The following is a 44185-nucleotide window of genomic DNA, read 5'->3' as shown; positions in this document are numbered from 1 at the left end:
GGTCCCGCCGGCCGGCGCGCCATGCCCGGGGGCACCCGCCCCCGGCCCCGCGAGGCCACCCGGGGCAGGGCCCCGAGGCCGGACTCGCTCCTGGTTCCACCGAGTCGGGTGGGTGGGCGGGCGAAGGAAACCCCGTCGAGCCACCGCCCAGGTTCGCGGTACGGTTCTTGATGTCCCTGCCCACCTGGAAGGCAGGACCACCGACCCCGTACCGGCGGGCAACCCGGACACACACATGTACGTGGGGACTCTGTCCTTCGACCTCCTCCTCGGCGACGTCCACTCGCTGAAGGAGAAGCGTTCCGTCGTCCGCCCGATCATCGCCGAACTCCAGCGCAAATACACGGTGAGCGTGGCGGAGGTGGACCACACGAACCTCTACCGGCGAACCGTCATCGGCCTCGCCGCGGTCTCCGGCGACGCGACGCACCTGACCGACCTGCTGGACCGGTGCGAACGACTGGTCGCAGCCCGCCCCGAGGTGGAGCTGCTGTCCGTCAGACGCCGTTTCCACGGCGAGGACGACTAGCGAGGGCGCCCAGCCCGGCGAGGACGACCGGACAGACGCAGACGGACAGCATTCGGACAGACAGCACACACCACGCAACGCAGAAGAAGAAAGAACGGGAGACGGACCAGTGGCCGACAACGCGCGGGCGAAAAGGCTGGCGGACCTCATCCGAGAGGTGGTGGCCCAGAAGCTGCAGCGCGGGATCAAGGACCCGCGGCTCGGTTCGCACGTCACCATCACGGACACCCGGGTCACGGGTGACCTGCGGGAGGCGACCGTCTTCTACACGGTCTACGGGGACGACGAGGACCGCAAGGCCGCGGCCGCCGGCCTGGAGAGCGCCAAGGGCATCCTGCGCTCCGAGGTCGGCCGCGCGGCCGGCGTCAAGTTCACCCCCACCCTCACCTTCGTCGCGGACGCCCTCCCGGACACCGCCCGGACCATCGAGGACCTCCTCGACAAGGCCCGCGCCTCCGACGCGAAGGTGCGCGAGGCCTCCGCCGGCGCCTCCTACGCCGGTGGAGCGGACCCGTACCGGAAGCCGGGGTCCGACGACGAGACGGACGACACCACCGAATGAGCAGCAAGCCCACCCCGCCCGACGGCCTCGTCATCGTCGACAAGCCGTCGGGCTTCACTTCGCACGACGTCGTGGCCAAGATGCGCGGGATCGCGAAGACCCGCCGCATCGGCCACGCCGGCACCCTCGACCCCATGGCGACCGGCGTCCTCGTACTCGGCGTGGAGAAGGCCACCAAGCTCCTCGGCCACCTCGCGCTGACCGAGAAGGAGTACCTGGGCACCGTACGCCTCGGCCAGGACACGATCACCGACGACGCCGAGGGCGAGATCACCTCCTCCACGGACGCCTCCGGGGTCACCCGGGACGCCGTCGACACGGCCGTCGCCAAGCTGACCGGCGACATCATGCAGGTGCCGTCCAAGGTCAGTGCCATCAAGATCAACGGCGTACGGTCGTACAAGCGCGCCCGGGAGGGGGAGGAGTTCGACATCCCGGCCCGGCCGGTGACCGTCTCCTCCTTCAGGGTGTACGACATCAGGGAAGCCGCCGCCGACGACGGCACCCCCGTGCTCGACCTGGTGGTGTCGGTGGTCTGCTCCTCCGGCACCTACATCCGCGCCCTCGCCCGCGACCTGGGCGCGGACCTCGGCGTCGGCGGCCACCTCACCGCGCTGCGCCGCACCCGCGTCGGCCCGTACAAGCTGGACTCCGCCAGGACGCTGGACCAGCTCCAGCAGGAGCTGACCGTGATGCCGATCGCCGAGGCGGCCGCGGCCGCGTTCCCCCGCTGGGACGTCGACGCCCGGCGCGCCCGGCTGCTCACCAACGGCGTCCGGCTGGACATCCCCGACGAGTACGCGGGCACCGGCCCCGTGGCCGCCTTCGGCCCCGAGGGCAGCCTCCTCGCGCTCGTGGAGGAGCAGCGGGGCAAGGCCAGGAGCCTGACGGTCTTCGGCTGACGTCCGCCGTCCGCCCGTGGAGCGGCGAGCACGGGGTGTTCCACTGCCGCCGCTCCACGGTCCCCCCTCGGTTCCCCCACTCCTAAGCTGTATCCAGCCGCCCCCGCCCAATCACCCGACCGCGCGGGCGTACGGAGTGAACAGAGGGAGTGCGAGGGGGCGCGTTCACCACGCGATCTTTCCCGCCGATCATTCGCCGCCTACCGTCGAGAGCAGGGCTGGCGTACGCGTCCCCGCCCGACACCCGCTCGCCCACTGCCTGATGCCCGCTCGATCCCGGCCGGCAGTCGTCCGGCGACGTGCGCCCCGTCACAGCGTCCATGCCAATGCGGGCGGGGAACGCGGGGCATGGCACTCTTAGACCTGCGGACAAGGCAGCAGGACAAGCAAGACAACGCAAGACAACAAGGCAGCAGGGACACAGGTGCGACGAGGAGCAGTCACAGTGCAGCGCTGGCGTGGCTTGGAGGACATCCCCCACGACTGGGGGCGCAGCGTCGTCACCATCGGCTCCTACGACGGAGTCCACCGCGGACACCAGCTGATCATCGAGCACGCCGTGAACCGTGCCCGCGAGCTCGGCGTCCCCGCCGTCGTCGTCACCTTCGACCCGCACCCCAGCGAGGTCGTACGCCCCGGCAGCCACCCGCCGCTGCTGGCCCCCCACCACCGCCGTGCCGAACTGATGGCCGAGCTGGGGGTGGACGCGGTGCTCGTCCTGCCCTTCACCGCGGAGTTCTCGAAGCTGTCCCCGGCCGAGTTCGTCGTCAAGGTGCTGGTCGACAAGTTGCACGCCAAAGCGGTCGTCGAGGGCCCGAACTTCCGCTTCGGCCACAAGGCCGCCGGCAACGTGGAGTTCCTCGCCGAGCAGGGCAAGGTCTACGACTTCGAGGTCGAGGTCGTCGACCTGTACGTCACCGGAGAAGCGGGCGGCGGCGAGCCCTTCTCCTCGACCCTGACCCGCCGCCTGGTCGCCGAGGGCGATGTCGAGGGCGCCCGCGAGATCCTGGGCCGCCCGCACCGGGTGGAGGGCGTCGTGGTCCGCGGCGCCCAGCGGGGCCGCGAGCTGGGCTTCCCCACGGCCAACGTCGAAACGCTTCCGCACACCGCGATCCCCGCCGACGGCGTCTACGCCGGCTTTCTGCACGCCCAGGGCGAGGTGATGCCGGCCGCGATCTCCGTCGGCACGAACCCGCAGTTCGACGGCACCGAGCGCACGGTGGAGGCGTACGCCATCGACCGCGTCGGCCTCGACCTGTACGGGCTGCACGTCGCCGTCGAGTTCCTGGCCTTCGTCCGCGGCCAGGCGAAGTTCGAGTCCCTCCAGGCGCTGACGGAGACGATGGCGGAGGACGTCAAGAAGTGCCGGGAGATCATCGCGGCGGACACGAGGACGGAGTAGCCCGCGCCACGACGCTGCGCTACGCCCCTGCCGGAGCCGCGTCCTCCCGTGCGCGCGCCCAGTGGCACGCGACGTGGGACTCGCCGCTCCCGCCGAGGATCTCGAGATCCTGACCGCGGCACGCCCGGGCCACACCCGCCCGTTCGGCCTCGCCGCTCGCCAGGACGTGGCAGCGGACGTGGAAGCGGCAGCCGGAGGGGATGCGGGAGGGGTCCGGGGGCTCGCCGCCGAGGACGACCGGATCTCCGGGGGCCTCGGGCAGGACGGACAGCAGGGCCTGGGTGTACGGGTGCCGGGGTGCCGTCAGGACCTGCTCCACCTCACCGGTCTCCACGATCCGCCCCAGGTACATCACCGCGACCCGGTCGGCGATGTTCCAGGCCAGCCCCAGGTCGTGGGTCACCACCAGCGCGGACAGGCCGAGTTCGGTGCGCAGCCGCAGCAGCAGGGCGAGGATCTCACCGCGCACCGAGGCGTCCAGGGAGGCCACCGGCTCGTCGGCGACGAGGAGTTCGGGCTCGAGGACCAGCGCGCCCGCGATGACCACGCGCTGGCGCTGACCGCCGGACAGCTCGTGCGGGTAGCGCAGGAAGAAACGCTCGGGCGGACGCAGCCCGGCCCGGGACAGGGCCTCGGCGACCGCCGCCCGCTCGTCCCCGTCGTACCCGTGGATCCGCAGCCCCTCGGCCACGGCGTCGTACACCGTGTGGCGCGGGTTGAGCGAGCCGCTCGGGTCCTGGAGCACCAGCTGGGCCCGCTTGCGGTACGCCTTCAACGCGCGCGAGGAGTAGTCGAGCGGGGCACCGTCGAAGGTGACGCGTCCCGCGGTCGGCTCCACCAGACCGAGCAGCGAGCGGGCCAGCGTCGTCTTCCCGCACCCCGACTCGCCGACCAGCGCGACGATCTCGCCGGGCCGGATGTCGAGGTCCACCCCGTCCACGGCCCGGGCGGCCGGCGCGCCGTTCCGGCCGGGGAAGGTGATGCGCAGGCCCTCGGCCCTCAGCAGCGGTGGTGTGGTCGTCATGCGGTGCTGGTCCTCACTTCCGCCTCGTCCCCGGTGGCCGCGGCTCCTTCCGGCACATGCACACAAGCCGCCCGCCGCCCCGCTCCCGCCGCGCGCAGCACCTGGTCCTGGGTGGCGCAGACGTCCAGCGCGACCGGGCAGCGCGGGTGGAACGCGCACCCGGACGGCACCGCCGCCGGGTCCGGCGGGTCGCCCGGCAGCCCGCGCGGCGCGAAGCGGGACGCCGGATCGCCGATGCGGGGGAACGCCTCCGACAGGGCCCTGCCGTAGGGGTGCCGGGCGTCCTCGTAGACCTGCCGGGCCGGGCCCTCCTCGACCACCCGGCCCGCGTACATCACCGCCAGCCGGTCGCAGGTGTCGGCCAGGACGGCGAGATCATGGCTGATCATGACCAGCCCGAGGTCCTGCTCGCTCACCAGCCGCTGGATCAGCCGCAGGATCTGGGCCTGGACCATCACGTCCAGCGCCGTGGTGGGTTCGTCGGCGACGACCAGACGCGGATCGCAGGCCAGCGCCATCGCGATCATCACGCGCTGGCGCTGCCCGCCGGACAGCTCGTGCGGGTACGCGCTCGCCCGCGCCGCAGGCAGCCCCACCTGCTCCAGCAGTTCCCCGGCCCTCCTCCGCGCGCCCGCCGCGGTCGCCCCGCGGTGCAGCAGGATCGGCTCGGCGATCTGGTCACCGACCCGGTGCACGGCGTTCAGCGAGTGCATCGCGCCCTGGAAGACGATCGACGCCCCCGCCCAGCGCACCGCCCGCACCCGGCCCCACTTCATCGCCAACACGTCCTCGCCGTCCAGCAGGATCTCGCCGCCGATCCGGGTCCCGGCCGGCAGCAGCCGCAGCAGCGCCAGCGCCAGAGTGGACTTGCCGCAGCCGGACTCGCCCGCGATGCCGAGCTTCTCGCCCGGGGCGAGGGTCAGACCGACCCCGCGCACGGCGGCCGCACCACCCGGATACGTCACTTCCAGGTTCCGTACGTCGAGCAGGCTCAACGGGACACCCCCAGCCTGGGGTTGAGGACGGACTCGACCGCCCGCCCGCACAGCGTGAACGCCAGTGCGACGACCGCGATGGCGATACCCGGCGGCACCAGGTACCACCAGTCGCCGGAACTGACCGCCCCCGCCTCCCGCGCGTCCTGCAGCAGCCCGCCCCAGGACACGCCGGTCGGGTCGCCGAGCCCGAGGAAGGCCAGCGTCGCTTCCGCCAGGATCGCGGTGGAGATGATCAGGGTGGTCTGGGCGAGCACCAGCGGCATGACGTTCGGCAGCACATGCCGGGACATCACATGCCAGTGACCGCCGCCGAGCGCCTTCGCCCGTTCGATGTACGGCCGTGACTCCACCGCCAGCGTCTGCGCCCGCACCAGACGCGCGGTGGTCGGCCAGGTGGTCACGCCGATCGCCACGACGATGGTGCCCAGCGAGCGGGACATCACGGTGGCGAGCGCGATGGCGAGTACCAGCGTCGGCATCACCAGGAACCAGTCCGTGATCCGCATCATCACCGTGGCGTACCAGCCGCGGAAGTGCCCCGCGGTGATGCCGATGAACGCCCCGATCGCCACCGACAGCACGGCCGCGAGCAGCCCGACCAGCAGCGAGACCCGCGCACCCCAGACCATCAGGCCCAGCAGACTGCGCCCGAACTGGTCGGTGCCCAGCGGGAACCGCGCGCTCGGACTCTCCAGCGGCCCGCCGGGCGCGTCGGTCACGCTCCGCGCGTCCACCCCGACGGTCAGCGGCGCGGTCAGCGCGACCAGCGCGCACAGCACGAGCGCGGCGAGTCCGAAGACGCCCGCGCGGTGCGTCCGGTACTGCTTCCAGAAACGGGCGGCGGAGGCCCGGCGGCGCTGCCAGGTGAGCGTGCGCGGACCGGGCGTGCCACGGCCCGGCGTGCCCGGTCCGGGCGCGTGCGGTCCGGGCGTCGTAGTGGTCTCCGTCTCGGCGGTCATCGGCCCACCCTCGGATCGAACAATGGATACAGCAGATCGGCGAGGGTGTTCATCACGATCACCGCAGACGCGAAGACGAAGAAAAGCCCCTGCACCAGCGGCAGATCGGGCACGCTCAGCCCCTGGTAGAACAGCCCGCCGAGCCCCGGCCAGGAGAACACCGTCTCGACGAGGATCACACCCGCCACGGTCCGGCCGAGATTGACGAAGATCAGCGTCACGGTCGGCAGCAGCGCGTTCGGCACGGCGTGCCGGCGCCGTACCAGATCGTCCCGAAGCCCCTTGGCCCGCGCGGTCGTCAGATAGTCGCCGCCCATCTCGTCCAGCAGCGCCGACCGTGTGACCAGCAGGGTCTGCCCGTACTCCACCGCGACCAGCGTCACCACCGGCAGCACGAGGTGGTGGGCGACGTCGACGGCGTACGCGAAGCCCTCCTTGCCGCCCGACTCCATGCCCCCGGTCGGGAACAGACCCGGAATCGGGCCCACACCCACCGACAGCACGATGATGAGCAGCAGCCCCAGCCAGAAGGACGGAACGGAGTAGAGCGTCAGCGCCAGACCCGTGTTGAGGCGGTCGCCGAGCCGGCCGTGCCGCCAGGCGGAGCGGGTGCCGAGGACGATGCCGAGCGCGGTGTAGAGCACGAAGGCCGTACCGGTCAGCAGCAGGGTGTTCGGCAGAGCCTCGATGATCTTGTCGATGACCGGTGCGCGGAACTGGTACGAGGTCCCCAGATCCCCGGTCAGCGCCTTGCCGCAGTAGTGCGTGAACTGCTGCCACATGGGCAGGTCGAGCCCGAACTCCCGCCGGTAGGCGGCGAGCTGCTGAGCGGAGACCGGGCGTCCGCCGGTCATGAACTTCACCGGGTCGCCCGGGATCAGCCGGAAGAGGAAGAAGCTGGTGACGAGGACGGCGAGCAGCGAGACGGCCGCGCCAGCCAACTTGCCCGCCACGTACCGCAGATACGCGGCACCGCTCCTGGCCCGTGGCCCCCGGCCCGCCGCCGGCCCGGACGTCCCCGGGTCGGCGGCGGCCCCCTCGGCCGGCGCGGGTGTCGCTTCAGCGGTCATGCGCGCTCACCGTCTGCTTCGCTCACTGCCTGTCCCGCCCACTGTCTACTCACGGTCCTCCGCCGTGGCCCGGCGGCGCACCGTGAAGAGAACCGCGAGGCCGGCGAGGACGACGACACCCGCCACGATCCCGATGACGACGCCCGTGGACGTGGAGCTGTCCGAGGAGTCGCCGGAGTTCGCCGGAACGGCCGACCACCAGCTCCAGTAGCCGTCCTGCCCGTAGATGTTCCCCGCCTCGGCCGGCATGGTCGTGATCGACTCGATCTGGTCCGTGCGGTAGGCCTCGACCGCGTTCGGATAGGCCATGACGTTCATGTACCCGAGGTCGTACAGCCGTGACTCCATCTGCTGGACGAGGTCCGCCCGTTGGACCGGGTCGTACTCGGCGAGCTGCTTGGCGTACAGCTCGTCGTACGTCTTGTCGCAGATGAAGTTGTCCGTGGCGCCGGTGTCCTTGGGAGTCGCCGGGAGCGCGGCGCAGGTGTGGATGGAGAGCACGTAGTCGGGGTCCGGGTTGACCGACCAGCCGTCGAAGGCCAGGTCGTACTTGCCCGCGAGCCACGGGTCGGTCACGTTGTCCAGGCAGTCGAGGGTGACCCCGATGCCGAGCTTGCCCCACCACTCCTTCAGGTACTTGCCGACCGCCTTGTCGTTGGGGTCGGTGGCGTGGCACAGCACCCGGTAGTTCAGCGGCTTGCCGTCCTTGCCGACGCGCCTGCCGTCGGCGTTCGCCCGGTAGCCCGCCTGGTCGAGGAGCTCGGCGGCCTTCTCCGGGTCGTACGCCAGCTCCTGGCTCGCCGACGGCTTCCAGAAGTACGTCGGGTAGCGCGGCGGGATGTAGCCCTGGCCCTCCACCGCGTGGCCCTGGAAGACCTTGTCGATGATGGTCTTCCGGTCCACCGCCATGAACAGCGCGTTCCGCACCCGCTGGTCCAGCAGGGACGGGTGGCCGTCACCGAACTTCTCGCCGTTCCTGGCCTGCGCGCCCGGGTTGGTGGCCAGGGCGTAGAAGCGGCGGCCGGGGCCTTCGTTGACACGGATGTCCTTCTCGCCCTTGAGCGAGGCTGCCTGCGCGGGCGTCAGGGCCGGCGAGCCGGCCACGAAGGAGACCTCGCCCTTGCGCAGGGCGGCGACGGCGGCGTCCTGGTCCTTGTAGTACCGGAAGACCAGCTCGTCGAACTTCGGCGCGCCCCGCCAGAAGCTCTTGTTGGACTTCAGACGCACATAGCTGTCGGGCTTGTAGTCGGTGAGGACGAACGGCCCGTTCCCGACGATCGGGAAGCTCTTGTCGTTGTTGAACTTGGAGAAGTCGTCGACCTTCTCCCAGATGTGCTTGGGCACGATCGGCACGTCGAGCGCGGTCATCGTGGCCTGCGGCTTCTTCAGCCGGATCACCAGCTGGGTGGGGCTCGGTGCGGTGACCTCGGCGAAGTTGGTGACGAAGTTGCCGTTGGCGGTGGCGGCGCCCTCGTCGGTCATCATCTTGTTGAGCGTCCACGCCGCGTCCTCGGCGGTGGTCTGCTGTCCGTCCGACCACTTCGAGTCGGATCGGATCGTGAAGGTCCAGGTCAGCTTGTCCGGCGACGGCTCCCACTCGGTGGCCAGGGCCGGGACGACATGGGCGTCCTTCGGGTCGTAGTTGGTCAGGTACTCGTACATCAGCCGGTGGACGCTCGTGCTGAGCAGCCGGCCGGCCAGGAACGGGCTGAGTGAGTCGACGCTCTGCGCGACGGCGACGGTGAGGACCTTCTTGCCCTGAGCGCCTTCGGCGGCCCGGGCCTGTGGCGCGGCCGGGGCGAGCGGGGTCGCGAGACCGGCCGTGAGGACGAGGGCGGCGGCGCCCGCGGTGGCGAGAAGCCGGGTTCGCCTCAGACGTGGGCCGGTACGTCCTCTGCCGTGCTGATCGTGTGTGCTCATGGCTCGGTGACCTCGCGTCATCGCACGCAGGAAACGGTTTGCGCCTCCTGCCGGGGCGGGCTTGAACAGGCTTGAACGGGCTTGATCGGGTGACGCCGGCGGGAATGGAGTGAGTGTCTATCAGCGGCAGTCTGCGCGCGTCAACGGTGCGTCAAACCCTATGTGGCCTGCGGAAACAACGACTGCGTCGCTCCGCCGCTCTTATTGGTGGAGACCACTGAAGCCTCGCAGGTGAGAGCGTGGCGGCGGAAACACGACCGATTCTGACTGCGAACGCGCGAAGGCCCGCGCCGTCGGGGGACGGCGCGGGCCGGGAGGGTACGGGGTGGGCCGGGAGGGTACGGGGTGGGGTTGCCGGGGTTACTGCTGAGGCGGAGGCGGGGTCTGGCCCTGCGGGGGAGGGGGCTGTTGGGGGTGCTGCGGGTAGGGCTGGCCGGGGTAGGGCTGCGGGCCCGCGACGGGGGGTGGGCCCGGGTACGGCTGGCCGGGGCCGGGCTGGCCGGGCTGTTGCTGGGGAGCGAACTGTCCCGGAGCCGGCTGTCCCGGCTGTCCCGGATAAGGGTGCTGTCCCGGATAAGGGTGCTGCTCCGGATAGGGGTGCTGCCCCGGCACGGGCTGTCCCGGAGCCGGCTGTCCCGGCTGGCCCGGAATCGGCTGACCCGGCAGCGGCGGGGCCGCGACCGGCGGCGGGTTGCCGTCGGACGTCCACAGCCCGTGCGACTGCTGGTGCCGTACGAAGTCCTCGGCGACCATCGCCGCGAGGTTGAAGTACGCCTCCCGCACCTTCGGCCGCATCATGTCCAGGTCGACCTCGGCACCGGCGGCCAGATGCTCGTCGAAGGGCACCACGACGACCCCGCGGCAACGGGTCTCGAAGTGGGAGACTATGTCCTCCACCTTGATCATCTTGCCGGTCTCGCGCACACCGGAGATCACGGTGAGGGAGCGCGCGACCAGGTCGGCGTACCCGTGCGCGGACAGCCAGTCCAGTGTCGTACTGGCGCTGCTCGCACCGTCCACGGACGGAGTGGAGATGATGATGAGCTGATCGGCGAGGTCGAGCACACCGCGCATGGCGCTGTAGAGCAGACCCGTGCCGGAGTCGGTGAGGATGATCGGGTACTGCTTGCCCAGCACGTCGATCGCGCGGCGGTAGTCCTCGTCGTTGAACGTCGTGGACACGGCCGGGTCGACGTCGTTGGCGATGATCTCAAGGCCGGAGGACGCCTGGGACGTGAACCGCCGGATGTCCATGTAGGAGTTGAGGTACGGGATCGCCTGGACGAGGTCACGGATGGTGGCCCCGGTCTCCCGGCGCACCCGGCGGCCGAGCGTACCGGCGTCCGGGTTGGCGTCGATGGCGAGGATCTTGTCCTGCCGCTCGGTGGCGAGCGTGGAGCCGAGCGCGGTGGTGGTGGTCGTCTTGCCGACACCGCCCTTGAGGCTGATCACGGCGATCCGGTAGCAGGACAGCACCGGCGTACGGATCAACTCCAGCTTCCGCTGCCGCTCGGCCTCCTCCTTCTTCCCACCGATCCTGAACCGGGGCCCGGCACCGGCCGGCCGGCTGCTACGGGCCTTCTGCTTCTTGTTGTTGAGCAGCCGGTCGGAGGACAGCTCCACGGCCGCCGTGTAACCGAGCGGTGCGGCCCCGAGATTGGTCGGCTGCCGCTGATCGTGCTGCACCGGCTGCGGCCAGCCGGTCCCGAGCCGAGGATCGACGGGCTGCTGAGCCTGAGCCTGAGCCGGGTCAGGCTGCTGGGGCGGCTGCGGGAAACCGTAACCACTGGGCGGGACGGGCGGGTTGGGGGCGGCACCCTGGGGTTGGGGGAAGCCGTATCCGGCTTGGGGGTTGGCCGGTGTCGTAGGGGTGCCCATGGGCTGCTGGGCGGGCGGCTGTGGTGCGCCTGGTGTTCCGGGTTGGGGGAAGCCGTATCCGGCTTGGGGGTTGGCCGGTGTCGTAGGGGTGCCCATGGGCTGCTGGGTGGGCGGCTGTGGTGCGCCTGGTGTTCCGGGCTGGGGGAAGCCGTACCCCGGCTGGGGGGCCGCCGGGTTCCAGGCAGCGGGGGCCGACTGTGGCGCCTGCGGCTGGAAGGGCGGCTGCTGGGGCGGCTCGGAAGGCGGCCCCTGCGGAGCCGTCGGCTGTGACTGCGACTGTGACTGCGACTGCGCCGGCGCGGCCGGGTGGGACTGCGGCCGACTGGGCCACTGGGCCGCCGGAGCGGGCGCGGCGGGCTGGTACGACGGCGGCAGCGGCGGCACCGGCCCCTGCGGGACCGGTGGGGGAGCCCAGGAGGCAGGAGCGCCCTGCGGGACGGCGTCCTGGGGTGCGGTGGCGTCCTGGGGCTCGGCCGAGGCAGGCCGAGCGGCCGCGACAGCGGATTCCCCGGCCTCGCCGCCCGCGGACTCGGCGTCGGCCGAAGCGGCGTCCGCGCCACCGGTTTCCGCCGCCTCGGCATCCGTGGGTTGCGAGGTATCCGCTGCATCCGTGTCCGCCGCCGGGGAGCTCCCGGCCTCGCCCGGCTCGCCCTCGGCGGACTCAAAGTCACCGGACGCCTCGGCGACGGACTCCGCCGCCTCGGCCTCGCCGGAGGGGTCGGCGGACTCGACCGCACCCTCCGTACCACGCTCGTCCGACGCCGTGTCCTCCGCGGCCTGGCCCTCTCCCTCCGTCGGCGCGACGGACTCGTCCCCCTGGACCTCGGTCTCGGGCGCCTCGCCCTGCGCGCCGTCCCGCTCCGAGATCTCCCGCTTCAGGGCACCGGCGGAGATCCGCATGGTGGCACCGCTCTCGAGGTCACCGGCCCCGGAACCCGCACCCTGCTCCTGCGGCTCGAACCCACTGCCCGCCGGAAGGTTCGGCACGGCCACCGGGTTCTCCTCCGGCGGCGCGGGCGGCGTGGGCGGCGTGTAGGCCCCGTCCGGCTGGAACGCCGGAGGCGGAGTCACCCCGGGCACCGGCCCACTCGGAACAGCGGACCCCGCAGGAGCGGCGGGAGCGGCAGGAGCCCCCGGCGAAGCCGGCGAACCGGAGGACACCGGTGAACCGGAGGACTCTGCCACCTCCCCGGCCCCGGACCCCGAACCGCTCGGCGCGTTCTGCGTGTACCAGGCGGGCGGTGCGTAGTCGATGGTGAACTCGCCGGTCGTCTCGATGGCCGACTCCGCGTCGGGCTGGTCATCGTCGGGTGTGGCCCAGCCCCCGCGGATCCCGTCCCGATCGCTGTTCACAGTTCCTCCTGGTGTGGTCGAGCACCCTCATGCTGCCGGGGCGACCATGTCGTGTCGGTCCGAGTCGTCCGTAGTAGTTCGAGGCAGTCCGATCCACCGGCTCTCCCCTGGGCCGTCGACGCCTGGTCCACGGGTACTGACGTCGCGCCCGCTCCCAGCCTAATCACCACGGGCCACACCGCGGCAGGCCCGTCCACCTCCCAACGCACACCCATCAGGTAACGCATGCCCGGGAGTTGACAAGGCCGACCGCCACCGCGCCACATCGGACCCGAACAAAACAGCCGAGAAGGGCCGGAAGGAACGGTTCAGTCCATCCGTCGCGGATTGCCCAGCAATCCGGTCTCGGCATCGGTGGGTCGGGTCATCACGTACTGCCGGTCCCGGTCGGCGCACCACAGCGTGACACCATCGGGGAGCGTCGGCAGGGACTCCACGTCCGCCCGCGGCAACGCCATGGTGCGACTCAGGTCGGCGGCCTCGTCCGGCGAGATCCGCTGGACGCCGACGAGCCGTGCCTGCCGTATCAGCCGAGGGGCCACCGGACTCAGATACGGCAGCAGGGTCAGCACCGACTGCCAAGGACCCGACACGACCCGGCCGCGCGGCGGCCGCATGCCGCAGTCCCGCACGACCAGCACGGGCGTGCCGGCCGACGCGCCCTGCGGGGGCACTCGGCCCACCTCGTACACGGCCAGGCCGTTCTGACCGCCGCCCATGGCGTGCACCATCTGCACCCAGGACTGGGGCCGGCCCGTCTCCACGGCGACACGTGCCCCGGTGGCCGCCGCGCGCAGGGCAAGGACCTGCGCCGTCCACAGGCCGCCGATGAGCACGACGTCGTACGGCGTGGGCCGGTTGAGCCCCAGGACGGCGGGCTGCCCCTCGGCGTCCACGCCGATGACGACACCGTCGTCCCCGATGGGCAGCGCGAGCGCGTCCACCTGCTCCGCGGAGAGCGTGTGGCGTCCGTGCCGCGGACCGATCAGCCCGAGGCCGCTGCGCAGCCGCCCCCGCAACCGCTCGGCGGCAGAAGGCGGAACATCACCCGAAGGGTCAGCCGTCTGCGTGGTCATGGCGGTCACCGGGCACCTCCGAGGGGCAGTGTGGCGAGCATGCCGGGCACCTGCTCCCGGTCCAGACGAGCGAGTCCCGTGCCCGCCTGCCGCGCGACGTCCTCCAACGCGCGCCGCGCGGCCACCAGTTCGTCGTCACTGCGCCCGGTGACCCGTACGTGTCCGCACAGCGCCGTCTCCTGCCGCTCCGCGCGCGAGAGCGTGAGGCTGAACGTCGTGGCGAGCGCCGGCACGCTGGTGAGCAGCGCCACGAACTGCGGCAGGGACGGGCCGTGGCCGCCCAGTCGGGGCCAGCGCCGAACCCAGTAGGTGGTGTGGCGGCGGTTGTCGCAGCGCCAGCTGCGGCCGGATTCCTCCGTCCGCCGCTCCCGCGTCTCGCTCCGTCCGGCCTCCGCGGTCACCAGCGGGTTGGCACACGCGGACGTGGCGATGGCGGCGGTCAGCTCCTCCTCGTTGAGCAGGGTCGTACGGAACCCGGCCCCCGTCAGCCGACTGGCAAGGTGATCGGCAACCCGCGCAAGGCACTTCTGCGCCCCCACGAGCCCTCCGCCCCGCGCCTCCACCGCCTCCCGGCACAGCTCCGGGTCGAGCTTCAGCGCGATCCACGTGATGCGCACCGCCGGCGCACCGGTCTGCTCCTGCAGCGGCGCGTAGTTCGTCACGGCCACCGAGTGCTGCGGCAGGTGCAGCGCCGGCGCGGGCTGCGTGTGCAGCACGATCTGCGCCGACTCCAGCCGTATCCCGTCCACCTCCAGCGCGTCCCGCACCAGCCCGACCGGCAACGGCTGCCGCCCCCGCTCGGCCCGCAACGCCGTGACATCGGCCTCCACCTGCACGACGGCACTGAGAAAGGTCCCGTCCCCGACCATTCCGACGGGGCGCCGCTCCCTGCCGCCGTGGGAGTAGGTACGCAGGCTGGGGTCACACTCGACGGCGGGGGCGAAACCGGACTCGACGCGCGGCGGCACCGGAGTGCTCGCGGCCCGCCGCTTGCGGGCCCGCAACGCGAGCAGGGTGCCCAGCCACTCCGGCAGGGTGCGTCCACGGCGGCGGACGAAGGCCAGTGCCAGGAGGGCGGTGGCGACGACGCTCGCCGGTACGAGTGCGAACGGTCCCACCAGCCATCCGCAGAACAGCAGCGCGACGGCCAACTCCAGCAGTACGAGCCGCTGCAGCGCGAACGAGCCCCCGCGTCCCGAACGAGACCTAAGGTGCGGGGTGAAGGAGCCACGGGCCGGTGCATCGGGCGGGTCGGCGGAGCGGGAATCGCGGGCACTCGGCTGCCCGGCGTCACCGGATCGCGCCCGCGATTGCGATCGCGATCGGGTCCGTGCTGTGGAAGCCACTACTCCAACCCCCGAACTCTCCTGAAAGCACTCGTGCGCAGCCGCCTCACGGCCTCAGCACCCTACCCATGCCGCGGACAGTGCCACGCAACAGGCATAGTAGGGGCCGTTGCTGACAGTTGAGGCACCAGAGGGCAGTCGAGGAACCGGGGTCGGTGCGCGCACCGGGCCCCCACGAGTCCTTCACGACTCCGCACGGGGAGAGAGCGGAAACAGATGGCATCACGGCGGGACGAACTCAACGCCTACACCTTCGCGAAGCGCCGTATGCTCGCATCCTTCCTCCGGCCCTCGCCGTCGGGTTCGGAGGAGGGCGCCCCCAAGCCGCTGGGCGCGGTAGTGCCCGGTGTCGTCGTCGGCGTGGTGGTCCTCGCGGTGTTCGGAGGCATCGGCCTGTTCAGCCCGACGGCACCCAAGGGCTGGGACAAGCCCGAGGAACACGTCATCGTCGCCAGCGAGTCGACCACGCGCTACGTGGTGCTGAAGACGGGCAAACGGACCCAGTTGCACCCGGTCCTGAACATGGCCTCCGCGAAACTCCTGCTGGATCCGGGCAAGAACAGCGTCATCACCGTCGACGAGAAGGTCCTCGACAGCGGCAAGCCCCCGCACGGCGCCACGATCGGCATCCCTTACGCGCCTGACCGGCTGCCCACACCCGGCGAGGCCGAGGCACCCAAGCGCTGGATGGTCTGCGAGCGTCCCGGCGACGGCGGCCGGGCCGTCCAGAAGGCGGCGTTCGTTTTCGCCGAGAAGGAGTGGTCCAGGACGGAGGGGAGCCAGAAACTCTCGGGCGGCGACCTGATGTACGTCGTCGGCCCCGACGGGAAGACCCAATATGTCGTCGATGCGGGCGGTACTGCGTACCAGTTGGCCTACCCGGCCGACAAGGAACTGCTCAAGGCCCTCGACACCCAGGGCCGCGCCCCGCAGCGCGTCTCCCAGGAATGGCTCGCGACCCTTCACAAGGGCGACCCGATCGAGATCCCGGAGATCGACGACACGCCGGGTGCGACAGCGGGCGCGTTCAGCGGGGTGCAGCAGTACGACCAGTACGACAAGGTCGGCATGGTCATCAAGGCGTACGACGGCCGGCGGATGCAGTACTACGTGGTGCTGCCCGGCCGCGTGGCCCGCGTCTCCGAGTTCACCGCCACGCTGCTGCTCAACAGCCGTGACCTGGTCGCCGTCGGCCAGGCGGGCGAGGCCCAGCAGGTCAGCCCCGGCGCGGTCACCGACAGCACGACGTTCGCCGGGGACAGGAACTGGCCGACGTACAAACCGAGAACAGTGAACGACGGGGGCCGCACGACGTCCGGCCGCAACACCGTCTGCACGGTCCTGCGCTCCGTCGACGGCCAGGGCCGGACGACTCTGTCCACGTGGGTGAGCACCGACTTCCCCGCACAACTGCCCACCGGCTCCTCCAGCGCGTACGTCACCCCCGGCTCGGGCCTGCTCTTCCGGCAGTTCCAGGGCACCGAGACACAGGCGGGCGGCGTCTTCCTGGTGACCGACACGGGCCTGCGCTACGCCCTGCAGTCCAACAGCGACAGCGCCACCGACGACAAGGGCATCGGCACCTCCGCCCAGCAGCGCGAGGCGGCGCTCAAGGAGGCGAGGATCGCCCAGACCCGGCTCGGCTACGAACGGGTCAAACCGACCCCCGTTCCCGCGGAGTGGTCGACGTTCCTGCCGACCGGCCCGCGCCTGTCGGAGGCCGCGGCACGGCAGCCGCAGGGCTCGTAGCCGCGGAGGAGACGACATGCTGAAGGCAATCACCTCCGGCCGCCGCATCCGCGCGGGCACCACGACCCGAACGGCGGCCCTGACCGCGGCCATCGCACTCACGGTGACGACCCACGTACTCGCCGCGCCGGCCACCGCCGCCTGGGCGGACGACGGCCAGTGCACGTTCCCGTCGAAGCCGTACCAGGGCCGCCCCTGGGCGCTGCAGCGGGTCAACCTGGACGAGCTGTGGGCGCAGTCCACGGGCAAGGGCGTCCAAGTCGCCGTGATCGACACGGGGGTCGACGTCAAGAACCCCCAACTGAGGTCGGCCGTCGACGCGTCCAAGGGCAGGAACTACCTGCCCGCCAAGAACGCCAGGGGCGAGAAGATCGACCGTGGCGACAACCGGGGAACCACCGACACCGTCGGCCACGGCACCCGCGTGGCCGGCATCATCGCGGCTCGCCCCGCCAAGAACACGGGCTTCGTGGGTCTGGCGCCGGACGCAGTGATCATCCCGATGAAACAGAACAACGCGGAGGGCGACGGAACGGCCGCCACGCTCGCCCAGGCGATCCGCGACGCGGTGGGCGCGGGCGCCGACGTCATCAACATCTCCCAGGACACGGCCAACGCCGTCGAGCCCGACCCCAGCCTGGAGCAGGCGGTCGACCACGCCCTCGGCCAGGGTGTCGTGGTGGTGGCCTCGGCCGGCAACGACGGACTGGGCGGCAATGCCAAGGCCACCTACCCGGCGTCGTACGAGGGCGTCCTCGCGGTGGCGTCCTCCGACCGCAACAACGAACGCGCTCCCTTCTCCCAGTCGGGGGAGTTCGTCGGGGTCGCGGCACCCGGCGTCGACATGATCTCCACGGTCCCCGGCGGCGGCCACTGTTCCGACAACGGCACCAGTTTCTCCGCCCCGTACGTCGCCGGAGTGGCGGCCCTGCTGAAAGCCAAGTACCCCCAGTGGACGGCCCGGCAGGTCGTCGCCCAGATCGAACAGACCGCGGAACGCTCGGTCGCCGGCCACGACCGCCTGGTCGGCTGGGGCGTGGTCGACCCGGTCAGGGCCCTGACGGACGTGGACCCCGCCCACCCCGTGGAATCCCCCGAGGCCCGGGAAGGCGTCACCCGCGCCGAGGCCCCCTCGGTAACCCCCCTGCACTTCGGCGAAACCCCCGACGAACGCAACCAGCGCCTGGGCACCTACGTGACAGTCGGCGGCCTGGTCCTGGCGGCGGTCCTGAGCGGAGCGGCAGTGGCGGTACGGGACGCGCGGCGGCGGCGCGGGCGCGTGGGCGGTGAAGCATGACGACGATGGCAGTGATCACCTTCGCGCTGTCCGCCGCACTGGTGGCGATGGCCTGCGTGAAGGCCTCCCGCGTACGAGCCTGGCGCCACACGGTCAACCCGCCGGCCCCCGAAGTCCCGGACTCCGTTTTCACCGTCGCCAGCATCATGCTCTTCGCCGTGGCCGCCGTCGGCATCCACACAGGCGCCCACGCCCTGTCGGCGGCCGACAACGGAGCATGGAGCGACGTCGAACTGACGAGCGCGGTAGACGGAGCCACACAGGACCTGAACGGCAGCTTCGAATACGGCGACATATGCGACGACGGTACGAAATCAGCCGACTTCGACGGTGAATACCCCACGAAGATCGAAGACAAGGTCATCCAATACGGCGGCGACGCATCCCAATTCGGAGTGGACGCTTCCCTCACCGGCCCGGCAACGTCCACCAAGGCCTCATACCGCATCACAGCCACAGGAGCGGCCAAAACCTTCTGCATGCACGTCACCCGCAAACACACGGACGACGCCGAAACGGTGGCACTGGGCCTTCCGGGCGACGAGGCGAAGGTGACGATGCCGGTCTGTACGTATGCGGTGTCCAGCCGAGAGGGGGGAGTGCTGGGTATCGCCGTACTCCCGCCGTCCGACGAGCGTCATCTGCAGGTTTCCCCGGTCTCCACGACCTCGGTGTAATCAGTAATCAGCTTTTTCATGGCGGCTGCGTCGTTCACGTCCTTCGCATAGACCTCGATCACCGCGTAGAGCGTGTGCTCGGTGTGGTCCGGGCTGGCGCAGTTCTTCACTCGTCCCACTGCACCGGTGCCCGAAGAAAGGTAGACGTAACTGTCCGTCGGCTGTGCTGAATCCAGTTTCGGGTGGGCGTTGGCCACGTCGATGAGGCTATCGGTCTTTCCCCACCACTCCTGGCTCGCCATCAATGCGATCTTCCCGTCGACATCCACCTGACAGCGCTTCCTGCTGGGTACCGGGTTCTTCTCTTGAACATCGACCTCTTGGCCCGAGGGCAGCAGTCGCGCGAGCAGCTCCGGGGCGACGGAGACGCCGCACAAACTCTTGGGCACGTCGTACTCCTTCACTTCGGACGCCCTGGAGCAACCGACGACGAGTGCGCCGAGCGCCGTGAGTATCAGGGGTACGTCAACGAGTCGTCGGTTGATCAACTGGAGGCCTTTCATTCACTTCTAGTGGCTGGTCAGACAGGAAGAAAGCGACGTGTCGCCGACGCATCCCGCAAGTGCCAGGCTGTGTCAGATGTCCGTTACCAGTTCCGGCGCGACCCGGTCCATGTAGCTGCCAGCGGCCAAAAACCCCTTGGATGACTCGTCCTCGGCCCAGGTGGCCACATCTCTGCCGTGAGGAAGGTGGTAGGTTCGGGCTGCCGCAGATGCTGCACTTCGGGTGTATTTTATGTTGTTGTCCTGGCCATTTTCCCAGTTTTCGCCCATCTTGGCGCCGACGTCGTCCTTAGCGCTGCCCTCGGCATCCTTGAACAGCGCCTCCAAGACCGTGCTGGTTACGGTTCCGGCAGCACCACCGACTCCGGCCCCGACTACGGGAGAGGCGATGAACGACGTGCCGACACCTACTCCGGTCCCGACAGTTCCGGACAGGACATTCTTCCACTGGGACACCGAGTGGTCGAAGTCCTTATCCTTCACGTCGGCTGGGCCGGCAACTGCTTCGTTACGGCCCATGGCCAGCGTTCCCGAGATCTCACCAGAGTGGCGCGCGATGGCACGAACGGTGAGTTCGAGATCGTGGTCCGGGCGCTGACTTTCGGGCAGGTCCGGATTGATGTGGTGCGCCATCAGCTCGGCCATGTACTGCTTCTGCCGCACTTCGACGGCTGCATATCCTTCGGGGTTTTGACCCACACTGAATAGGAAGCGTGCAGCGTCACGGTGGTTCAGTTCGGCAGCGGACCCCTCGATCGGGTAAAGCTTCTGAATACGCTTCCATGCCTCTTGGCCGTCCACATCGTCCCTGTCGGGGTGGGGGTCCACGTCGGATGCCGCCCGATCGATGTCGGGTAGATACTCGGCAGCGATCTGCCCCATGCTATCGGACATGTAGCTGCTCTTCGTCAGGCGCTCGTTGTCGTCGGAGATGGAGGCTACGATGCTCTCGAACAACTTGGTCTGGCCTTCGTTATGAGCGGGGGTGTCTCTTGTAGGCATTTCACCCGCCGGGTGCCCCGTAGTGGCTGCTTCCAGCGCGAGCGCAAGATTGTTCTTGCCGGTGTGCAGGTCGTCTCCCCGGGAGTTCACTTCCTTCGGCCAGTCCCGCTCCTCGAACAGGTACTGGAAGTTGGACAGTGAGACCTTGCCCTTCTTGCCGTTGCCGTCGGTGTCCCGCTCGAACGGGTTGTCCTCGCCGTTCTTGGAGACGTACTGCTGATTGAAGAAGTCGGTGGCTGCGTCCGGGCTGTTGGAGAGGCCCTTGAGATATCCGGTGAGCGGGTCGGAGCCGCTGTCCTCACCGATCCGGTTCAGATCCGGAGACATACCGAGGCGCTGCCAGGCGAGGTTGCCGTGGCGTCCGTTGCCGGTGAGTTTGCGCTCGGTCTCCATGAGCTTGGTGCCGTAGTCCTTCAGGAACTGGTCGTCGTAATCCCCGGTCCGCATCAGGTTGCTCATGACCTGGAAGCCCATGGGGCCACCGTGATTGCCGTAAAGCGGCTTGTCGCCGATGTCGATCATTGTGCGCTTCCACTTGGTCATACCCGCCGAGTCGCTCTGCGTGGCATGGGCGAGTGTCAGCCCGAGGTTGCGCTGCAGGTCGTCGAACTGGTCGAGCCGCTTGTGCCCCAACTCGTAGTTGCCCCTGACCGGATCGTTGAGCCCAGCCCAGAACTCCAACGTCTTCTTCGGCCCCAGATCCGTGGCGAAGCGCTCCGCGAACAATGAGTCGTTGGCGTACTTCTTCAGCCCGGCGTTCAGCCGGTCGAACTCCTTGACCGTGAGGTCCTCGGGCTTCTTGGCCGCCAGCTTGGCCAGCGCATCGGCTTCCTTGACGGCCGCTGCCGCCGAGTCCCGGTCCTTGTAACTGGCGTCCGAGAAACCCAGCTTGCTCTGGCCGACAATGGCTTGGAGGACAGTGCTGGCCGAGTTGTCGCTCTCGGTGGCGTTCTCGAGGATGCCTTGGACCTCGTCACGAAGCGCTTCGATGTCCGCCTGGCTCGCCTTGCTGTCTTCGCTGCCCGAGGGATCGCTCGCCGAGACGGTGAAGCCACCCTTGCTGCTGACGACCCTGATGCCCTTTTTCTCCCCACGGCCGATGGCCTCGGTGAGCTGTCGGTGGTACTCCTTCAGCTCGCCGCGGGTGTCACGGAGGATGTTTCGGATCGTCGTGGCCTGAGTGTGGGCGTCGGTGAACTCCCCGGCGGTCTTGCCGATGAACTTCTTGGACACCTGGGCGTTCACTCCAGCCCACTCCGCTTTGTTGGCGGCCTGGTGCAGACTGTCCTCGGCGTTCTTTTTCAGCTCCTCCAAATGGCTGACAAGTGTCGACCAGTCGGTGACGGCGTCGTCGAGCAGCTTGAAGTTGGCGTGGCGCAGAGTTTCGAGGTCCATCGGTCTTCGTTCCCTGGTGCTGACGAGCAGCGGTCGAGTGATCCTGGTGTCGGCAGGTCGTGGGACGAGGAGGGGGGAGGGGGAGGCGGCTCAGGTAGCACCGCCTGGCCGTCCTGTGTGCCGCTACTCCTTCTTCTTGGGATGTGGGCCGTAGATGGGGTTCTTGTCGCCGGGCTTACCGACTCGTTCGTCGAAGCCCGCGTCCAGGAGGTCGATGCTGCTCATCTGCCGCTGGATGTAGCCGTCGTCGCCGGCGTGCAGCTTCTTGGTGAGTCGCATGTGGTTCGAGATGTGCGCGCATGCGTCCATCAGGGACTTGAGCTGCTCTTCCCAGCGGTTCGACACGGTTTGGAGACCGGCGCCGAGTGTGAAGCCCTGCTTCGACAGGTCCGTGGCGGCGGAGTCACTGCTGGGAGTGGCGACACGGGCCTTGTCCCACAGCTGGTTGTACAGCTCGTGTGCGGATTTTCCGATCTTCTGGAGTTCGCTGTTCTTGACCTTCAGAGCGCCGTACTCGCTCGGCAGCAGATAGGGGCCGTAGGTACCGCCACCGTCGTCGACCTGGTTCAACTGCATCTGGGTCGACCGGCGCTCGGCCGCCTGAGCCTTGAGCTGCTCCCACTCGTCCCACGCCATGGTGGTTCCTTCCCCCGTCTGCTCAGCCTTCGCTGTCCGTGCAGGCAGATACTGCCGTTCCGATGGTGCGGTGTCCGGTCAAGTTAGCAACCCGTCAGAAGGAAAGTTCAGTCCCATTCCTATCTGCCTTGGTTGTCGGATGTGAAGGTCCTGAGGACGCGTGAGTCGTTGCTCCCGCGGGCTTCGGTCATCGAATGCATGCGACGCCCCACACGTTGTTGCCGAGCGTCCCTCTTACGTGTGCAACCTCGTTGATGGTTGCAACCGTGTCTCTGTCCGCCTGTTGCACCTGCGTTCAGCACGGGGCAGCGTCGGCCCAGCCCGGTACCTGACGGGGTGTGGAATGCTTCACAGTGCGTTGGCAAACCGGTTCAAATCGCGGCGACAGGCGAGGAGTTGTAACAGCCTTGGCGCAAACCTCGGTTGGTCGGGATGCGCCGGGTGACTAAGGTGGCAAACGCGTTGTGAGGCGCGGCATGCTTTGCGATCGTACGGAGAGCGGCCGCCCGGCCTCGACCGACGCGTGTACGGGGAAACGGGGAGGAGTGTCGTGCTTCTGGCAGGCATGGTGGGAGGCGTGTCGGCTGCCAGGGCGGCGAACCTGGAGGCCGGCGGCGAGGCGCTGAGCACGTTCATGAAGCGAGTGGACGCGGTTCTGCGTGACCTGGAGTCGTCGGTCGGCAACCCGAAGCGGGTGAGCACGCAGACCGTCAACCGTGCATCGCTGAGCAGCGGTGGTGTCGACTGAGCGCGAGCGAGGACACACAACCCATGAAGTCAGGGACCAGCCGACGAGCCGAGTGGGTCACGCTCCTCAGGACATGTTACGGGCGACGAGCGCGTGCTGCGGGCACGGTCGTCGGAGTCCTGGCTGCTGCGGGCCTGGGATTCGCCCCGAGCGCCGCTGCGTACGATGCCCAGTCCCAGCAGTGGTACTTGGGACCGATGCAGGCCGAGAAGATGTGGAAGACCAGTACCGGAGAGGACATCAAGGCCGCGGTCATCGGTACGGGGGTGAACCCCGACACGCCCTTGTTGCGTGGACAGGTCCTCCAGGGAGTCGATGCCCTGGTCAAGGACGGACTCGCCAAGGGCAGTGTGACCAACACGAATGACACGACAGGTCAGGGCACCACGGCCGCTGAGCTCATCGCGGGTACGGGCATGGGGGGTGGGCTGAAGAGGCTTGCTCCCGGAGCAAAGATCACTCCGATCCGTGTTCCTCCCATCAAGCATGACGAGCTTCCCGACCCCAACTATCCGCTGGCGACTGCTGTAAAAGCCGCCGTGGACAGCGGCGCGAAGATCATCGACTTCACCATCGGCAATCAGTACGTGATCGGCACTCAGATCGTCGGCGATGCGGCGTTCGACTATGCGGTCAAGAAGGGCGTGTTGATGATCGCGGGCGTCGGGGACAACGCCAAGGAAGGAAACAAACCGCAGTTCCCCGCTGCTTACAGACACGTGGTAGGGGTGTCAGCCGTCGACAAAACCGGAACAGTGTCCAAGATGTCCCAGTACGGCAACTACGTCGACTTGGCCGCTCCCGGAGCAGGCATGCCACGGTGGTGCGGCGCGAACTTCCAGCAGCACTGCAGCGATGGGAGCGGCGCTGTGGCGGCTTCCGCCCTGACCTCCGCATCGGCCGCCCTGATCTGGTCCGCTCACCCAAACTGGACAGCGAACCAGGTCGTGCGGTCCCTGATTGACACGGCAGGCCGTACGTGGCCGAAGGACGATCCCAGCAAGTATCTCGGCTACGGACCGATCCGCCCCCGCAAGGTCCTCGAAAACGCCGACTACAACCCCGGCCCCCCGAACGTCAACCCCCTCGCGGCGGAGGACGGCGAAAAGCCTGCGCAGGAGGGCGAGCCGTCTGCTCCTGCATCAGCCTCGTCACAGCCTTCGAAGAAGGCTCCGGTTGGCGAGAGGTCGGCGGCAGGATCCTCTGGCGGCGGCAACATGCAAGTGTGGGGCGCCCTCGGCGCCGGGACGCTCGCCGTGATCCGTACACGTCGAACAGAGTGACTTCATCCATACGGATGACCCGAAGAGGTTCATCCGGGAGCGCACCACTCAGGTGCGCGAACAGGGCCGTGGACGAACCGAGTCCACGAATTCAGGAAAAGGAGCGCAACCATGGCAGACGGCCGGCGGCTTCAAAGCAGTGAGGTCATCAGGCTCGAGAAGGCCATTGTCGAGCGGTACGAGTCGATCAGGGGACAGCTCGCCCGTCTCCAGGGAACGATCGACATGATCGAGAACAGCTGGACGGGGCAGGGCGCCGGGGCGTTCAACACCAAGCAGACGGAGATCAACGAGCACGTGGTCAGCCTTGGCCGCATGGTCGAAAAGGTCCTCGACGGCGTCAACCTCAACCGCAAGGACAAGGACAATCTCGAGGCCGAACTCCACAGCAAGATCCACCGGATCGACGTGCAGGACCTGGGCGGCAAAACCTCGGCCCTCAGTAGCTACTGAGCTCCGTAGTTCTCGAACCGGCACGAGCGGACCGATCTGACCCAAGAGACGAAGAGACGAAGAGACGGGATAACAATGACGAACGTCCACAACCAGGACCTCGCCGTCAAGTACGGCACCCTTGACGCATTGACGACCGAACTCGGCGGCATCGCAGGGAAGCTGGAAGATGACATCAAGGCTCTCCGAGCTGATGTCCAGAAGATCGCCGAGGCCTGGGGTGGTGAGGCGTACGACGCCTTCACCAAGCAGCACAAGAAGTGGGACATGCACGCGAACGGGATCCACCAGGCGTTGGTGACCATCGGCCAGCGCATCCACGAAGCCGGTGGTGACTATCGCAGCGGCGACCTCAAGGGAGCGAGTTACTTCCAGTGAGCTGAGGGAACCGGCAGCGTCGGGGAGGGCACACGCGGGAGGTGCCCTCCCCGACCCCTTGAAGCCTTCGCTCCTGAGGCCACCTGCGGCCTTCACGGAGGAGACACGGGCTTCCCCGCGCCCCTGCGCAGCTCATCCTGCGGACGGGCTCAGTCCATCTGTCCCGTGGTCGGCGTGCAGCCGTGTTCCGTCGCCTTCCGCATCAGTACTCAGTACTCCACTTCCACCAACCCGGTCTGCACCAGCGGCTTGCCCTGCTTGCGGGACACGAACACTCCACGTCCAGCAGGCATCGGACGAGGCCTCACCCCGCCCAGGAGGTCGCCCTCGCTCGGGTCTCCGGACAGGAGTACGCCCTGGGCTCCCAGCTCCGTCATCCGCTGCATGAACGCCTCGTACGCGGCGCGGCCCGCGCCCGCAGTGGAACGAGCGATGATGAAGCGGACACCGACGTCCCGGGCGAAGGGCAGCATCTCCGTGAGGCCGGACAGGGGGTTGCCGCTCGACGTGGAGACCAGGTCGTAGTCGTCGATGACCACGTACACCGTGGGGCCACGCCACCAGCTGCGGTCGCGCAGTTGCTCGGGCGTGACGTCCGAGGTCGGCGTGCGGCGCTGCATCAGGTCGGCCAGCGCCTCCATGTGATGCTGCATCTGGTTCGACATGGGGATGTACTCCGCCAGATGCGAGGGCGGGGTCGCTCCGAGCAGTGAGCGGCGGTTGTCGACCACGAAAATCTTGCAGCTGGAGCCGTCGTAGCACTCCGTGATCTGCTTGATGAGCAGCCTCAGCAGGTTCGACTTGCCGGACTCGCTCTCGCCGAAGACGAGGAAGAACGGGTCCTGGTCGAAGTCCACGAACACCGGTTCGAGGTTGTCCTCGTCCAGGGCGAAGGAAATGCCCCGCTGGGGGAAGCGATCACCCGACGGGAGTTGCGTTGCGGGGAACTCGCGGGGGAGCAGACGGACTTCGGGTGCGCCGGGGTGCTGCCAGTGGCGCGTCACCTCGGCCGCCAGGGCCGTCGTCGCGTCCGCCAGGTCCGTGTCGGAGGACAGGCCGTCGATCCGCGGGACCGCCGCCATGAAGTGCTGCTTCTGCGGCGTCTGGCCGCGCCCCGGCACGCCCGTCGGCACGTTGGCCGCGACTTTGCGGTCGAACTCGGAGTCCATGGTGTCGCCGAGCCGCAGCTCCAGGCGGTTCATCAGGTGGTCCTTCATGTTCGAACGGACCTCCATCGACCGCGAGGCGGTGAGGACCAGGTGGATGCCGTAACCAAGGCCGCGGGCCGCGATGTCCAGCACCACCGGCTCCAGCGCCTCGTAACTCGTACGGAAGTTGCCCCAGCCGTCGATCACCAGGAAGACGTCGCCCCAGGGCTGGTCGGCGACCGAGATGTCACCCCGGGCGCGACGGCTGCGGAACTCCGCGACGGAGGAGATGCCCGCGGTGCGGAAGTACTCCTCGCGCCGGGTCAGCACGCCGTACACCTCGGCTGCCGTGCGCCGTACCTTCTCCGGGTCCAGGCGCGAGGCCACGCCGCCCACGTGCGGCAGGCCCGCCACGGCGGCCATGCCGCCACCACCGAAGTCCAGCCCGTAGAACTGCACTTCGTGTGGGGTGTGGGTGAGGGCGAACGAGGTGATGAGGGAGCGAACCAGCGTCGACTTGCCGGACTGCGGACCGCCGAGGATCTGCATGTGTCCGGCGGCCCCGCCGAAGTCGACCCAGAGTGGGTCGCGCCGCTGCTCGTACGGCTTGTCGACGATGCCGACGGGGACGACGAGCCGGCCCGCGCCCTCGTATCCCGGCTGGGTCAGACCGCGGCCGGGCACCGGAGCGAGTCCGGGCAGCAGCGAGTCCAGGGACGGCGGGCTGTCCAGCGGCGGCAGCCACACCTGGTGGGCGGCCGGTCCCTGCGCCTCCAGCCGTCGCACGACCACGTCGAGCACGGTGTCGGCGAGCGCGTCGTCCTTCTCGTCGGGCGCCGCTTCCGTGCGCTGCCGCGGCACTGGCACATACTGCGCCGGAACTTCGGCGGCCGTGAACAGCACCGGCCTGCGGTCGACCGGGAGCGGCCCGCCGAGCGCGGCCAGCTGCTGGGAACTTGAGCGGTACACGCCGGAGACGTAAGCCGCTTTGAAACGGACCATTTCGTCGGTGCCGTGCTTCAGGAAGCCGGAGCCGGGGACATTCGGCAGCTCGTAGGCGTCCGGAACTCCGAGGGCGGCCCGCGACTCGGCCGCGGAGAACGTGCGCAGACCGATCCGGTACGACAGATAGGTCTCGAGCCCGCGCAGGCGGCCCTCCTCCAGCCGCTGCGAAGCGAGCAGCAGGTGCACGCCCAGTGACCGGCCGATACGGCCGATCTGGACGAACATGTCGATGAAATCCGGCTTGGCCGTGAGCAGTTCGCTGAACTCGTCGATCACCAGGACGAGCGAGGGGATCGGCTGAAGCGGTGCGCCGGCGGCGCGGGCCTTCTCGTAGTCGTGGATATTGGCGTAGTTGCCCGCGTCGCGGAGCATCTCCTGACGGCGGTTGAGCTCGCCGCGGATCGAGTCGCCCATGCGGTCGACGAGCGTCAGGTCGTCAGCGAGGTTGGTGATGACGGCCGCGACGTGCGGCATCTGGGCCATGCCCGCGAACGTCGCACCGCCCTTGAAGTCGGCGAGGACGAAGTTGAGCGTCTCGGAGGAGTGGGTCACGGCCAGGCCGAGGACCAGGGTGCGCAGCAGCTCCGACTTGCCGGAGCCGGTCGCACCCACGCACAGGCCGTGCGGGCCCATGCCCTCCTGAGCCGCCTCCTTGAGGTCGAGCATGACGGGCCGGCCGTCCTCACCGACACCGATCGGCACGCGCAGCCGCTCGGCCTGTGCGCGCGGCCGCCAGGTGCGCCGGGGGTCGACGGAGGCCGCGTCGCCCAGGTTCAGCAGGTCGGTGAACTCCAGGTTGGCGAGCAGCGGTTCGTCGTCGTCACCACCCGACGCGACCCGCAGCGGCGCCAGTTGCCGGGCCAGCGCCTCCGCGGCTTCGTACGACAGGACGTCCGGGGTCCCCTCGTAGACCGTGCCGTGGGCGGACTCCAGCCGCAGTTCCTTCGGACGTACGACGACCGAGAGGTCGCCACGTCCAGCGGTGAGCTCGCCGGGCACGACTTCCAGGACCGTCACGCCCTGCAGTCCCTCGGAGGCGGCCAGCAGCGACGTGGGCGGCAGTGAGACGCCGTCGAGCACAATCACCAGATGCGGCTGCTCGGGAACGGGTGGTCCTGCCGGGTGGAAGCGCGGTCGGCCCTGGAGGCGGATGCCGAGCAGGTCCTCCAGTTCCACCGGGTCGGTCGTGATCAGACGGCGGCTGCCCGCGCCGTCCGCGACCTCCTGGGCCTGGCTGTGCGGCAGCCACTTGGCCCACTCCCAGTCCGGTGTGGCGTCCCGGTGTGCGGCGACGGCGACGAGCATGTCCTCGGGGGAGTGCAGTGAGACGAGGGAGCCGAGGAGGGCACGGGTCGCACCGCGTACGGACATCGGCTCGCCGCTGACCGTCACGTGGTGGAAGGCGCGCAGCGAGACCGCCATGGGCAGGTCCTCGAGCGTGCTGTGGGTGGCGAGGAAACGCTGCATCGCACCCGCGGTCAGTGGCTCCAACTGATCCACGGGTGCGGTCTCCGGCGGAACGAGGGGAGCCGCCAGGGCCTGCGGGCCGAGCCCCACGCGCACCTGCCCGAAGTCCTCGTCGCCGGTGCGCCTCTCCCACACCCTGCTGCCCTCGGCGACCAGCGCCCACAGTTGCTCGGGTGAAGGATGCAGGTAGTACTGGGCGTCGCGCTGGGCTCGCGCGGTGTCCAGGGCCGTGCGCCGAGTTTGCGACAGGTACCGCAGGTAGTTGCGGCGGAGGTCGGCCAACTGTCCCTGGTTGCCGCGGCGGTAACGGACCAGCATGGAAATGCCCATGGCGATGGTGGAGGCGATCATCACCATCCCCATTATCTTCATGAAGGGCTGGGCCTGCGGATTGAAGAAGAACACCACCGAACCGCCCATGCCGAGCATGGGCAGGATCTGCATCAGAGCGCCTTCCCGCTGTCCGCGCGGCAGTTCCGGCGGGGGCTGCAGCACGATCTCGTCCGTGGGCACGTCCTTCGGCAGTGCCCGCGGCGGACGCTTGACGACGATATGGCTCACTGCGCACCGATTCCCTTGCCCGACCGAGGAGTTCCGTCCGCCGCCCCGTGTCAGGCGGACGCCGATCGCGACCGCGATCCTACTGACAACCGGCGACACCAGCGGGCGGTAGGGTGCCGGTGAGACGTGTGAGCAGTTGCGAACTGGCCTGATGGAATCGGGTAATTCACGACGTTCACAGCGAGCACCTCCTGCACCTTCCGGATACGACGGCGCAGTTGACCGGCAGTGCGAGGGACTCCGCGCGAACTCCCACCGGGACATACACATGATCTTCACGGCCGGACGTGCGCGGTGATGTGCCGACCGGCCCGCCACTGACGAGGGGGAACAGCAGGTGACTATGACGGCCTCCGCGCCGGCCGGAGCCAACGCCGGAAGGGGCTCCGGAGCCCCTTCCGGGGCGGGCTCCGGATTCGGCTTCTGCCGGGTCACGATCGTGGCACCCGACAGCCGCATCGACGTGGCGCTGCCCGACGACGTAGCGGTCGCGGACCTGTATCCGGAGATCCTGCGGCTCGCCCAACAGAGCCCCGCCGAGAGTGCGCCCGTCGGATACCACCTCGTACGCCGGGACGGCACCGTCCTCGACAGCTCCCGCTCCTTCGCGGCGCAGCGCATCCTCGACGGGGAACTGCTCACGCTGCGCCCGTTCGCCGAGTCGTTGCCGCCCGCCGTCTTCGACGACGTCTCCGAGGCCGTCGCCTCCGCCGTCACCCGCGACCGGGCCCTGTGGAACGGCGAGCTGACGAGGGCGGCCGGTCTCGTCGCGGGCGGCATCCTGCCCGCGCTGCTCGCATTCGTGGCCTGGAACTCGCAGCTCCGTCACGACATGCACAGCCTCCAGGGCGTCCTCGCCGCCGTCACGGGAGTCCTCCTGACCACCATCGCGTGCGTACGCGCGCGCGTGTACGACGACCGGGGCTCCGCGGTCGCCCTGGGCCTGGGCGCACTGCCGAACATCGCCGTGGCGGGCTCCGGACTGCTGCCGCTCGCCGACGGACAGGGCATCGGAAGGCTCCAGTTCCTGCTCGCCTGCACGGCGGTCCTGATCGCCTCGGTCGTGCTCACCCTGGTGTCGCCGGGTGGTGACGGGCCCTTCGTGGCGTTCGTCTTCGCCTCGACGGTCGGGTTGATCACCACGTTCATCGGGATCCTCACCGACCTCAGGCCCATCGAGACGGCCGCCGTCTGCGCCCCGCTCTCCGTGGGCGCGCTCGCCTTCCTGCCCGGACTGTCCATGCGCTTCGCGCGGCTGCCCATTGGCTTCGACGCGCCCAGCCCCTCGCGCGGCGCCTACGCGGAGGGTGAGCCGAACGCGCATGAGCCCGTGGACGCCGAGCGCGTCGCGGCGCAGGCCCGCCGAGGCCACGAACTGCTCGTGGGCCTTGTCGGCGGCTGCTCGCTCGTCTCGGTGGGTGCGTCGATCGTCCTCGGCTTCTCCGGCAACGTCTGGGCGCAGCTTCTGGCGCTCGCGACCGGAGTGGCGATGCTCATGCGCGCCGGCCTGTTCCGCTACACCGCTCAGGTCGCCGCCACCCTGGCCGCGGGCCTGATCGCCCTGACCTTCCTCGGCGTCGGCCTCGCGCTGCACCCGCCGGAGGGGTACGTGCGCGACGCACTGCAGGGCGACACCACCGCCCTCGACATGCGCAGCGTCTGGCTCGTGGCGGCCGTCGCCGCGGCAGCCGCCCTGGTCACCGCGATCGGTCTGATCACCCCCCGTCGCGGTATCACCCCCTTCTGGGGCCGTTTCCTGGAGATCGCGGAGAGCTTCGTCCTGCTGACGCTGGTGCCGCTGGCCCTGGCCGTCTTCGAGGTGTACGCGACCGTTCGGTCGATGACCGGCTGACCCGGCCGCACCCGGCCGCACCCGGCCGCACCCGGCCGCACCCGGCTGCCCGAGGTGCACGCGCCGACGTGTCCAGCCGGACATCCCCGCATCCTCGTGACCGGACCCGCTCCGCGGGAGCCGCTCCGCCGCACGTACCTGGGCGCGCGACCGCCTTGCGCCGCGGCCCATGAATGAAGGGACCTCTTCGAGTGAGCTTCGGCCCACCCCCGTCCGTCTACACCCAGTCCGCCCTGGCGGCGGACCAGACCCGTGAACGCCGTCGTACGTGGCTGTTGGGGACCGTGGCCGCCATCGTGGTCCTGGCCCTGTGCGCGGGCGGCTGGCTCGTGGTGTCCGCGAGGGGCGACGGGACTTCGGCCGGTCCGCAGCCGTCCCCCACCGCCCAGAGTCCGGACGACGTCCGGGAACTGGTCGAGCAGGACCCCAGCACGCCCGAGGGACGGCTGGTGGTCGCGTACGGGGAGGACGGTCTAGCCAAGACCGTCAAGGGCGACCCGCGTCGCGCGCCGGGCACATGGGCCACGGACAAGGTCGTCGCCAAGGGCATAGCCGACCGGATCGTGGGCCTCACGACCGCCGAGGAGGGCCCCGAGAAGGCCTGGACGCTCCAACTGGACGGCCACATCTGTGCCACCAGCAAGCACATCACCGCCGACGGCCGCACAGCGGTCGTCGTGCAGCCCAGGAAGACCGGTTCGACCACGGAGCGGAGCATCTGCGACGAAGTGGTCTTCTTCGACGTGGACACGGGCAAGAAGCTGTGGCAGGCGAAGATGCCCTCGGCGACCTCCGCCTACGTGACGAACACGAACCTGACCCTGGCCAAGGGAGTCGTCGCCGTCGCCTGGGGGCAGGGATCGGTCGCGTACGACATGAGGACCGGCAAGCAGCTCTGGGACAGCACGACCGCCTCCGCGTGCGAGGACAAGGGCTTCGCCGGCGGCGCCGCGCTGCTCGTGGTGGAGCGCTGCGTTCAGGAGTCCAACGTCACCTACCGGGTCGAGAAGCTGGACCCGCGGACGGGCAGGACCCTGTGGACGTACAAACTCGCCTCCGGCGTGCAGGATGTCTACCTGCCCTCCTCCGATCCCCCGGTGATCGCCGTCGCGGCGGGCGACAGCCTGGTGACCGACCTGATCACCCTCGACGGCGAGGGCAGGCGTCTCGCCACCATCTCCATGACCGGCTACGCCCCCAGGTGCGGCGACCGCGACTTCGGAGGAGGGTTCTTCGGCGTGGTGGAGTACTGCGGCGGTGTGGTCGTCGGACGGACACAGCTGTACGTCGTGAGCAAGGAGAACACCGACCTGGAGCAGGCGGACAACTGGATCGTGGCCTTCGACCTGCGAACCGGGAAGACGGGCCGCAAGCTCGACGGTCGTCCCTTCCAGCCGCTCGTCCCCCTCCAGATGAGCGGGGACGACCTGCTGGTGCTCCGGCGCAGTTCCAGCGACGTCGAGCCGTTCGCGGTGGTCCGATGGAATCCGCGTACCGGCGAGGAGGCTCCGTTCCTGCTCTTCGGCCTCCCGGACGACGACGCCGAGGTTCTGGCCGACCCCGAACAGTCGGACATCCTCGTCGCACGAGGCCGGGTCTTCTTCGCGAAGCGTCAGCTGACCGCCGACGACAAGTACCCCACGTACCCGGTGGTGGCCGTCCTCGGCATCGCCGGCGCGGACCCGGACCGCTGACGGCTTACCCCGGGCCGGCGGTGGGAAGGGGAGGTGCGCACAGGTGCAGTCCCTTCCCACCGCTGCCGCCTCACTGCCCCGCAGCTTCCCCATCGCGCGGCGCCGGCTCCAGGTCGAACTCCCCGTCCCGGGCGCCCAGTACGAACGCCCGCCACTCCGCCTCCGTGTAGCGGAGCACCGTGTCCGGGTCGAGGGAGGAGCGCATGGCCACGGCGCCGTCGGGAAGGTAGGCGATCTCGACGCGCTCCTCGTGCTCCTCCGTGCCCGGGGCGCAGTGCCACTGCACACCCGAGATGTCGAGGGCGTACAGCTCGTCGCGCTCCCGCTCCTTGCGTGCCCTGATCTCCGCTTCCGTCTCCGCCATGCGCGGCGACCCCTTCCAGACGTGTGCGTACGGTGTCGGCGTTCACCCTAGTGGTCGGCCCGCCCCCGCCAGGACCCTGCACGGATCCCGGAAAAAGGGGCGGTCACCGCCTGGTACCCTGGCTGACGGCCGTTTGTGTACGCACCCCCGGACGCCATTTGCAGGTGACCCTGCAGGCCCTGGAGGTCGCGCCCAGCGGACCCCGCCTCCCGAGTAACGGAAGCTCCCCCGAGAAGAAGACCGGGGGCACTCGATGGCAACTCACAGACCATGAGGAGTACCCGTGTCGCTCGACGCCGCCACGAAGAAGCAGATCATCGCAGAGTTCGGCACCAAGGAGGGTGACACCGGCTCCCCCGAGGTCCAGGTCGCTCTGCTCTCCCGTCGGATCTCCGACCTGACCGAGCACCTCAAGACCCACAAGCACGACCACCACTCCCGCCGTGGTCTGCTGATCCTGGTCGGTCAGCGCCGTCGCCTGCTGCAGTACCTCGCCAAGAAGGACATCCAGCGCTTCCGTGCGCTGGTCGACCGTCTCGGCATCCGCCGTGGTGCGGCGGGCGCCAGGTAAGACGCCACGACAGGGAGCGGTTCCCCGTAGGACAGGGGCCGCTCCCTTCGCCGTACGTAGGGAAACGTGCGGACTGTCACTGCCGCTTTGTAGTGTGGTAGCAGAACGCACAGAGCAGAACGCGCACAGCGCAACGCACAACGCATGACGCATGAGGCGGCGTGATACGGCCCGCCCGTAGAGGGTAGGGCGTCATCACGCCCTACGAACGAGGAGAAGCGCACCTCGCCGCCGCCGGTCCTCGGTAGTGGCCCCCGGGGGGAAAGATCCCGGGTGCTTCGATCGAAGACCGGCCCGCACCAGACGGAGCGCTTCTCCGCCACCGTCCCCCGCCACACGGGCGAGAGGGACGAGGACGAGGAGAAAACACTAGTGGAGAACGAGACCCACTACGCCGAAGCCGTGATCGACAACGGCTCCTTCGGCACCCGTACCATCCGCTTCGAGGCGGGCCGCCTGGCCAGGCAGGCCGCCGGCTCCGCCGTGGCGTACCTGGACGACGACACCATGGTGCTGTCGGCCACCACCGCCTCCAAGCAGCCCAAGGACCAGCTCGACTTCTTCCCGCTGACGGTCGACGTCGAGGAGCGCATGTACGCGGCCGGGAAGATCCCCGGTTCCTTCTTCCGCCGTGAGGGCCGGCCGTCCGAGGACGCGATCCTCACCTGCCGCCTGATCGACCGCCCGCTGCGCCCGTCCTTCAAGAAGGGCCTGCGCAACGAGATCCAGGTCGTCTGCACGGTCATGGCGCTCAACCCCGACCACCTGTACGACGTCGTGGCGATCAACGCCGCGTCCGCGTCCACGCAGCTGGCCGGCCTGCCCTTCTCCGGCCCGATCGGCGGCGTCCGCGTCGCGCTGATCCGCGGCCAGTGGGTCGCGTTCCCGACGCACACCGAGCTCGAGGACGCCGTCTTCGACATGGTGGTCGCCGGCCGTGCCCTGGAGGACGGCGATGTCGCGATCATGATGGTCGAGGCCGAGGCCACCGAGAAGACCGTCAAGCTGGTCGAGGGCGGCGCCGAGGCCCCCACCGAGGAGGTCGTCGCCGCCGGTCTGGACGCCGCGAAGCCCTTCATCAAGGTGCTGTGCCGCGCCCAGTCGGACCTCGCCGCCAAGGCCGCCAAGCCGACCGGCGAGTTCCCGGTCTTCCTCGACTACCAGGACGACGTCCTGGAGGCGCTGACCGCGGCCGTCCGCCCCGAGCTCGCCCAGGCGCTCACCATCGCCGGCAAGCAGGAGCGCGAGACCGAGCTGGACCGCGTCAAGCAGCTCGCCGCCGAGAAGCTGCTGCCCGAGTTCGAGGGCCGCGAGAAGGAGATCTCCGCCGCGTACCGCTCGCTGACCAAGACCCTGGTCCGCGAGCGCGTCATCAAGGAGAAGAAGCGCATCGACGGCCGCGGTGCCACCGACATCCGCACCCTGGCCGCCGAGGTCGAGGCCATCCCGCGGGTGCACGGCTCCGCGCTGTTCGAGCGTGGCGAGACCCAGATCCTGGGCGTCACCACCCTCAACATGCTCCGCATGGAGCAGCAGCTGGACACCCTCTCCCCGGTGACCCGCAAGCGCTACATGCACAACTACAACTTCCCGCCGTACTCCACCGGTGAGACCGGCCGCGTCGGCTCCCCCAAGCGCCGCGAGATCGGCCACGGCGCCCTCGCCGAGCGCGCGCTGGTGCCGGTGCTGCCCACGCGCGAGGAGTTCCCCTACGCCATCCGCCAGGTCTCCGAGGCCCTCGGGTCCAACGGCTCGACCTCCATGGGCGCGGTCTGCGCCTCCACCATGTCGCTGCTGAACGCCGGTGTGCCGCTCAAGGCCCCCGTCGCCGGCATCGCCATGGGCCTGATCTCCCAGGAGATCGACGGCGAGACGCACTACGTCACGCTGACCGACATCCTCGGTGCCGAGGACGCCTTCGGCGACATGGACTTCAAGGTCGCCGGTACGAAGGAGTTCGTCACCGCCCTCCAGCTCGACACCAAGCTGGACGGCATCCCGGCCTCCGTCCTGGCCGCGGCCCTCAAGCAGGCCCGCGACGCCCGCCTGCACATCCTCGACGTGATGATGGAGGCCATCGACCGGCCCGACGAGATGTCCCCGCACGCCCCGCGGATCATCACCGTCAAGATCCCGGTCGACAAGATCGGCGAGGTCATCGGCCCGAAGGGCAAGATGATCAACCAGATCCAGGAGGACACGGGCGCCGAGATCACCATCGAGGACGACGGCACCATCTACATCGGCGCCGCCGACGGCCCGTCCGCCGAGGCCGCCCGCGCCACGATCAACGGCATCGCCAACCCGACGATGCCCGAGGTCGGCGAGCGCTACCTCGGTACGGTGGTGAAGACGACCACCTTCGGCGCGTTTGTCTCCCTGCTGCCCGGCAAGGACGGTCTGCTGCACATCTCGCAGATCCGCAAGCTGGCCGGCGGCAAGCGCGTGGAGAACGTCGAGGACGTGCTCGGCGTGGGCCAGAAGGTCCAGGTCGAGATCGCCGAGATCGACTCCCGCGGCAAGCTCTCCCTCATCCCCGTGATCGAGGGCGAGGAAGACAACGACGACGAGAAGGACGCTGTGTCCGACAGCGGCTCCGCCGCAGGCGCCAAGTGACGTCCCGTGGCTTCAAGACGACGGCCCGCACCTCCCCGGAGGCGCGGGCCGTCGCCCGTACCCAAACCCTCATCAAGGGCGAGAACGGCATCGGCACGGTCCGCAAGACCACCCTCCCCGGCGGCCTGCGCATCGTCACCGAGACCCTGCCCTCCGTGCGCTCCGCCACCTTCGGCATCTGGGCGCACGTCGGCTCCCGCGACGAGACCCCGTCGCTGAACGGCGCCACGCACTACCTGGAGCACCTGCTCTTCAAGGGCACCTCCCGCCGGTCCGCACTGGACATCTCCGTCGCCATCGACGCCGTCGGCGGCGAGATGAACGCGTTCACGGCCAAGGAGTACACGTGCTACTACGCGCGCGTGCTCGACACCGACCTCCCGCTCGCCATCGACGTCGTGTGCGACATGCTCACCGGCTCGCTGATCCTGGAGGAGGACGTCGACGTCGAGCGCGGCGCGATCCTCGAAGAGATCGCCATGACCGAGGACGACCCCGGCGACTGCGTGCACGACCTGTTCGCGCACACCATGTTCGGCGACAACCCCCTCGGCCGCCCCGTCCTCGGCACCGTCGACACCGTCAACGCCCTCACCGCCGACCGCATCCGCCGCTTCTACAAGAAGCACTACGACCCCACCCACCTGGTCGTCGCCTGCGCCGGCAATATCGACCACGCCGAGGTCGTACGCCAGGTCCGCGCCGCCTTCGAGAAGGCCGGCGCCTTCAAAAACGGCCAGGCCGACCCCGTCGCCCCGCGCGACGGCCGCCGCAGCCTGCGCACCGCCGGCCGGGTAGAGCTGCAGAACCGCAGGACGGAGCAGGCCCACGTCGTCCTCGGCATGCCGGGCCTCGCCCGCACCGACGACCGCCGCTGGGCCCTCGGAGTGCTGAACACCGCCCTCGGCGGCGGCATGTCCTCCCGCCTCTTCCAGGAGGTCAGGGAGAAGCGCGGCCTGGCCTACAGCGTGTACTCCTACACCTCCGGCTTCGCCGACTGCGGCCTGTTCGGCGTCTACGCCGGCTGCCGCCCGAGCCAGGTGCACGACGTACTGCGGATCTGCCGCGACGAACTCGACCACGTCGCCCACAACGGCCTGACCGACGACGAGATGGGCCGCGCCATCGGCCAGCTCCAGGGCTCCACCGTCCTCGGCCTGGAGGACACGGGTGCGCTGATGAACCGTATAGGCAAGAGTGAACTGTGCTGGGGCGAGCAGATCTCCGTCGACGACATGCTGGCCAAGATGGCGGCGGTCACGCCGGACGAGGTCCGCGAGGTCGCCCGGGACATCCTGGGCCGGCGCCCGTCGCTGTCGGTCATCGGCCCGCTCAAGGACAAGCAGGCCGAGCGCCTGCACGACGCGGTCGCATGACCTCCCTGTCCGTCTGTCGGTGGTAAGGAAGCGAAAGATGAGCAAGCTGCGCGTGGCGGTCCTCGGTGCCCAGGGCCGGATCGGGTCCGAGGCGGTACGGGCGGTCGAGGCCGCCGAGGACATGGAACTGGTCGCCGCCCTCGGCCGGGGCGACAAGCTGGAAACCCTCGCCGGGACCGGCGCCCAGGTGGCGGTCGAACTGACCACCCCCGCCTCGGTCATGGGCAACCTCGACTTCTGCGTACGGCACGGCATCCACGCCGTCGTCGGCACCACCGGCTGGACCGACGAGCGCCTCGCGCAGCTGAAGGGCTGGCTCGCCCAGTCGCCCCGGACCGGCGTGCTCATCGCCCCGAACTTCTCCATCGGCGCCGTGCTCACCATGAAGTTCGCGCAGATCGCCGCGCCGTACTTCGAGTCCGTCGAGGTCGTCGAACTGCACCACCCGAACAAGGTCGACGCCCCCTCCGGCACCGCCACCCGCACCGCCCAGCTCATCGCCGAGGCCCGCGCCAAGGCCGGCTCGGCCCCCGCGCCCGACGCCACCGTCACCGCCCTGGAGGGCGCCCGCGGCGCCGACGTCGACGGCGTACCGGTCCACGCCGTGCGCCTGCGCGGACTGCTCGCCCACCAGGAGGTCCTGCTGGGCGGCGAGGGCGAGACGCTCACCATCCGCCACGACTCGCTCCACCACAGCAGCTTCATGCCGGGCATCCTGCTCGGCGCGCGCCGCGTGGTGACCACTCCGGGCCTGACCTTCGGCCTGGAGCACTTCCTCGACCTCAACTGAGCACCTGAGCGAAACCGAAGCCCGAGCCCCTTATGCGCGCGAAGATCACCTACCTCGTCACGGCCGCCGTCCTGGTCTTCTACTTCGTCCTGGTCGGCAGCCGCGGCGTCCTGCTCATCCAGTACGGCACGCCCGTGACCGTCGCCTTCGGGATCGCCGTGCTGATCCTGCCGGTGATCGGCCTGTGGTTCCTGTGGAAGAACACCCGGTTCGTCCGCGACGCCAACCGGCTCGCCGCCGAACTCGACGCCGAAGGAGGCCTGCCCGTCGACGAGTTGAAGCGCACCCCCAGCGGGCGCATCGACCGCGACGCGGCCGACGAGGTCTTCGCCCTGCGCAAGGCCGAGACGGAGGCGGCCCCCGACGACTGGCGCACCTGGTTCCGCCTGGCCATCGCCTACCACGACGCCCGCGACACCCCGCGCGCCCGCAAGGCGATGCAGCGGGCGATCGCCCTGCACGACGGCAAGCGGCCGATCGAAGCCGCCTGACATCCAGGGACGCCCCGTACATGCCGGTGGGCCCGGTCCGCACCTGCGCGGACCGGGCCCACCGGCATGCCGTCGGCCGGGCCTCAGCGGTTCCTGTTCTCCTCCGTCCAGGCCTCCACCGAGTCCGCGGCCCGGTCGAACGCCGCCAGACGGCCCAGGAAGTCGGCGTTGTGCGTGGTCAGCAGCGGAGGCAGCTCCTGCGCCCCACGGCCCCTGCGGCTGAGCACCAGCGCCTGCCCCTGCACCGTACGCGGCAGGCCCAGCCAGCGCACCGGCTGCTGCACGGTCCGTACCCCCGCCACCTGAGCCCAGGGCGTCGTACGGGTGACGAGGAAGCCCACATGGCGCAGCCCGCGCGTGCTGACCCACACGCCCATGCGCAGCAGCCGCAGCGCACCGGCAATCACGGCCAGGGCGAGGCCGAAGCAGACACCGGCGGAGGACAGTGTGGCGGTGAGCGCGGTCACCACTCCCGCGAGCAGCACGAACGAGGCGAACAGCAGCAGGAGGGCGGCCGCCCCCACCCGGCACGGCCCGGGCCGGTAGGGGCGCCGCCAGCGCTCGCGATCGTCGAACGGCAGCACGGCATCGTCCGCTGCGTCGAACGCGCGGTCGGCCGTCAGGAAGGGCAGGGGCACGGCTGGTCCTCACTCAATCCACGCAAGAGCTGTGCCGGTGAGGCTATCCGTACGTGTTCATGCCCACCACCCGTGGGGGCCCGGGGGAGGCTCAGCGTCCGTGGGACACCTGGGACTGCTGTGTCTCGGTGGGGGAGTGGGTGATGGTCAACGCGGGCATCCCCAGGATCAGGGAACCCACCAGCGCGGTGACGATCGTCAGGCCCAGCAGACAGCGCCCGGCTATTCGGCCGGGGGACGCGGGCTCGGGGGGTGGGGGAGTGACATTGCTGCGGAACCTGTCGGCTTCGGCGACAAAGGCGAACGGGACGGGCTCGCGCCGACGCGGCATCGAGGGTACGGCTCCTTTCGGGGGGGGCGAACTGAGATGTCTCACCCATATAGACGAACGAGTGTCCCAAAAGGTGCCCGGTTCCCCCGAAATCGCAGCTCTTCACCGAAGATGTCGCGTCCCGGCACCGAACGCCCCGATGTCAGAGGCGGCCCGTAGAGTGGGCGCCGCCCCAGAGACGTGAAGAAAGGGACCCTCCGAGCCGTGACCGACACCCCCGCCGACGACCTGAAGCCCAGCTTCCGCAGTGACGTCACCGTCGAACTGGTCAAGCACACCGCGTCGGACGCTGACGTGCTGTTCGCGGCCCGCGTCTCGACCATCGGCGAGCAGTCCCTGGACGAGCTGGACAAGGACCCCGAGCGCTCCAAGGGCCTGATCAACTTTCTGATGCGGGACCGCCACGGCAGCCCCTTCGAGCACAACTCGATGACGTTCTTCATCAGCGCCCCGATCTTCGTCTTCCGCGAGTTCATGAGGCACCGGGTCGGATGGTCGTACAACGAGGAGAGCGGGCGCTACCGAGAGCTCCAGCCGGTTTTCTACGTCCCCGACGAGTCCCGCAAACTCGTGCAGGAGGGGCGCCCGGGCAAGTACCGGTTCGTCGAGGGCACGCAGGCTCAGCAGGAGCTGGTCGGCCGGGTCATGGAGAACTCCTACCGGGAGGCGTACGAGGCCTACCAGCAGATGCTGGCGGCCGGCGTCGCCCGCGAGGTGGCCCGTTCGGTCCTGCCGGTCGGCCTGTTCTCGTCGATGTACGCCACCTGCAACGCCCGCTCGCTGATGCACTTCCTCGGCCTGCGCACCCAGCACGAGCTGGCCAAGGTGCCCTCCTACCCCCAGCGGGAGATCGAGATGGTCGGCGAGAAGATGGAGGCCGAGTGGGCCAGGCTCATGCCACTGACCCACGCCGCCTTCAACGCCAACGGCCGGGTCGCGCCGTAGCCGGCAACCGCCCGTCCGCCCAGGCACACGTGTACGGACCAACCTCGCGAAGTGTCCGTATTGCGGCCTTTGGAGAAGTTCATCTAGCCTGATCAAACGGACCCGGCACTGCTTGAACCCCCGAGCAGGCAGTGCCGGGCTCCACCTTGTCACGACCGGTCGCAGCCCCTAGGGCAGCCTCCGCACCGAGCAACGAGTAGCGTGTAACCCATGGCTCCGACCTCGACTCCGCAGACCCCCTTCGGGCGGGTCCTCACCGCCATGGTCACGCCCTTCACGGCGGACGGCGCACTCGACCTCGACGGCGCGCAGCGGCTCGCCGTCCACCTGGTGGACGCAGGCAACGACGGCCTGATCGTCAACGGCACCACCGGCGAGTCCCCCACCACCAGCGATGCGGAGAAAACGGACCTGGTCCGCGCGGTCCTGGAAGCGGTGGGAGACCGCGCGCACATCGTGGCCGGCGTCGGCACCAACGACACCCGCCACAGCATCGAGCTCGCCCGCGCCGCCGAGCAGGCCGGCGCGCACGGCCTGCTGACCGTCACGCCGTACTACAACAAGCCCCCGCAGGACGGCCTGTACCGGCACTTCAAGGCCATCGCCGACGCGACCGGCCTGCCCGTCATGCTCTACGACATCCCCGGCCGCAGCGGCGTCCCGATCAACACCGAGACGATCGTCCGCCTCGCCGAGCACCCGCGGATCGTCGCCAACAAGGACGCCAAGGGCGACCTCGGCCGCGCCGGCTGGGCCATCGCCCGCTCCGGCCTCGCCTGGTACTCCGGCGACGACATGCTCAACCTGCCCCTGCTCTCCGTGGGCGCCGTCGGCTTCGTCTCCGTCGTCGGCCACGTCGTCACCCCGGACCTGCGCGCCCTCGTCGAGGCGTACACGGCCGGCGACGTCCAGAAGGCCACCGAGATCCACCAGAAGCTGCTCCCGGTCTACACCGGCATGTTCCGCACCCAGGGCGTCATGACCACCAAGGCCGCACTCGCCCTCCTGGGCCTGCCCGGCGGGCCACTGCGGCTCCCCATGGTCGAGCTCACGCCCGAGGAGACCGAGCAGCTCAAGATCGATCTTGCCGCCGGCGGGGTACAGCTCTGACAACGAGACTTCGCATCACCCGTTACAGCGAAGATCCACCGAAGACCTCACAACTGAATACGCGGGACACCGGTGCCCGCACCCCACAACGACAACTGCTTCTGCACGAACGTCACGCGCGCCACGTGCCCACCGGTACGTGGCGCGTGTGGTTGAGGAGAGTCTTTTGAGTCATCCGCACCCTGAACTCGGCCCGCCCCCGCCGCTCGCCGAGGGCGGCCTGCGCGTCACCCCGCTCGGCGGCCTGGGCGAGATCGGCCGCAACATGACGGTCTTCGAGTACGACGGCCGTCTGTTGATCGTCGACTGCGGAGTGCTCTTCCCCGAGGAGGAGCAGCCCGGAATCGACCTGATCCTGCCGGACTTCTCGTCCATCCGGGACCGCCTCGACGACATCGAGGGCATCGTCCTCACCCACGGCCACGAGGACCACATCGGCGGCGTCCCCTACCTTCTGCGGGAGAAGCCGGACATCCCCCTGGTCGGCTCCAAGCTCACCCTGGCCCTCATCGAGGCCAAGCTCCAGGAGCACCGCATCCGCCCGTACACCCTCGAGGTCGCGGAAGGACAGCGGGAGCGCATCGGCCCCTTCGACTGCGAGTTCGTCGCGGTCAACCACTCCATCCCGGACGCCCTGGCCGTCGCCATCCGCACCCCGGCCGGCCTGGTCGTGCACACCGGCGACTTCAAGATGGACCAGCTGCCGCTGGACAACCGGCTGACCGACCTGCACGCGTTCGCACGGCTCAGCGAGGAGGGCATCGACCTCCTTCTCTCGGACTCCACCAACGCCGAGGTGCCGGGCTTCGTCCCGCCCGAGCGGGACATCTCCAACGTCCTGCGCCAGGTCTTCGCGGGCGCCCGCAAGCGGATCATCGTCGCCAGCTTCGCCAGCCACGTCCACCGCATCCAGCAGATCCTGGACGCCGCCCACGAGTACGGCCGCCGGGTCGCCTTCGTCGGCCGCTCCATGGTCCGCAACATGGGCATCGCCCGGGACCTCGGCTACCTCAGGGTCCCGGCGGGCCTGGTGGTCGACGTCAAGACGCTCGACGACCTGCCCGACCACGAGGTGGTCCTGGTCTGCACCGGCTCGCAGGGCGAGCCCATGGCGGCCCTGTCGCGGATGGCCAACCGCGACCACCAGATCCGCATCGTCGACGGTGACACCGTGATCCTCGCGTCGTCACTGATCCCCGGCAACGAGAACGCGGTCTACCGCGTCATCAACGGCCTGACCCGCTGGGGCGCCAACGTCGTCCACAAGGGCAACGCCAAGGTCCACGTCTCGGGCCACGCCTCGGCCGGCGAGCTGCTGTACTTCTACAACATCTGCCGCCCGAGGAACCTGATGCCGGTCCACGGCGAATGGCGCCACCTGCGCGCCAACGCCGAGCTGGGTGCCCTCACCGGAGTGCCGCACGACCGCATCGTCATCGCCGAGGACGGCGTCACCGTCGACCTCGTCGAGGGCAAGGCCAAGATCTCCGGCAAGGTCCAGGCCGGCTACGTCTACGTCGACGGCCTCTCGGTCGGCGACGTCGGCGAGCCCGCGCTGAAGGACCGCAAGATCCTCGGCGACGAGGGCATCATCTCGGTCTTCGTGGTCGTCGACTCCACCACCGGCAAGATCACCGGCGGCCCGCACATCCAGGCCCGCGGCTCCGGCATCGATGACTCCACCTTCGCCGAGGTCATCCCGAAGATCTCGGAAGTGCTGGAGCGCTCCGCCCAGGAGGGCATCGCGGACGCCCACCAGCTGCAGCAGCTCATCCGCCGCACGCTGGGCAAGTGGGTCTCGGACACCTACCGGCGCCGGCCGATGATCCTCCCGGTGGTCGTGGAGGTCTGACACGCGCGAACGGGCAGCGGGGCGCCCCGATTTGCATCGGGGCGCCCCGCTCCAGTACGTTTACGGCTCCGCCCGACGGGAACCCGAACGCTTCACGCGCACCAAGGGACACTCCCGGAGGGGGGCGGAAAACCCGGCTAAGAATCTCTGATAAAGTCGGGGCCGCCGGAAAGGGAAACGCGAGAGCGGAAACCTGGAAAGCGCCGAGGAAATCGGATCGGAAGAAGATCTGGT

Annotated in this window: 36 protein-coding genes; 21 read left to right on the top strand and 15 right to left on the bottom strand. The window is 69.4% G+C overall.

Annotated features, from left to right (window positions below; genetic code table 11):
- Nucleotides 1-235 precede the first annotated feature (235 nt).
- The 4 genes from DEP02_RS22830 (at nt 236) to DEP02_RS22815 (ending at nt 3395) form a co-directional block, all read left to right on the top strand.
- On the top strand, nt 236-529 hold the full coding sequence (locus tag DEP02_RS22830; protein ID WP_112469564.1) for a DUF503 domain-containing protein: 294 nt from the start codon (nt 236-238) through the stop codon (nt 527-529).
- Nucleotides 530-638: 109 nt separating this feature from the next.
- Nucleotides 639-1091, top strand: coding sequence for a 30S ribosome-binding factor RbfA (gene rbfA / locus DEP02_RS22825; RefSeq protein ID WP_112469563.1), 453 nt, complete (start codon nt 639-641; stop codon nt 1089-1091).
- On the top strand, nt 1088-1993 hold the full coding sequence (gene truB, locus DEP02_RS22820; protein WP_112469562.1) for a tRNA pseudouridine(55) synthase TruB: 906 nt from the start codon (nt 1088-1090) through the stop codon (nt 1991-1993). The genes rbfA and truB overlap by 4 nt, the downstream gene beginning before the upstream one ends.
- A gap of 445 nt (nt 1994-2438) precedes the next feature.
- Complete coding sequence (locus DEP02_RS22815) at nt 2439-3395, top strand: bifunctional riboflavin kinase/FAD synthetase (RefSeq protein ID WP_112469561.1); 957 nt, start codon at nt 2439-2441, stop codon at nt 3393-3395.
- Nucleotides 3396-3414: 19 nt separating this feature from the next.
- On the opposite strand, the gene DEP02_RS22810 is transcribed toward DEP02_RS22815, so the two are convergent.
- The 8 genes from DEP02_RS22810 to eccE all read right to left on the bottom strand — a co-directional run bounded on the left by DEP02_RS22810 (nt 3415) and on the right by eccE (nt 15019).
- On the bottom strand, nt 3415-4419 hold the full coding sequence (locus tag DEP02_RS22810) for an oligopeptide/dipeptide ABC transporter ATP-binding protein (RefSeq protein WP_112469560.1): 1005 nt from the start codon (nt 4417-4419) through the stop codon (nt 3415-3417).
- Nucleotides 4416-5414, bottom strand: coding sequence for an ABC transporter ATP-binding protein (locus tag DEP02_RS22805; RefSeq protein WP_112469559.1), 999 nt, complete (start codon nt 5412-5414; stop codon nt 4416-4418). Before DEP02_RS22805 ends, DEP02_RS22810 begins: the two co-directional genes overlap by 4 nt.
- On the bottom strand, nt 5411-6376 hold the full coding sequence (locus tag DEP02_RS22800) for an ABC transporter permease (RefSeq protein WP_112469558.1): 966 nt from the start codon (nt 6374-6376) through the stop codon (nt 5411-5413). Before DEP02_RS22800 ends, DEP02_RS22805 begins: the two co-directional genes overlap by 4 nt.
- Nucleotides 6373-7446, bottom strand: a complete 1074-nt coding sequence (locus DEP02_RS22795; protein ID WP_112469557.1) for an ABC transporter permease — start codon at nt 7444-7446, stop codon at nt 6373-6375. Before DEP02_RS22795 ends, DEP02_RS22800 begins: the two co-directional genes overlap by 4 nt.
- Before the next feature lie 45 nt (nt 7447-7491).
- Complete coding sequence (locus DEP02_RS22790; RefSeq protein WP_112469556.1) at nt 7492-9366, bottom strand: ABC transporter substrate-binding protein; 1875 nt, start codon at nt 9364-9366, stop codon at nt 7492-7494.
- Nucleotides 9367-9726: 360 nt separating this feature from the next.
- Entirely contained in the window at nt 9727-12597 is a 2871-nt protein-coding gene (locus DEP02_RS22785) for an SCO5717 family growth-regulating ATPase (RefSeq protein ID WP_112469555.1), read from the bottom strand.
- Nucleotides 12598-12905: 308 nt separating this feature from the next.
- Nucleotides 12906-13673, bottom strand: coding sequence for a hypothetical protein (locus DEP02_RS22780; RefSeq protein WP_232839241.1), 768 nt, complete (start codon nt 13671-13673; stop codon nt 12906-12908).
- Between the two features lie 5 nt (nt 13674-13678).
- Nucleotides 13679-15019: a type VII secretion protein EccE gene (eccE, locus tag DEP02_RS22775; protein ID WP_269809374.1), complete on the bottom strand. Its 1341-nt coding sequence runs from the start codon at nt 15017-15019 to the stop codon at nt 13679-13681.
- 216 nt (nt 15020-15235) lie between these two features.
- Here eccE and eccB point away from each other — a divergent pair, with 216 nt between their 5' ends.
- From eccB to DEP02_RS22760, 3 genes are read left to right on the top strand one after another with little or no spacing between them, the layout of a single operon-like run.
- The gene (eccB, locus tag DEP02_RS22770) at nt 15236-16768 is read left to right on the top strand and encodes a type VII secretion protein EccB (protein ID WP_112469553.1); all 1533 of its coding nucleotides are present in this window, start codon (nt 15236-15238) and stop codon (nt 16766-16768) included.
- Between the two features lie 16 nt (nt 16769-16784).
- The gene (gene mycP / locus DEP02_RS22765; RefSeq protein ID WP_112469552.1) at nt 16785-18065 is read left to right on the top strand and encodes a type VII secretion-associated serine protease mycosin; all 1281 of its coding nucleotides are present in this window, start codon (nt 16785-16787) and stop codon (nt 18063-18065) included.
- Complete coding sequence (locus DEP02_RS22760; RefSeq protein WP_232839240.1) at nt 18062-18742, top strand: hypothetical protein; 681 nt, start codon at nt 18062-18064, stop codon at nt 18740-18742. The genes mycP and DEP02_RS22760 overlap by 4 nt, the downstream gene beginning before the upstream one ends.
- On the opposite strand, the gene DEP02_RS22755 is transcribed toward DEP02_RS22760, so the two are convergent.
- The 3 genes from DEP02_RS22755 to DEP02_RS22745 form a co-directional block, all read right to left on the bottom strand.
- Nucleotides 18703-19230 (bottom strand): hypothetical protein, encoded by a 528-nt coding sequence (locus tag DEP02_RS22755; protein WP_112469551.1) that lies wholly within the window; start codon nt 19228-19230, stop codon nt 18703-18705. The two genes, DEP02_RS22760 and DEP02_RS22755, sit on opposite strands and share 40 nt — an antisense overlap.
- Before the next feature lie 87 nt (nt 19231-19317).
- Nucleotides 19318-21642 carry a DUF6571 family protein gene (locus DEP02_RS22750; protein ID WP_112469550.1) on the bottom strand — a complete coding sequence of 775 codons (2325 nt, stop codon included), beginning with the start codon at nt 21640-21642 and terminating at the stop codon, nt 19318-19320.
- Nucleotides 21643-21765: 123 nt separating this feature from the next.
- Nucleotides 21766-22278, bottom strand: a complete 513-nt coding sequence (locus DEP02_RS22745; RefSeq protein ID WP_112469549.1) for a hypothetical protein — start codon at nt 22276-22278, stop codon at nt 21766-21768.
- A 577-nt stretch (nt 22279-22855) separates the two neighbouring features.
- On the opposite strand from DEP02_RS22745, the gene DEP02_RS22740 reads away from it, so the two are divergent.
- The 4 genes from DEP02_RS22740 to DEP02_RS22725 all read left to right on the top strand — a co-directional run bounded on the left by DEP02_RS22740 (nt 22856) and on the right by DEP02_RS22725 (nt 25140).
- A complete protein-coding gene (locus tag DEP02_RS22740; RefSeq protein ID WP_232839239.1) occupies nt 22856-23026 on the top strand; it encodes a hypothetical protein in 171 nt (56 codons plus the stop codon).
- Nucleotides 23027-23223: 197 nt separating this feature from the next.
- Nucleotides 23224-24309 (top strand): S8 family serine peptidase, encoded by a 1086-nt coding sequence (locus tag DEP02_RS22735; protein ID WP_232839238.1) that lies wholly within the window; start codon nt 23224-23226, stop codon nt 24307-24309.
- A gap of 111 nt (nt 24310-24420) precedes the next feature.
- Nucleotides 24421-24762: a WXG100 family type VII secretion target gene (locus DEP02_RS22730; RefSeq protein WP_112469548.1), complete on the top strand. Its 342-nt coding sequence runs from the start codon at nt 24421-24423 to the stop codon at nt 24760-24762.
- A gap of 75 nt (nt 24763-24837) precedes the next feature.
- Complete coding sequence (locus DEP02_RS22725; protein ID WP_112469547.1) at nt 24838-25140, top strand: WXG100 family type VII secretion target; 303 nt, start codon at nt 24838-24840, stop codon at nt 25138-25140.
- 209 nt (nt 25141-25349) lie between these two features.
- On the opposite strand, the gene eccCa is transcribed toward DEP02_RS22725, so the two are convergent.
- The gene (eccCa, locus tag DEP02_RS22720; protein ID WP_112469546.1) at nt 25350-29321 is read right to left on the bottom strand and encodes a type VII secretion protein EccCa; all 3972 of its coding nucleotides are present in this window, start codon (nt 29319-29321) and stop codon (nt 25350-25352) included.
- 343 nt (nt 29322-29664) lie between these two features.
- Between eccCa and eccD the strand changes: the two genes are divergently transcribed.
- On the top strand, nt 29665-31173 hold the full coding sequence (eccD, locus tag DEP02_RS22715; RefSeq protein ID WP_112469545.1) for a type VII secretion integral membrane protein EccD: 1509 nt from the start codon (nt 29665-29667) through the stop codon (nt 31171-31173).
- 191 nt (nt 31174-31364) lie between these two features.
- Complete coding sequence (locus DEP02_RS22710) at nt 31365-32867, top strand: outer membrane protein assembly factor BamB family protein (RefSeq protein ID WP_112469544.1); 1503 nt, start codon at nt 31365-31367, stop codon at nt 32865-32867.
- 70 nt (nt 32868-32937) lie between these two features.
- Here DEP02_RS22710 and DEP02_RS22705 read toward each other — a convergent pair whose 3' ends face one another.
- The gene (locus DEP02_RS22705) at nt 32938-33231 is read right to left on the bottom strand and encodes a DUF397 domain-containing protein (RefSeq protein WP_112469543.1); all 294 of its coding nucleotides are present in this window, start codon (nt 33229-33231) and stop codon (nt 32938-32940) included.
- Between the two features lie 283 nt (nt 33232-33514).
- On the opposite strand from DEP02_RS22705, the gene rpsO reads away from it, so the two are divergent.
- From rpsO to DEP02_RS22680, 5 genes are all read left to right on the top strand, one after another.
- Nucleotides 33515-33802 carry a 30S ribosomal protein S15 gene (gene rpsO / locus DEP02_RS22700; RefSeq protein WP_103811073.1) on the top strand — a complete coding sequence of 96 codons (288 nt, stop codon included), beginning with the start codon at nt 33515-33517 and terminating at the stop codon, nt 33800-33802.
- A 372-nt stretch (nt 33803-34174) separates the two neighbouring features.
- Entirely contained in the window at nt 34175-36418 is a 2244-nt protein-coding gene (locus DEP02_RS22695; RefSeq protein ID WP_112469542.1) for a polyribonucleotide nucleotidyltransferase, read from the top strand.
- Complete coding sequence (locus DEP02_RS22690; protein WP_112469541.1) at nt 36415-37794, top strand: M16 family metallopeptidase; 1380 nt, start codon at nt 36415-36417, stop codon at nt 37792-37794. Before DEP02_RS22695 ends, DEP02_RS22690 begins: the two co-directional genes overlap by 4 nt.
- Before the next feature lie 37 nt (nt 37795-37831).
- Complete coding sequence (gene dapB, locus DEP02_RS22685) at nt 37832-38584, top strand: 4-hydroxy-tetrahydrodipicolinate reductase (protein ID WP_112469540.1); 753 nt, start codon at nt 37832-37834, stop codon at nt 38582-38584.
- 32 nt (nt 38585-38616) lie between these two features.
- Nucleotides 38617-39075, top strand: coding sequence for a tetratricopeptide repeat protein (locus tag DEP02_RS22680; RefSeq protein WP_112469539.1), 459 nt, complete (start codon nt 38617-38619; stop codon nt 39073-39075).
- Between the two features lie 83 nt (nt 39076-39158).
- Here DEP02_RS22680 and DEP02_RS22675 read toward each other — a convergent pair whose 3' ends face one another.
- Together DEP02_RS22675 and DEP02_RS22670 are read right to left on the bottom strand one after the other, a co-directional pair.
- Complete coding sequence (locus tag DEP02_RS22675) at nt 39159-39713, bottom strand: SCO5741 family PH domain-containing membrane protein (protein ID WP_112469538.1); 555 nt, start codon at nt 39711-39713, stop codon at nt 39159-39161.
- A gap of 91 nt (nt 39714-39804) precedes the next feature.
- Nucleotides 39805-40044 (bottom strand): hypothetical protein, encoded by a 240-nt coding sequence (locus tag DEP02_RS22670; protein WP_112469537.1) that lies wholly within the window; start codon nt 40042-40044, stop codon nt 39805-39807.
- Nucleotides 40045-40248: 204 nt separating this feature from the next.
- On the opposite strand from DEP02_RS22670, the gene thyX reads away from it, so the two are divergent.
- The 3 genes from thyX (at nt 40249) to DEP02_RS22655 (ending at nt 43951) form a co-directional block, all read left to right on the top strand.
- Nucleotides 40249-40989, top strand: a complete 741-nt coding sequence (thyX, locus tag DEP02_RS22665; protein WP_112469536.1) for an FAD-dependent thymidylate synthase — start codon at nt 40249-40251, stop codon at nt 40987-40989.
- 210 nt (nt 40990-41199) lie between these two features.
- Entirely contained in the window at nt 41200-42099 is a 900-nt protein-coding gene (gene dapA / locus DEP02_RS22660; protein ID WP_112469535.1) for a 4-hydroxy-tetrahydrodipicolinate synthase, read from the top strand.
- A 166-nt stretch (nt 42100-42265) separates the two neighbouring features.
- Nucleotides 42266-43951 (top strand): ribonuclease J, encoded by a 1686-nt coding sequence (locus DEP02_RS22655; RefSeq protein ID WP_112469534.1) that lies wholly within the window; start codon nt 42266-42268, stop codon nt 43949-43951.
- Nucleotides 43952-44185: the final 234 nt, after the last annotated feature.

The organism is Streptomyces triticisoli (assembly GCF_003270085.1).
Classification (GTDB): Bacteria; Actinomycetota; Actinomycetes; order Streptomycetales; family Streptomycetaceae; genus Streptomyces; species Streptomyces triticisoli.
Note: the sequence above shows the minus strand (reverse complement) of the source record. Positions and strands in the feature narration are given on the sequence as shown.

What these genes read in the sequence shown, in the direction of transcription:
- DEP02_RS22830 (WP_112469564.1), top strand. Translation starts at nt 236, where the DNA reads ATGTACGTGGGGACTCTGTCCTTCGACCTCCTCCTCGGCGACGTCCAC.
- truB (WP_112469562.1), top strand. Translation starts at nt 1,088, where the DNA reads ATGAGCAGCAAGCCCACCCCGCCCGACGGCCTCGTCATCGTCGACAAG.
- DEP02_RS22810 (WP_112469560.1), bottom strand. Translation starts at nt 4,419, where the DNA reads ATGACGACCACACCACCGCTGCTGAGGGCCGAGGGCCTGCGCATCACC.
- DEP02_RS22800 (WP_112469558.1), bottom strand. Translation starts at nt 6,376, where the DNA reads ATGACCGCCGAGACGGAGACCACTACGACGCCCGGACCGCACGCGCCC.
- DEP02_RS22795 (WP_112469557.1), bottom strand. Translation starts at nt 7,446, where the DNA reads ATGACCGCTGAAGCGACACCCGCGCCGGCCGAGGGGGCCGCCGCCGAC.
- DEP02_RS22790 (WP_112469556.1), bottom strand. Translation starts at nt 9,366, where the DNA reads ATGAGCACACACGATCAGCACGGCAGAGGACGTACCGGCCCACGTCTG.
- DEP02_RS22780 (WP_232839241.1), bottom strand. Translation starts at nt 13,673, where the DNA reads ATGACCACGCAGACGGCTGACCCTTCGGGTGATGTTCCGCCTTCTGCC.
- eccB (WP_112469553.1), top strand. Translation starts at nt 15,236, where the DNA reads ATGGCATCACGGCGGGACGAACTCAACGCCTACACCTTCGCGAAGCGC.
- mycP (WP_112469552.1), top strand. Translation starts at nt 16,785, where the DNA reads ATGCTGAAGGCAATCACCTCCGGCCGCCGCATCCGCGCGGGCACCACG.
- DEP02_RS22760 (WP_232839240.1), top strand. Translation starts at nt 18,062, where the DNA reads ATGACGACGATGGCAGTGATCACCTTCGCGCTGTCCGCCGCACTGGTG.
- DEP02_RS22750 (WP_112469550.1), bottom strand. Translation starts at nt 21,642, where the DNA reads ATGGACCTCGAAACTCTGCGCCACGCCAACTTCAAGCTGCTCGACGAC.
- DEP02_RS22745 (WP_112469549.1), bottom strand. Translation starts at nt 22,278, where the DNA reads ATGGCGTGGGACGAGTGGGAGCAGCTCAAGGCTCAGGCGGCCGAGCGC.
- DEP02_RS22735 (WP_232839238.1), top strand. Translation starts at nt 23,224, where the DNA reads ATGCAGGCCGAGAAGATGTGGAAGACCAGTACCGGAGAGGACATCAAG.
- DEP02_RS22730 (WP_112469548.1), top strand. Translation starts at nt 24,421, where the DNA reads ATGGCAGACGGCCGGCGGCTTCAAAGCAGTGAGGTCATCAGGCTCGAG.
- DEP02_RS22725 (WP_112469547.1), top strand. Translation starts at nt 24,838, where the DNA reads ATGACGAACGTCCACAACCAGGACCTCGCCGTCAAGTACGGCACCCTT.
- eccD (WP_112469545.1), top strand. Translation starts at nt 29,665, where the DNA reads ATGACGGCCTCCGCGCCGGCCGGAGCCAACGCCGGAAGGGGCTCCGGA.
- DEP02_RS22705 (WP_112469543.1), bottom strand. Translation starts at nt 33,231, where the DNA reads ATGGCGGAGACGGAAGCGGAGATCAGGGCACGCAAGGAGCGGGAGCGC.
- dapB (WP_112469540.1), top strand. Translation starts at nt 37,832, where the DNA reads ATGAGCAAGCTGCGCGTGGCGGTCCTCGGTGCCCAGGGCCGGATCGGG.
- DEP02_RS22680 (WP_112469539.1), top strand. Translation starts at nt 38,617, where the DNA reads ATGCGCGCGAAGATCACCTACCTCGTCACGGCCGCCGTCCTGGTCTTC.
- DEP02_RS22670 (WP_112469537.1), bottom strand. Translation starts at nt 40,044, where the DNA reads ATGCCGCGTCGGCGCGAGCCCGTCCCGTTCGCCTTTGTCGCCGAAGCC.
- dapA (WP_112469535.1), top strand. Translation starts at nt 41,200, where the DNA reads ATGGCTCCGACCTCGACTCCGCAGACCCCCTTCGGGCGGGTCCTCACC.